This is a genomic window from Caballeronia sp. RCC_10 (assembly GCF_041360715.1).
Taxonomy (GTDB): Bacteria; Pseudomonadota; Gammaproteobacteria; order Burkholderiales; family Burkholderiaceae; genus Caballeronia; species Caballeronia grimmiae.
This window is the reverse complement of sequence record NZ_JBFUPT010000027.1, coordinates 1-43,378: the sequence shown is the minus strand read 5'-3', so window position 1 is coordinate 43,378 and position 43,378 is coordinate 1. Positions and strand designations below refer to the sequence as shown.

The following is a 43,378-nucleotide window of genomic DNA, read 5'->3' as shown; positions in this document are numbered from 1 at the left end:
GCCGGATGTAGAGCTGCAGCCCATCCTGTTTTTCGAAGACTCGAAAGTCCGGCGCAAAGGGGGACGTTCATGTAGACAACTTTGGCGAACTGCCAAGAAAGATATCGCCCCGCGCAAGCGGCAACTCAATACCTCAATCCGCCGCGAGCAATACCGTCGCCCCCGCCGCATCCCCGATCCAGACCGCACTAGCGGTGAAATTATCCTGATTAAGCCGAGCGGCCTCCCGCAACTGTGCGACCATCAAATCGAGCCACACCGCGGGCGTCTGCGCGCGTCCGATCGCTTCGATCATCAAAGACTCGTCGAGGTACTCCCAAAACCCATCGGTGCAGAGCAAAAACGCATCCCCCTCGGCAATGAGGAAAGGCTCTTCGGAAGCCGCAATCGAAAGATCCTCCGCCGTGCCGAGCGCGGAAAACAGCACATTGCGACGCGGATGCCCGCGCACGTCCCGCGTATCGAGCAGGTTCGCATCGATCATGCTCTGCACGAGACTATGATCCTGCGTCTGCACCACGGTCGCCCCACGCCGAAAGCAGTAAAGCCGCGTATCGCCGCAATGCGCCCAGGCCGCCACGCCTGCCGTCTCGTCGATGCCGAGCAGCACCGCCGTCGAGCGCATCTGCGAACGCTCGCGATCATGTTCCTGAGCATCGATGATCGCGTCGTTCGCGCGCAAAAGCACGCGCAGCAAATTGAGGCCCGTCAGCGCGACGCCCGCCGAAGCAACGCGCGTCAGTTCCGCCAAAACCGTATCGACCGCGATACGCGATGCCGCATCGCCGCCGCCGTGACCGCCCGCGCCATCCGCGACGACGCTCGCGAACAGCGTGCCGTGCCGCCACTGGCCATACGCATCCTCGTTGCGAGAACGTCCGCCTACCTCGCTCACGCTCGCGGTTTGCAGTTGCATGTCGATTCTCTCGTCAGCGGCGAGCGCGCCGGTTCAGTGCGTCGATCTGCGCTTCGTACGCCGCCACGAATGCGCGGCCGAAAAGCGTATGAAAATCTTCGGTCGCTTCGCTCGAAAGCTGACCGTACATCTGCGTGAAGCAATCCCAGCAGCGCGCGCGGCGGCTCAGTCCCGGCAGCAAGCCATCCAGCATCGAGCGACCCGACAGGCGCGCCTCGATGCGCTCCGGCTCGAAGCGCTCGAACACGCCATCGAGCGCGGCGCGCATGCCCGCCACCACGCCGACCTGATGCGCCCGCAAGTCGGCATAGGCGTCGTCGAGTGCGGCGGCGGGCGGCATGAAGCCGCGCATCGGCGGATTGAGCAAATGCGCGAGCGCAGCTTCGACGTTCGGCGAAAACTTGAGCGGATTGTTGTCGGCTGCGGCGATCACCGTTGCCTCGGTGCGCATCTCGCGCTTGAGCGCAGCGCGGGCCGCCAGCAGTTCCAGCGTGCCGCGCGTCGCCTCGCGCAACAACTGGCCGACGAGCTGCATCAGCGCGGGCGATAAGGCGTCGATATGCACGCCTGGCGCATCGAGGCCGCGCAGGAACGCATCGACGAGCGCGCGATCGTCGCCCGATGCGGCTTGCGCCATGCGAGGCGCGGCGGGCCGGGGCGCGGCTTGCGGACGCGGCGGCGTGAACGCGCTATGCAGTTCGGACCCGGCGTCGGAGTGCGTTGCCGGCGGCTCGACGGGACGCACGCCGCTCGTGAGGCTCGCGAACGGATCGGCGTCGTGAGCGGTGTTCGGTTGCGACAGCGGATCGGTCAGCGGATCGACGACTGCGCCCGCACGGAGATCGAACAACTCGTCGATGGTGCGTTTCGACGCGGGATCGTCGAAGGAAAAGTCGAAGTCGCCGGTGCCGCGCGGCAAAGGCGCGGGCGGGGCGCGCAGCAGTTCGTCGGCGGTCTCGGCTTCGGGCGCGGCCTTGGCGCGCGGCGCGTCGAACAGCCCGGCGAACGGATCGTCCGATGGCGATTCGCTGCTGACCGTGTCGTCGTCGCCCGAGACATCCACGCGCAACTGGTAGCCGCCGATCTGCACCTGGTCGCCATGCGCGAGCGGCACGTCCTGGCCCGGATCGAGCGGCGCGCCGTTGACCAGCGCCGGATTGCTGCCGCGATCGATCAGCCGGTAATGTCCGTCGCGCCGCACGATCTGAACGTGCAGGCGCGATACGGTGCGCTCGGCGTCGTCGAGCACGAGCCGGTTCGTCGCCGCGCGGCCGACCGTCCCGCCGTCGGCATCGAAGGTCGCCGCGAGCGGCACGCGTGGCGGCTGTCCGTTATGAAGCGTCACCGTGAGCGTGAGCATGGTTCCGCCGATTCAGTCGAACGCATAGACGAAGTCGTCCGCGCTCGCCGACAGACGAATGTGCGCGAGCGCGCGGCCTTCCGTGAGGCGCGTCAGATATTCCATCGAGATGCGCGGCAGCACGGTGTTCGTGAGCAGCGCGTCGATCACGCGCCCGCCGGATTCCGCTTCTGTGCAACGCGAAACGATGAGCTTCACCGCGTCGTCGTCGTAGTCGAACGGAATGCCGTGATTGTCCGCGACGCGGCGGCGGATGCGCGTCAGTTGCAGGCGCACGATGTCGGCCATCATCGCGTCGGACAGCGGGTAGTACGGCACCGCGACGAGCCGCCCGAGCAGCGCGGCGGGAAACACGTCGAGCAGCGGCCCGCGCAACGCGCGCGCGAGCGCTTCGGGCGCGGGCGGATTGGCCGGATCGCGGCACATCGACATGATGAGCTCCGAGCCGACATTCGACGTGAGCAGGATGATCGTGTTCCGAAAGTCGATCGCGCGGCCTTCGCCGTCTTCCATCCAGCCCTTGTCGAAGACCTGGAAGAAGATCTCGTGAACATCGGGATGCGCCTTCTCGACTTCATCGAGTAGCACGACGCTATATGGCCGGCGGCGCACCGCTTCGGTGAGGATGCCGCCCTCGCCATAACCGACGTAACCGGGCGGCGCGCCCTTCAGCGTCGACACGGTATGCGCCTCCTGGAACTCGCTCATGTTGATGGTGATCACGTTCTGCTCGCCGCCGTACAGCGTTTCGGCAAGCGCGAGCGCAGTTTCCGTCTTGCCAACGCCCGATGTGCCCGCGAGCAGGAACACGCCGACCGGCTTGTCCGGATTGTCGAGCCGCGCGCGCGATGTCTGGATGCGCTTGGCGATCATTTCGAGCGCATGGCGCTGACCGATCACGCGGCGGTCGAGCGCATCGGCGAGATTCAGCACGGCGGCAAGCTCGTTTTTCAGCATCTTGCCGACCGGAATGCCGGTCCAGTCCGCGACCACGCCCGCGATCACGCCCGCATCGACGCTCGGCAGGATCAGCGGGGCGTCGCCCTGAAGTTCGGCAAGACGCGCTTTCAGGCCGGCGAGCTTCGAAAGCAGGGCATCGCGCGAGTCTGATGCCGCATCGACGGCCTCGCCTTTCTCGCGCAGGGCCGCGCGCAGCGAAAGCAGTTCATCGACGACGCGCTTTTCTTCCTCCCAGCGCAACTCCAGCCCGCCGAGCGCATCGCGTTCGCGGGCGAGCATCGCGGCGACATCGGCGGCGCGCGTGCCGGTATCGACGCCCGCATTCGCTTCCCGCGCGACGATCTGCGCCTCCACTTCGAGCGCCTCGATGCGGCGGCGGCAGTCGTCCACCTGCGGCGGCGTCGCGTGCTGGCTGACGGCGACGCGCGCACACGCGGTATCGACGAGCGATACCGCCTTGTCCGGCAACTGCCGCGCCGGAATATAGCGATGCGACAGCCGCACGGCCGCCTCGATCGCCTCGTCCAGCAACTGCACGCGATGATGCCCTTCCAGCACCGCCGCCACGCCGCGCAGCATCCGCACGGCCTTGTCCTCGTCGGGTTCGTGGACCTGCACCACCTGAAAGCGCCGCGTGAGCGCGGGGTCTTTCTCGATGTGCTTCTTGTACTCGGCCCACGTCGTCGCGCCGATCGTGCGCAGATCGCCGCGTGCGAGCGCGGGCTTCAGCAGATTCGCTGCGTCGCCGGTTCCGGCCGCGCCGCCCGCGCCGACGAGCGTATGCACTTCGTCGATGAACAGAATCACCGGCTTCGGGCTCGCCTGCACTTCCTCGACGACCTGCCGCAGACGCTGCTCGAACTCGCCTTTCATGCTCGCGCCCGCCTGCAGCAGCCCGAGATCGAGCGACAGCAGCGCGACTTCGCGCAGCGGCGGCGGCACGTCGCCGCGCACGAGACGTTGCGCGAATCCTTCGACGACCGCCGTCTTGCCGACGCCCGCTTCGCCCGTCAGGAGCGGATTGTTCTGCCGCCGCCGCATGAGGATATCGACGAGCTGGCGGATTTCGTCGTCGCGGCCCGTGACGGGATCGAGCGTGCCGCGGCGCGCCTTCTCCGTGAGATCGGTGGCGTACTTGCGCAGCGCTTCCTGCCGCGCGCCGCCGCTTCCCGCCGCGTCGGCTTCGGGCGCGGGTGTCGAAGCATGCGGCTCGTCTTCGCGATCCTCGACCGAACCGGCGACGATGCGCGCGAAGTTATCGGACAGATCGTCGGGCTTGATGCGCTCGAATTGCCGCGACATGCCGAACAGCACGCTGCGCAGTCGCGGCGTCTTGAGCATGCCGACGAGCAGATGGCCCGTGCGGACTTTCGTCGCGCCGAACAGCAGTGCGCCGTAGACGAAGCCGCGCTCGATGGCGTCGCCGATGTGCTCGGAGATGTCGGAGATGGATGTCGCGCCGCGCGGCAGGCGATCGAGCGTCGCGGTCATCTCGCGCGAGAGCACGGCGGCGTCGATGCCGTAATGCGCGACGATCCGCTGCCAGTCCGAGTTCGGCGTCTCGACGATCTGCGTGATCCAGTGCGCAAGCTCCACGTACGGGTTGCCGCGCATCTTGCAATAGACCCTCGCGCCTTCGACGGTCTTGTAGCCGAGCTTGTTCAGCTTGCCGAACAGCGCGACGCGACTGATTTCCGCCATCGTCCGACTCCTTTCGTGGATGCGCGCACGCCGGCCGACGGCGCGTCCTCATCCGATAAGACGGCGCGGCGGCGGGCATTTTCAAGGCGCTTTCGATTCGGCATCGAGCGCGAGGTCGGCGCAATCGGCGTGGCGGCTCTGCAGGCCGAGCCACGTCGAATAGCCGAGCCGTCCATAGCGGCCGGGTTGCGCGGTCGGCACCTCGTCGGCGGCGAGCACGAGTTGCGCGTCCCACGCGAGCTCGCCGTTCAGATGTTGGCGCACGAGTGCGACGAGCGTCGGCAGCGCGCTGCCGTCCGGCAGCAGCGATTCGAACTGCGCAAGCGACAGCGGCCCGATCACGAGCCGGAACGCATGCTGACGATCCCAAACCGCGCGGCCCAGGACCGCGCCGCGTCCGAGATGCGCGCCATGGCGTCGCAATGCGGTGCGCTCGCCGGCTTGCAGCGTCATCCAGTGCCCGCGATACGGCTCAACCCGCACCGGCACGCGCAAGAGCGCCCCGGCGATGGCTTCGAGCGCATCGGCGGGGCGCGTCTGCATGTTCCAGAGGCCCGCGAAATGCAGCTTCGCGTGATCGGAGACGGCATCCCGATGACGGCTCGCTTCATCGGCGAGACCGATCAGTGCGCCGGTGTAGAACGCGAAGCGGTCGTGGCCCGGCCGATCCAGCGCATTGACCGGCCGGCCCTGCGCCCACGCGCGATAGAACAGCAGCAGGAAGCGATGCAGCAGCGTATCGAGCAGCCGCGCGAAAGCCCGGTCGCCGTGGTGCAGCACGCGCTCGCGGATGAAATCGGTCAGATGCAGCGGCAGCGGTCCGTTGGGGCCGAGATAGCCGAAGAAGCGCTGGGCGAGACGCGGGGCGCGTGCGCCGTCCGTCTGTTCGAGCGCCGCAAGCGGGGCGGGCGCAAAGGCCAGCGACACGTCTTGCGCGAGCCGCACCGGCTCATCGACAGGACGCGCGCCGCAGCCCAGGCGCGGCAGGTGCGGCGTCATCGCTTCGATGTGCCGCATCACGCGATAGAAATCATGCCGATGCGGCGCGGCGGCGACGGCATCGAGCAGAGCGGACAGCTCGCGCGGGAGCGCAGGCGGCGGCTCGTCGCGCGCCGCCTCGCTCAGAAGATGGCTCTCGTGCCGCATCGCGGTGGCAGCCGCAGAATCTCGCCGCGCGTGCTCGTCGAAAGGACGGTCTGCACGAACGAATTGATCGACACATAGCGCGCGAAGAAGCGTTCCAGCACGCAGCCGAAGAGCCATGCGCTGCCGCCCTGAAACGCGAGATCGTCGACGCGCACGTCGATCGTCAGGCCGCGCCCGAACGCGATCGGACCCGGCATCGGCAGACGGCGCACGACGGGTTTTGCATCGACGGCGACGACGCCTGCAACCTGCGCGCGGCCGGCCTGATCGACGTCCGGCACGTGCAGCGCGAGCAGCGCGCGAAGGGCGGCGGCGGCATCGCGCGAGCCGTGGCCGAGCGACAGATAGTGCAGCGAAAGCTGGTCGATCAGCCGCCAGCTTCGCGCGGCGTCGAGGTTCGCCGGCGCGGGCCGCGACGGACCGCTCACGCAGCGCACATCGGCGACGGGGGCGGCGATGTCGAGCGAGAATCCGCCGCTCGCGCCGCCGCGCGGCATCAGGAGCGGCAGGTCGCGGTTGGTGCAGAGCGTCGCGAACGCGAGTTGCCGCAGCGAGCCGCGATACGGCGCGGCGTTCGGATCGACGATGGATACAAATGTCTCGCTGCCGACATACTCGGTGCGCGCGCCGCTCTTGCGCCGCCCGGCCGGCACGATGCGCGGCTCGCGTTCGGTCGTGAAGTAGGCCGCGTCGCCGGGGCGGTCCGCGAGGAAGTCACCGTAGAACGGCTGAAACGTCTGCTCGGCGTCGTCGCTCGCGCCGTAGCCCGATACGCCGGTCACCGAATGCACTTCGAAATCCAGCGGATGCGTGCGGTCCGGCACCACATGAAAGCGCGCGGCGGCGTCCGTCACGAGCGCGCGGTCGGCCTGCTTCGGGAAGAGATTGATCGCGGGCACGCAATCGAGCAGCACGTGGTCTTTGGTGACGATGCGCTCGAGCGTCGCATCGCTCGTGGCGAGCAGAAAGGTCACTTCGATTTCGCGCGCCGCGAACGACGGCAGCACATCCGCCAAACCGTCGATGCGCGAGAAGCGAAAGCGCTCCGGCAGCGCGAAATACTCGTGCAGCAGGCGATAGCCCTGGAACGCGTTGGGCGTGACGGGCAGCAGGGCTTCGGCGTCGCTGAAGCCGGCGGGCGCGAGGGCGTCGGCGGAAAGAACGGCGAGCGTGCGGCTAGGGCGCTCGGGCGTCGATACGACGATCGCAAGCGTGCCGGCCATCACCGTTTCATACAGCCGATACGCCGTTTCGTCGCCGCCCGCGAAATAGAGGCTGAGCGGATCGAGGCCGAGCGTATCGAACGAGAAACCTTCGGCGGACGCAAGCCGGATGCGTAGCGCGCCCTGCACGCGATTCGCAATTGGGCGCGTTCCGGACAGCGCCGCGAGCGGCAAGTCCTGCACCTGCGCGAGATAGCGCGCTTCGGTCAGCTCGACGGGCCACAGCGTGAGGTCGGCGGCGGTGCGGAACTCGCAGGGCGGCGCGTCAGCGGACGTCATCGGCGCGATGAGCGCGGCGCCGCGCGGCACGACGAAGCCATCGGCGAGATTCGGGCTCGCGAGATCGGGCGCGAGACGCGCGATAAGCATCGCAGGCGTCGGACAGGCGGCCTGCGGCAGCACCACATGCGTCAGTTGCTGCGTGAAGCGCGGAAACTCCTCTTCGATCTTCAACTGGACGCGCGCCGCGAGAAACGCGGTGCCTTCGAGCAGGCGCTCGATGTACGGATCGGCGACTTCCATGCCATTGATGCGGCTCATCCCGAGCCGCGCCGCGATCTTCGGAAACTGCTGCGCGAACTCCGCGCCCATCTCCCGCAGATGCGCAAGCTCGGTGTTGTAGTGACGCAGAAGGCGCGGGTCCATGTCAGCGCGGCAACTCCATGACGGTGATGCCGCCTTCCTCGAGATCGATCTGCGTGCGCAGCGCGAATTCGAGCGGCACCGGTTGCGCCCACAGCAGGCCGCGAATGACCAGCGCGATCTGGTTGTGCATGTCGAGCACGGAGCGGTCGAGCACCGGTTCGATTTCGAGCGACGACGGATCGATGCGCGGCTCGAAGCGTTCGATCGCCTGACGGATCGCCTGTTCGAGTATCACCGTGTCGATGGTCGAAGCGAAGCGCCCCGACAGGCACGGCAAGCCATAGTTGAGCACCGATGCGAACGCATGCGCGAAGTGCTCCTCGCTGATTGCGCCGCCGATGTTCGTCGTGTTGAAGAGCCACGATACGTCGCGCAGCACGGCCGCGCGCAGGCTTCGATGCGACATGAAGCGCTCGCTGGCGGGATCGGCGGCGGCGGGATCGTCGTCGATCAGGCGATCGAGCAATGACGGCTGCAGGCGGTCGGGGTCCATGTCAGCTTATCCGCCGCGTGGAGACATCGAGCGCGAAGATCACGTCCGCGCCCCGGCTGCCGGTTTCGGTCTGCGGCGCGCAGGTCATCGTGATCTGCTGCGCTGAGAACTCGAACACTTCGCAGGGCCGCGCAAAGCGTGCGCTCGTGAAGATGTGATAGTTGCGGATATACGCCTGCTCCAGCTTCATCGACAGATATTCGATCTGCACGCCGTTGTCCGTCCCGGCCGCCTTGTAGCAGCGGATATGCGCCAGCGCGAGCAATTCGGCCTGCGCGCAGAGCTTCGCGAGAACGGGCGAAGCGGAGTCCACCATCTTGATGACGCCGAGCGCCGTCACCCGCATGTCGTTCGCGTTGAGCGCGGCGGCATGCGGCGCGGCTTCATAGCCTTGCGCCCAGCGCCAGCCGTGAATCTGCATCGGCGTGTCCCAGTCGCCGCGTTTCTTCGCTTCGCCCTTGACCGGCGTGTTACTGCGCTTCGGCACGACGTGCAGGAACATGTCGTCGGACTGCGTGAGCGCGAGAAAATCGAACTGACTCGGCACGTCGAACGTGAGGCTGCTGTGCAGGCGCGGCGGCTCGTTGGTTGGCATCGTGCTCATCCGGGTGATGGGTCATCGAAGATAAGACGGCGCGCCACGGACGATTTTGAACTTCAAAAGCATGCGTCCCGTTTCGTTTACCGGTTGGATTGCATGCGTACGACGCCTGCAACGCACTGGACCGGACCACGACGGAGGACCGCATGAGTACCATCGACTGCTATGTGAAGATTGACGGAATCGAGGGTGAGAGCAAGCACAAGGGGGCCGAAGGGCAGATCGAGGTACAGGGCTTCGAATGGCAAGTCGCCAACGCAAGCAATCCGACGACCGGCGGCGGCAGCGGCATCGGCAAGGCCATGCCGGGCGTGTTCGTGTTCACGCATCTCTACGACAAGGCCGCGCCTACCATCCAGAAGAGTTGCGCGACCGGCAAGCACATCGCGAGCGTCAAGTTCACGATGAACAAGTCGGGCGACGGGCAGAAGGAGTTCCTCACGGTCACGATGAAGCAGGTGACGGTATCGAAGGTAGACATGCGGTGCGACCAGCGCGGCTATCCGGAGAACACGGTGGAGCTGTCGTTCGCGGATATCGAATTCGAATACAAGCCGCAGGACGACAAGGGCGCGATGGGCGGCGCGGTGAAGTTCGGCTGGGACGTGCGCAGCACCGAAGTCCGTTGACGTCATGCCGAACCGATAGCCATGAACGAAGCCGTCGCGCAAAAGCCGCTCGCTACCGTCGATACGCCGCTCGGCGACGACGTGCGCTTCCTGAGCCTGCGCGCGAGCGCCGAACTCGGGCGCATGCCGCGTTGCGAACTCACGCTCGTCGCCAAGCGCGCGGATATCGACTTCAGCCGCATCCTGGGCAAGCGCGTGAGCGTCTCGCTCACGGTGCCGAAGGCGAAGCCGCGCGTGTTCGGCGGCTACGTCGTCGGCTTTCGGCAAACCGGCATGCGCGGACGGCTCCACGTCTATGAAGCGGTGGTGCGGCCGTGGCTGTGGCTGCTTTCGCGGCGCAGCAACTGCCGCATCTTTCAGAACAAGACGGTCGAGGAAATCGTCAAGGCCGTGTTCGCCGATCCGGTGTACAAGGGCCTCGAATTCGGCGAGATTAAATGGAAGGCGAATGCGCGCAAGCATCCGCCGCGCGAATACTGCGTGCAGTACCGCGAATCCGACTTCAACTTCGTAAGCCGCCTGCTCGAAGACGAGGGCATCTACTACTGGCTGCAGGACAAGGACGGCAAGGAATCGCTGATACTCACCGACACGCTCGCCGCGCACGAAAGCGTCGCGGGCTGCGAATCGCTGCCGTATGGCGCGGTGATGGCTGCCGCGCCCGATGCGGAGTTCGTCAGCGAATGGCGCTTGCAGCACGCGATCGAAACGCGCAACTGGCTGCTCACCGATTACGATTTCAAGCATCCGTCGCGGCCGCTGCAGAAGCAGGCCGTCAAGCAGATGGAGGGCTTCGACGCGTTCTCGGGCCTCGAACATTTCGATTATCCCGGCGGCTATGTCGAAGCGGATCACGGCGACAGCCGCGCGAAATCGCGAGCGGACGAATGGCGCGTGGAAGGCAGCGTGCCGGACGATCCCGGCATCAACTGGCATGAGGCCGAGGGCCGCACGAATGGCAGGAGCGTGCGCGCCGGGGCGCTGCTCAAGCTGACGCGGCATCCGCGCAACGATCAGAACATGCAGTATCTCGTCACGCGCACGCGATATGAAATCGATATCGCCGATTACGAAGCCTTCGACGGCGCGCAGTCGAATCGCTGCGAATGCTGGTTCTCCGCGATCGACGCGAAACAGCCCTTCGCGCCGGCCCGCACCGCGCGCAAGCCCTTCGTGCAGGGTCCGCAGACGGCGGTCGTCGTCGGGCCGGGCGGCGATGAAATTTATACCGATCAATATGGCCGCGTGAAAGTGCAGTTCTTCTGGGACCGGCAAGGCAAGCGCGATGAGAACAGCTCATGCTGGATACGCGTATCGCAGCCGTGGGCCGGCAAGGGCTGGGGCGCGATTGCGATTCCGCGCATGGGGCAGGAAGTGATCGTCGATTTTCTGGAAGGCGATCCCGACCGGCCGATCATCACCGGCCGCGTCTATAACGCCGAGCAGATGCCGCCTTACGACTTGCCCGCCAACATGACGCAGTCGGGCATCAAGAGCCGCTCCAGCAAGGGCGGCAGCGGGGCGAATTGCAACGAGCTGCGCTTCGAGGACAAGAAGGGCGCCGAGCAGGTGTTGATCCACGCGGAGAAAAATCAGGATATCGAAGTGGAGAACGATGAAACGCACTGGGTCGGGCGTGACCGCAAGAAGAACATCGACCACGATGAAACGACGGTCGTGAAGCATGACCGGACGGAGACTGTCGGCAACAACGAGAAGATCGAGGTCGTCGTCGACCGGAATGAGAAGGTCGGACAGAACGAGACGATCGCGATTGGCCAGAACCGCACCGAGACGGTCGGTGCGAACGAGAAGATCACCATCGACAAGAACCGCACCATCCTCGTCAAGATGATGGAAACGGCCAGCGTGCTGTTGCAGCGGACGCATTTCGTCGGCATCAACGAGACCATTACGGTGGGCGCGGCGCAGGAGATCGTGATCGGCGCGTATCAGACCCTGAAGGTGGTCGCGTATCAGAAGGTGAGCGTGGGCGCGGATCAGACCGTCAATGTCGACGGCGATCAAAAGACGAAGGTCGGCGGCGATCAGACGCTCGCCGTGACGGGTGCGCAGACTGTCACCGTTGGCAAGGACATGGGCGAGACCATCGACGGCGCGCAGTCGAGCACGGTGAAAAAGGCGCGCACGACGTCCATCACGGAGGACGATACGTTGACCGTCGGTAAGAAGCTGCAGATCAACGCGGGTGATTCGATCACGCTCGTCACGGGGGATGCCAGCATCACGATGAAGAAGGACGGCACGATCGAGATCAAAGGGAAGAATATTTTGCTCGACGGGAGCGGCAAGATCAACGTCAAGGCGGACAGCGACATCGTGATGAAGGGATCGAAGATCATGCAAAACTGACGTGCGTCTTGTTGTGTCAGATGTCGTGAATCGATTTGATCAGCCAGCCAGCACCGCGAGAACGAGCAGCACGATGAGCGATTTGCCCGGCATCGAAAGCGCGCGTTGCGGCTTCGCATGGCGCCGCATATTGCCGACGATCGCGCCCGCCATCGCACCGGGCAGCGCCGCGAGCGATGCGACGCACAGGTAAAGCAGAACCGACGTCAGCGCGGAATCAAGCGTCGATTGCGCGTTCAGTTCGATGGTCACGAGCCCGCCGATGCTCATCACGATTCCCGCGACCGGTCCCGTGCACAGGCCGTACAGCGCATTGAAGGCGCCCGGACGCGATGCCGCGATGAGCGCCGCGAGCGCTGCTGCGAAGGCAATCGGCATGACGAGCGCATAGCCGCTGCTGCCCGTGCGCTCGGCGATGCGAAAGAGCGGCGAGAACGACGCGTGAATCGCGTCGGCGGTGTGCGTATAACTGGCTGCTGACACACACGACGCGAATAATCAGGTTATCGAATCGTCGCGTGATGTCGGACGGAAAAGGCAACGGGTTGAGCCGCCGCGCACTCACCGCCGATGCATCGTGGTCCGGCATGATGCGCTCACTTGTCGGGCATCACCAACTGGGCGACGACCGCATCGGCGAGCCGCTGGGCTTGCGCAGGCTCGATGCGCAGGCGTTTGCCAGCGGCGGTCACATGGCGATGCACTTCGCCCAGTTCCTTGCTCGTGAGGATCGGGGCGGCATCGGCGGGGGCGTCGGCGTCGGCGTGGCGGAACATCTATCTGACCGCGACCGACACTTCTTCCTCGATGACCGTCTCCGTCGCCTTCAACGCGATGTTGCCAAGCATCGGCAAAAGTTCGGAAACGACCTGAAGGACGAACGGTGCGAAGAGAACGGAAAACGGATCGGGACCGAAGCCGAGGGCGGCATTCCCGTTGCGCGACGCTTTCTGCGCCGCTTGGAGATCGGCGAACCAAGCTGCGCTGATCGTCGTGAAGAGCGGCAGCTCGTTGGGCGCGAGGTGCGCGAGGACATCGCGGGAAACGTCGCAGATCAAGTTGCGTTCAGCGGCAGTGTCCATGAGCCGGTCGCCGACGGTGTCATGCGTGATGCTTGACTTGAACGTTAGATTTCGCGTGAGGGGATGTCAAAGGGAATCGACGCCTGATGACCGCTGGTAATGCGACTAACGGTCAACCCTTGAAACCGACTTTGAATGACGAAAAGAAATGCACGTCTTCATGAAGACGACTCAAGGCAACGCATTTCGCAAACGTCTTGGTTTTCAGGCGGGCGAGAAGGCGAAGACGTTGCACGGCAGGCAAGGCCGTGCAACGTCGTTCTATCGGCGTTCTAGCAGCGAACGATTAAGCGTTGAAGCCGCCATCAATCGTCAGGCTCGCGCCCGTCACGAATCCCGCCTCCGGGCCGACGACGTAAGCGACCATCCCCGCGATTTCATCGGGGTGCGCGTGGCGTTGCAGGGCCATCAGCCCATGCAGCGACGCGGCGAAGTCGCTCGATCCGGGGTTCATGTCGGTGTCGGTGGGACCGGGCTGGACATTGTTGACCGTGATGCCGCGCGGACCGAGATCGCGCGCCATGCCCTGAACGAGGCCCTGAAGCGCGGACTTGCTCATTGCGTACGCGGCGCCGCCCGGGAACGGCATGCGTTCCGCGTTGCAACTGCCGATATTGACGATTCGCCCGCCGTTTCCCATGTGCGGCAACACCGCCTTCACCGCGACGAATACGCCGCGCACGTTGATCTGCAACGTGGTGTCGAAGTCTTCGAGCGAGAAGGTGTCCACTGGTCCGAGGAATAGCACGCCCGCATTGTTCACGAGAATGTCGATCTTGCCGAACGCAGCGGCGGCCTCGTCGACTGCACGGCTTAGCGCGACGGCGTCGCCGGCATCGGCTTGCAAAGCCAGCGCATGGCCGTCGTTTGCGACGATCTCGTCCGCCAGCGCATTCGCCGAGGCAGCTGATCCCTTATAGGTGAAGGCAACCTTGGCGCCATCGCGCGCCAGTCTTCGAACGATTGCCGCGCCGATGCCACGTGCGCCGCCGGTCACGAAAGCCACTTTGCCAGAGAGAGTCGAGGTCATTTGAGTGTGTTCCTGAGTAGTCGATGCACGAAGTATCGCCGCGCCGGCGGGCGTTGAGTAGCGTCGATTTAGACTATGACTTTCAACCGCCGGTATCGAATGATCATGGAAGCTCTCAACTTCGTCGAGTCATTCCTTCTGAGCGCAGAGCTTGGAAGTTTCTCCTCGGCAGCGAGGCGGCTCGGCATGACGCCGGCGGCGGTCAGTAAAAACATCGCGAGGCTCGAAGCGACACTCGGCATTCGCCTCTTTCAGCGCAGCACGCGCAGCCTGACGCTGACGCCGGCTGGCGAGCAATTCCAGCGCGAGATCGCGGGACCGTTCGAGGCGATAAGCAATGCGTTCGCGGGCGCGGCGATGATCGACGGCAAACCGTCCGGGACGCTCAAGGTCAGCGTGGCGCTTGCATTCGGCCGCGAATATCTGGTGCCGATGCTCGGTGCGTTTCTCGATCGGTATCCCGGCATCGTGCCCGACTGGCACTTCGATAACCGGCCTGTCGATATCATCGCGGAAGGCTTCGACGTGGCGATTGGCGGCGGCATCGAACTGACATCGACGATCGTGGCGCGCGAACTGGCGCGAACGCATATCGTCGTGGTGGCGTCGCCTTCGTTCATGGCGGGGCGGAAGATGCCGACGCATCCGTCCGAACTCATCGGTTTCGATGGCATCGCGCGGCGCTCGCCCACGACCGGGCGGCTGCGTGCGTGGACGCTGATCAATCAAGTGGGCGAACAGTGCGTCGCGGAGTTCCGCACGCGGATGATCTTCGACGATCCCGAAGCAATTGCGCATGCCGCGATGCTCGGACAAGGTCTCGCGCTTCTGCCGATGCCACACGCAGCGCCGGGATTGTCGAACGGCACGCTCGTCCGGCTGCTTCCCGCATGGTATGCGGAACAGAATCCGATCGCGCTCTACTATCCGAAGCGGACGCTGCTTCCGGCCCGAACGAGAGTGTTCATCGACTTCGTCGTGTCGACGTTCGAGCAAGGCAGGCTCGCGTCGAAGTTCGATGCGCGTATCTGATTGCGCTGTGATGGCGGTCGCTTCAATAAGCGACAGTCAGAGGCTCCGGATAACGCTGCGTCAGCAGAAAGTTCGTGCTCCCCAGCCATGCCTTCTCCCTCGATGACGCTCAGATCAGCTCAGGCAGACCGCCTTTCGCATCGCTTGAGGTTATGTGCGTGACCACAGATCGCGCGTCTCCGACAATCATGACGCTCCTCATCGACGTGCCCGTCTGCTCTTGCCGCGACCGGGCGCGCCTTGCGCGAACATCGGCATCCTGCTGAGAATCCAGTCGAGCAATTCCTGCGGACCTGCGGCAAGCGGCCGTCCCGTTTTCACGAGGAGCCTGGCCTGCGCGCTCTCGAAGAGCGGATGCGCGATCGGGATGATGGTCAGCTCGCCGCTGGCCAGCTCGCGATACGCCGCAAACTCGCCGATCAGCGTGATGAAATTCTCCGCCGCGACGAAGCGCTTCAGCGCGCTGAGCGAGTTGGTCGTGAGCGCCGGCCGGATGGCGAGGTTGTCGGTCGTCTCCAGCATCTTCACGACATGACCGATGCCGAAGCTCGGCGGCATCAGCGCGAGCGGATAGTCGAGCAGGTCGCCGATCTGCGCGACGCCCCCGCGTTTCGCCAACGGATGATCGCGCCGCGCGAGCAACACGACAGGCTGCGGCGAGCTTGCACGAATCTCGATGCGCTCGTGCGGTGGGGGGTTATACGCGAGCCCGATATGCGCGCGGCTCTCTGCCACTTCATCGAGCAGGTCGTCGACGGCGAGCATCTTCACGTCGATCTGAAGTCGCGGATAGCGGGCGCAGAACGGCGCGAGCACGTCGTCGACAAGCGTATCGACATAGCCTTCGCTTACCGCAAGCCGAACGTGGCCTTGTTGCAAGCCTTTCAACGCGTGCAACTGGTCTTCGAGCTTCTCCTGTTGCGAGCGATAGCCCCGCCAGAATTCGAGCAGGTGAAACGCCGCTTCGGTTGGCCGCACGCCGCGCGCCTCGCGCTCGAAGAGCGTCGTGCCGAGTTCGTCTTCGAGCAGCTTGATTTGCCGCGCGATAACCGACGGCGATGTATTCAGGTGATCCGCCGCGCCGCGAATGGTGCCGTGCGAAAGCACTTCGTGGAAATAGCGCAGGCGTTGCTGGTTGATTTCGCGCATGGTTGACGTTCCCCTGTGTTGCTCAAAAGGCAACGATACGTGAACTTAGTTGCTCTTGCTCGCACAGTAGCACAGGCTCAACATGGCCTTACCCGATGAAGGGAAGAGACACAGGAGACGCCCATGTCGACGATTGAGATGCAGCAAGGCAGCCGCGCGGTTGCGGCGCTCTACAGCAGAATTAACTGGCGGCTGCTGCCGCTGCTCATCGCGTGCTACATGTTCGCGTATCTGGATCGCGTGAACGTGGGCTTTGCGAAACTTCAGATGCAAAGCGATCTAGGCTTCTCCGACGCCGCGTATGGCGTCGGCGCGGGCATCTTCTTCATCGGCTACGTGCTGTTCGAGATTCCGAGCAATTTGATGTTGCCGAGGATCGGCGCGCGGCTCACGTTCAGCCGCATCCTCGTGCTGTGGGGCATTACGTCGGCATGCATGCTGTTCGTGCGCAACGTGCCCGCGTTCTATGCCATGCGCTTCCTGCTCGGCGTGTTCGAAGCGGGCTTCGCGCCGGGCATGATCTATTACCTGTCGCGCTGGTACGGGCCGAAGCGCATGGCGCGCGCGATCGCGCTGGTGTTCGTCGCGGGGCCGATTGGCGGTGTGGTCGGCGGGCCGTTATCCGCGTGGCTGATGTCTTCCCTCGCGGGCGTCGGCGGCTTGTCCGGCTGGCAGTGGATGTTTCTCGTCGAAGGTCTGCCGTGCCTGGCGCTCGGTGCGCTCGTCTGGTTCACGCTCGCCAATCGTCCTGCCGATGCGCGCTGGCTCACGCCAGACGAGAAGCGTCTCGTGGAAGCGGAAGTCGGCGGCAACGGCGGGCATGAACATCGAATCGATTCGTTTTCCGAAGTATTGCGCAATCCGCGTGTCTACCGGCTGGCGCTCGCGTACTTCTGCATCATCTTTCCGATCTACGCGATGAGCTTCTGGCTGCCGACGCTCCTCAAGGAACAAGGCGTGAACGACACCCTCCGCCTCGGCTGGTACGCCGCGGTCCCGTATGTTGCCGCCGCAATCGCCATGTACGCGGCTGGACGCCGTTCCGATGCAGTGGGCGAGCGCCGTTATCACAGCGCATTGCCGGCGCTCGCCGCGGCGGCGCTGCTCGCTGTTACGCCCTACGCATCCGGCCATCTCGTCGCGACGCTCGCGCTGCTCACGGCGGCGACCGCCTGCATGTGGATGGCCTACACGGTGTTCTGGGCGATACCGTCGGAAACCATTGCGGGCCCGGCTGCGGCGGGCGGCATTGCGCTCATCAACACGATCGGCCTGTCGGGCGGCTTCTGGGGTCCGGCGGCGCTCGGCTGGGTGAAATCCGCGACGGGCAGCACGAGCGGCGGCCTGCTTCTGATGGCGTGCATGGCGGCGCTTTCGTGCGTGCTGATCCTGACGAACAAGCGCACGGTTGCAGCCGCGAAAGCGCGCACCGCCTGATTTCCCATCGACGACGATCTCCTAAGGAGCGCCAACATGAAAATTCTGATCGCAGGATTCCAGCACGAAACGAACACCTTCGCGCCGACGAAGGCCACTTACCAGAGCTTCATCCAGGGCGAAGGCTTCCCGCCGATGGCGCACGGCGCGGACGTGCTGAAGCTGCGCGACGTGAACGTGCCGATCGGCGGCTTCATTCAATGGGCCGAAGCGCGCGGCCACGAACTGCTGCCGGTCATCTGGGCGGGCGCGAGCGCATCGGCGCACGTGACGGAGGATGCGTACGAGCGCATCGCGGGCGTCATCGTCGACCAGGTGAGGAAGGGCGGCTTCGATGCGATCTATCTCGACCTGCACGGCGCGATGGTCACGGAGCATCTCGATGACGGCGAAGGCGAGTTGCTGGCGCGCGTGCGGCGCATCGTCGGCGAGGCGATACCGCTCGTCGTATCGCTCGATCTGCATGCCAACGTGACGTCGCGCATGTTCGAACTCGCCGATGCGCTCGTCGCGTATCGCACGTATCCGCATGTCGACATGGCCGAGACCGGACTGCGCGCCGGGCAGTTGCTTGCGCAACGCATCGAGCACGGCAAGCCGTTCCATCGCGCGATGCGCCGCGTGCCGTTCCTGATTCCGGTGAATGGCATGTGCACGCTCGTCGAGCCGGCGCGTAGCATGTATGGCACGCTGGAAACTCTGGAACGGGAAGTTATTTCGTTATCCTTCGCGCCGGGATTTCCGGCATCGGACTTCGAGGAATGCGGACCGGTGTTCTGGGGCTACGCGCTCGATCAGGCATCGGCGGACCGTGCCGTCGATACGCTCCTCACGCAACTCGTCGATGACGAAGCCCGCTGGGACGTGCCGTTCCTCACGCCCGATGAAGCCGCCCGCGAAGCCATCGACGCGAGCCGCGATGCATCCGGCCCGGTCATCATCGCCGATACGCAGGACAACCCCGGCGTGGGCGGCGATTCGAACACGATGGGCATGGTCCGCGCGCTATTGCGCAACGGCGCGCAAGAGGCCGCCGTGGGCGTCATCTGGGACGAGCACGCGGCAAAAACCGCGCATCGGGCGGGCGTGGGCGCGCGCATCAGGCTCGCGCTCGGCGGCGGCTCGAACGTGCCGGGCGACTCACCCCTTGAAGGCGAGTTCGAAGTCGAGTATCTGTCGGATGGCCGTTTCCGTTTCGATGGCCCGATGCTCAACGGCATGACCGGCGAACTCGGGCCGACCGCGTGTCTGCGCATCGAAGGCGTGCGGATCGCGGTGAGCAGCATCAAGATGCAGGTGTTCGATCGCAATCTCTTTCGCGTAGCGGGCATCGAGCCGGAACGCATGAAAGTTCTGGTGAACAAGAGCTCGGTGCATTTTCGCGCCGATTTCGAGCCGATAGCGGCGCGCATTCTCGTCGCCAAAGCGCCGGGTCCGATGGCCGCCGATCCGGCCGATCTGCCGTGGCGCAATCTCGACGCGCGCATGCGTGTGCGTCCGATGGGGCCGACGTTGGCCGCGTTGCGCGCATCGGCGGCGTGACTATCGCCGCCTCGCTCATTCGACAAGAAACATCAACGGAAAGGAGAAAAACACCATGACGGACGAGATCAACGCGCGGCGCCGCCGCTTGCTGGGCACGACCATCGCAAGCGTCGGCGCGATGCAGCTCGGCCTGAGCGACTTCGCGTCCGCGCAGACATCCAGGCCTGCGCGGGCATCATCGACGGCGGGCTTCGCCGATATCCGCCAGATCGATGCAGGCGCGCTCAACGTCGGTTATGCGGAAGCAGGGCCGGCGAATGGCCCCGTCGTGATGCTTCTGCACGGCTGGCCTTACGACATCTACAGCTTCGCCGAGGTCGCACCGCTGCTCACGGCGCAGGGTTATCGGGTGATCATGCCGTATCTGCGCGGCTACGGTTCGACGCGCTTCCTGTCCGCCGACACGCCGCGCAATGGCCAGCAGGCGGTGGTGGCGGTGGACATCATCGCGCTCATGGATGCGCTCAAGATTTCGCAGGCCAGCTTCGGTGCGTTCGACTGGGGCGCGCGCACCGCGAACATCATCGCGGCGCTGTGGCCGGAGCGCGTGAAGTCGATGGTGTCGGTGAGCGGCTATCTGATCGGCAGTCAGAAGGCGAATGAGACGCCGCTGCCGCCGAAGGCCGAGTTAGCGTGGTGGTATCAGTTCTACTTTGCAACCGAGCGCGGGCAGAAGGGCTACGAGGCGAACCGTCGCGACTTCAACAAGCTGATCTGGCAACTGGCGTCGCCCAAGTGGGACTTCGATGACGCGACCTATGACCGCTCGGCGCGATCGTTCGAGAATCCCGATCATGTCGCCGTGGTGATTCACAACTATCGCTGGCGTCTCGGTCTCGTGCAGGGCGAGCCGCAATATGACGCGCTCGAGCAGCGTCTTGCGAGCGCCCCCACGATCAGCGTGCCGACCATCACGATGGAAGGCGACGCCAATGGCGCACCGCATCCCGATCCTTCCGCGTACGCGAAGAAGTTCACGGGCAAGTACAAGCATCGCAACGTGTCGGGCGGCATCGGACATAACCTGCCGCAAGAAGCGCCCAAGGCATTCGCCGATGCGGTGACCGAAGCGGACCAAATGTAATCGGCTAGTTAGGTAAAAAGTACCCGGTAACTTATTTCGGATTTCGTTACTCACTTTTAAACGTTTGCGAAACTTGAGTGCGTCCCCTCGGCGCGCTCAAGTATTACTTACCAGATTGGCTACCCACGATCGCAAACGTTTTCCCTTTCGACCGATAAATAAGCGATTCTTTCGCGCGCCGCCCGAACGAAATATGTTTCGACTTATTTTCATACGTAAAAAAGTGTAACGACGACAGGTAAAAAAGAACTGAATATAGTTCAGATCATTGAACTTTAACGGTCCTCCTTACCTGTCATGAAAAACGCAAAAGAAAGCACCAAGGAAGTCTTACCGGTTGCGTCCAACGATGCGCCGTTCTCGCGCCGCAGATTCCTGTCGGTGTTGATGGCCGGCGCCGGTGGCGCGGCATTGTCGGCATGTGGCGGCGGCTCCGACTCCGCAGGCGACGCTGGGGGCGTCGCGAAAAGCGTCGCGAAGGCAAGCACGGTCTCTCTGTCCGGCGCGACGACTCCGCCGGCGGCTTCCATCACCGACAGCAGCGGTGTGGTGTGGACGCTCCTCAATGGCCGGGTGATGAAGAACGGCACGGGCGTGTCGACGGGTTCGAGCGTCGCGCAGGCGCTGATCCTGTATTTCAACGGCATCATCTACGCGCAGAATTCGAGCGGCGTCTGGTATCAGAACGGCTCGCCGTGGAAGAACATCGGCACGATCGATCCGCGCAACGTGGTGAAGCCGTCGAACACGTCGCTGTTTTATGGCATCAACGGCCACATGGCCTGGGGGTCGGGCATCTACAACACGATGACCGCCGAGCAGCAGCTCGCCATCCTGAAGGACCTCGGCGTAACGATGTACCGCTGCGACACCGCCGACGCGGGCATGTCGATGACGCTCGCGATGGCCCTGCGCGGATGCTTTGCGGGCAGCGGCGTCGGCATCATGCCGGTGCTCAATCCGCGTTCGGCGGGCTGGGACCCGAAGGGCACCGAAGCCGCCGCCTATTCGCTCGGCTATGACTTCGCGGTGCGCTGCACCCAACCGTTGAAGGGCCTCGTCACGCATATCGAATGCGGCAACGAACTGGATACCGTCGGCCTGCAACTCGGCGGCGACGGCAGTCAGACGTCGGACTGGAACCCGGCTGAGTGGCCGTCGTTCCGGGGCGTGATCCGCGGCATGATCGCGGGCGTGAAGGCGGTCGATCCGACCATCAAGTGCGGCGTGAACGTCGGCATCCCGATGGCCTATCGCGCGCTGCAAATGCTGTGGAACGGCATCTCGCCGAACGGCACGGCCACGGGCGTATCGGACGCGGCTGCGCTTCAGTGGGACTACACGACGTATCACTGGTATCACAGCTCGGGCAAGATCGAGTGCGCCGGGCGCAACAACGCGTGCATCAACGTGCTGCAAGTGCTGAAGGACTCGTTCAACGTGCCGATCTGGCTGACGGAATGGGGCTGGTCCGGTTCGGCGGACTCGGCGACGGCGCAATCGGCGTATGTGCAGGAAACGATGGCGTCGTACTACGCAATCAAGGACAAGTACAACCTTGAAAGCGTGATGATGTACGCGGTCATCGACCCGAGCTACGGGCTGATCCAGGGCGATGGCGTCACGAAGAATCCGGCGTACGCCACGTTCAAGAACTTCATTGCGGCGAATCCGGTCAAGACGGCGTAACGGTCGATGCGGATCGAGCGGACCGCGACTTCGGATCGCGAGGGCATCCGGCATAATGCCTCGACCATTTCACAACGAATTCGAGGTGCCGATGCTGCTGTCTGAACAGAACGTACTCGTGACCGGCGGCGCACGCGGTCTGGGTGCCGCGATCGTCGAGGCGCTCGCACGCGAAGGCGCGGGCGTCGTCGTGAACTATCGCCGCAGCGAAAGCGGGGCGATGGCGCTCGCCGAGCGGCTCGGCCCGCGCGTCGTCGCGCTTAAGGGCGATGTCACCGATGCGGCATCCGTCGCGCGCCTTTTCGACGAGGCGCGCGCACGAACCGGCCGGCCCGTGCATGCGGTGGTGAACAACGCACTGGCCGACTTCAGTTTCGATGGCGACGCGCGCCCGAAGATCGGTGACATCGAATGGTCGCGCTTTCAGCAGCAGATCGACGGCGCGCTCAAGGGCGCGCTCAACACAATCCAGGCCGCGTTGCCCGACATGCGCGCCGCTGGCTTTGGCCGCATCGTGAACGTCGGCACGAATCTCTTCCAGAATCCCGTGGTGCCGTATCACGATTACACAGCGGCGAAAGCGGCTTTGCTCGCGCTGACGAGAACCGCATCGAACGATCTCGGTCCGGACGGCATCACCGTCAACATGGTGTCGGGCGGCCTGTTGCGCACCACCGACGCGAGCAGCGCGACGCCCGAGGCGGTCTTCGACATGGTCGCGGGATTCACGCCGCTGCGGCGCGTCACCACGCCGGCCGAATTCGCCGACGCCGTGTTGTTCTTCCTCTCGCCGTGGGCGCGTGCGGTGACGGGGCAAAACCTCGTCGTCGACGGGGGGCTGGTCAAGGGCTGACGCGGAGTCAACCCGGCTCAAACCTCGCTTCGCTTCAGCAGATAGTCGAGCCCGCCCACGCGATACCAGCGATACCCATACGGTTCCAGCACGACACTGTGCTGGCCTTTCGCGTTGCCTTCGCTGTGATCGCCGGAGAGCAGGTTGACGAGCTTGCCGCTTTCTCCCGCTGCCGCGCCGACCCGGAACTTCACCGTGCACGCGGCGGCGCTGAAGTTATGCAGACAGACGACCGAGTTGTTGCGCCAGTCGTAGCGCAGCGCGAGCACGTCGTCGCGCGAGGTGCGAAGAATCGCGAAATCGCCCCAGCTTATCTCGGGCACTTCCTTGCGCATGCGGATCATCCGCTCCATCCAGTTCAGAAGCGAATCGGGATCTCTTCGCTGGCTCGCGACGTTCACGCGCTCATATCCATACGGTCCGCCCGAGATCACCGGGCTAACCGGGCGCGCATGTTTCGTGAAGCCCGCATGCGGCTCGGTCGACCATTGCATCGGCGTGCGCAGGCTTTCGCGTTCGGGCAGACGCAGATCGTCGCCCATGCCGATTTCATCGCCGTAACGCACGACGGGCGTCCCCGGCAGCGTCAGCATGAGGCTGTACGCCAGTTCGAGCCGGTGACGGTCGCCATCGAGCATCGGTGCAAGACGCCGGCGGATGCCGCGTTCGTACAGCTGCATGGACGGCTCGGGACCGAACGCCGCGAACACGGCTTCGCGTTCCTTCGGCGACAAGCGGCCAAGATCGAGTTCGTCGTGATTGCGCAAAAATACGCCCCATTGCGCGGTTGCCGCCCGCGATTTCGTCGCTTCGAGCGCTTTTCTCAGCGGCGTGGTATCGGCGCTCGCGAGCGCATAGAACGTGTTCTGGTTGACCTGGAAGTTGAACATCATCTGCAGCCGCTCGCCGGCATCGCCGAAGTACTGCATGTCGGTGTGAGGCAGCACGTTGGCTTCCGCGAGAATGATCGCGTCGCCTTCGCGCCACTGCAGGAACTCGCGAAACATGCGCAGCATGTCGTACTGCCGGGCCGGTTTCTTCACCTGCGCGCCCTTGGTCGCGATGACGAACGGCACCGCGTCCATGCGAAACCCCGAGACGCCGAGCTGAATCCAGAAACCCATGATCTTCAGCAACTCGGCCTGCACGTGCGGATTGGCCGTGTTGAGGTCGGGCTGGAAGTCGTAGAAGCGGTGGAAGTACCACAGGGCCGCTTGCTTGTCGTAGGTCCACGTGGACTTCTGCACGCCGGGGAACACCACGCCGTCGTCCGCGCCCGCCGGCCGCTTCTTCGACCATACGTACCAGTCGCGATACTTCGAATTCGGATCGCGCCTCGCTTCCTTGAACCACGGATGCTGATCCGACGTGTGATTCACGACCAGATCGATCAGCACGCGCAAGCCGCGCTGACGGCACGCGTGAGTGAATTCCACGAAATCGCCGAGCGTGCCGTAGCGCGGATCGACGTTGTAGTAGTCGGAGATGTCGTAGCCGTTGTCGCGACCCGGCGATGGCTGAAACGGCATCAGCCATATCGTGGTGATACCGAGCCCCTGAAGATAGTCCAGCCGCCGCAACAAGCCCTGGAAATCGCCGATGCCGTCGCCGTTCGCATCCATGAACGCGCCGACGGACAGGCAGTAGATGACCGCGTTCTTGTACCAGAGATCGTTGAGCATGCGCTTGGATCGAGGCCCGGTTCGTGTGCGTCCGAGTGTAACCGTGATCCGCCGGCGCGGGCAATCCGGGATTGGACTGCGGTGCGGGAACGCGCTTCTTCGACGTGACATCCAATGCCGTGTCTGCCACTTCATACGCGGAGATGTCATATGAAACGCATTCATTTCGCGCTCGCGGCGGCGCTCGCGCTGACGAGCATCGCGTCCCGTGCGCAAGGGGCTGGGCCGACCGATCGGCAAATCGCCGCGATCGTCGTGACCGCCAATCAGGTCGATATCGACGCGGGCAAGCTCGCTGGCGACAAAACGAAATCGAAGGACGTGAAAGCGTTTGCGCAGCAGATGGTCACGGATCACAGCGGCGTCAACAAGGCTGCGACCGACCTGGTGAAGAAGCTCGACGTCACGCCTGAAGACAGCCCGGCGAGCCAGAGCCTCAAGCAAGGCGGCGACGCGAACATCGCCAAGTTGAAGCAGTTATCGGGCGGCAGCTTCGACAAGGCGTATATCGATCACGAGGTCGCCTATCATCAAAGCGTGCTCGATGCACTCGACAAGACGCTCATTCCCAGCGCGAAGAACGCGGAACTAAAGGCGCTGCTGGTGAAAGTGCGGCCGGCATTCGTCGCGCATCTCGAACACGCGCGGCATGTGCAGGCGGACCTCGCCAGAAACGGTGCATGACATGCGCTTGCTGATCTGGCTGATGAGTGCGCTCGCGTTGCCCGTCGATGCGATTGCGGCGACGCATGTCGTCGTCATCGAAGGCATGCGCTTTAGTCCGCCCGCGTTGACGGTCGCTCGCGGCGATCGCGTCATGTGGATCAACAAGGACCTGTTCCCGCATACCGCGACCGCCGATGCCAAAGCGTTCGATTCGCACGGCATCGCGGCGAACGCATCGTGGAGTTACGTGGCGCGCGATGCCGGACGTTACGCGTATTCGTGCACGCTGCATCCGGCGATGCACGCGGTGCTCAACGTACGGCGATGACGACGATGATTTCCGCTACCGACACCATTAACGACGAACTCGCCATCGCGCGCCGCATCGTTGCGGGCGACCGCGCCGCGTTCGAAGCGATGATGCGGCGGCATAACCGCCGGCTGTATCGGCTGGCGCGCGCCACCTTGCGCAACGAGGCCGAAGCGGAGGACGCGCTGCAGGATGCGTACTTGCACGCGTTCCGGTCGATGCACCAGTTTCGCGGTGATTCGCAATTGCTCACGTGGCTGTCGCGGCTCGTGCTCAACGAATGCTTCGCGCGATTGCGGCGCTCGGCGCGTCGTCAGAACGTGATTCCGATCGTGGATGCGCCCGCCGCCATCGAACCGGCCGATACGACCCGCTCGCACGACGATGCGCCCGACCAGGCGCTCGCGCGTGCGCAAGTGCGCGCGCTGCTCGAACGCAAGCTCGATGAATTGCCGGACCTGTTTCGCGTCGTGTTCGTGCTGCGCTCCATCGAAGAGATGAGCGTCGAGGAGACCGCGCAATGTCTGCACATTCCGGAAGCGACGGTGCGCAGCCGGCATTTTCGGGCGCGCAGCCTGTTGCGCGAATCGCTTGCGCAGGCCTTCGATCTCGCCGAGCGCGACGTGTTCGAGTTCGGCGGGGCGCGGTGCGATCGCATCGTCGCTAGGGTGCTGTCGACGCTATCCGATGGCGGCTCCTAGCCTATCGGCCGTGTTAAGCTCTCGCTTCTCGCTGGGGAGTAGCCGGCTTTCCGTCCCACGGAAAGCGCGCATGTCAACACACTCGGTCCGCGCACAGGGACCGTGGCATGCGCAGCCATCAAAGGTTGGCAAGACCATCGACGGAACGCGCCCTCAGGCCGGGCGGCGCGTTGCGTCGTGTTTCTTCGCCCGGCCAGAGCCCTACTCGATGAACCTCGCCTCCACGATCTTCCTCGCCTTCGCCATGTCAACCGACGCCTTCGCGGCCGCCGTCGGCAAGGGTGCGAGCCTGCGCAAGCCACGCGTCACCGAAGCCCTCCGGACGGGCCTCATCTTCGGCGTCATCGAAGCCATCACGCCGCTCGTCGGCTGGGCGATCGGCCGGACGGCGGCGCAGTACGTCACCGCGTGGGATCACTGGATCGCGTTCGGTCTGCTATTTCTGCTCGGTGCGCGCATGATCCGCGAAGGTTGCGGCAGCGCCGAACACGCGGACGACAAGCCCAACTCGCATTCATTCTGGGTGCTGGCGGTCACCGGTTTTGCCACCAGCATCGATGCGATGGCGGTCGGCGCGGGCCTCGCTTTCATCGACGTGGATATCTTCTCGACCGCCGCCACCATCGGTTTCGCGACCATGCTGATGGTGACGGTCGGCGTGATGATCGGCCGGCTCGTCGGCGCGACCATCGGCAAGCGGGCGGAGATCGTCGGCGGGGTGGTGCTGATCGGCGTCGGCTGCGCGATTCTCGCGCAACATCTCGGTTATACGAGCTGAGTCGAACTGAGTGTGCGCGGGCTGGCGGCGCTCAGGCCGCTTGCCGCGCCCGGCTCGTCAGATGCTCGACCATCCTTTGAGCCGCCGGCTGCAGCGTGTCGAAGCCCTTGAAGCACACCACGAAGCGCCGTTCCGCCCAGGCATCGACGAGCGGAATGACCGCGACGCCGAACACCGACTGATACGTCGCCGCCACTTCCACCGGCACGACGCTGATGCCGAGGCCCGCGGCCACGACGCGAAACGCGGCATCGAAACTGGACACGATCACGCGATACGAGAGCGTCTTGCCGGCGCTCGCGGCGGATCGCCTCAACATCGTATGGACGGCGGTCGACGGCAGCAGCCCGACGTGCTCGTACTCGAGCGTGTCTTCGAAGCTCAGGCTTGTTTCGTTCGCCAGCGGATGGTCGGGATGCACGGCCAGCGCCAGCCGGTCCTGACGATAAGGCGCGTGCTGCAAGCCTTCGAGATCGACGTTGTCCCAGCAGACGCCGATGCTCGCCGCGCCCTCACGGAGTTGCCGCACCAGCTCCGTCGATAACCTTTCCTCGACATCGACCCGAATGTTCGCGTTCGCCGGCTCGCGCATGAACGCGGCGATATCGTCGAGCAACGCTTCCGCCATCGCCGACGCCGACGCACAAATGCTCACGCGCCCGCGCAGCCCGCTGCCGAACGCCGCGACGTCGCTGCCGATGCGATCGAGCGTGAACAGGACGTTGCGCGCGTGTTCGAGCAGCGCGATGCCCGCGCCAGTCGGCTCGACGCCGCGCCGCGAGCGCGACAGCAACGGCACGCCGAGGTCCGCTTCGAGCTGCGCGATGCGCTTGCTGATCGCGGAGGGCTCGATGTGCTGCTCCTCCGCCGCCCGCGCGATGTTGCGGTGATCGCATACGGCGACGAAGAGGCGCAGCGTCTTCAGGTCGATATCGCGCACGGACGTTTCCTTTTAGACATTCCGGTTCGGAATCGCAACGCTTCCAACATACCGCTTCTGCGTCGCGGCGGAAGGTCTAAAGTTAGCACAACGTCGGCGACACGATGACCGGCGATATCACGGAGACGGCTCATGCCCTTGTTCCCCACTGACGCGGCGATACGCGAAGTCGGCTTGCGCGACGGCCTGCAAAGCATTCAGCGGATTCTGCCGACGCAACGCAAGCGCGAATGGATTCGCGACGCCTACCAGGCCGGGCAGCGCGAGATCGAGGTCGGCTCGTTCGTGCCCGCGCGCCTCTTGCCCCAACTTGCCGATACCGCCGAACTCGTCGCTTTCGCGAAGACACTGCCCGGGCTCTTCGTTTCCGTGCTCGTGCCGAACCTGAGAGGCGCGGAACGCGCGTTCGAGACGCAGGCCGATTTGCTGCTCGTGCCGCTTTCGGCGAGCCGCGAGCACAGCCTCGCGAATCTGCGCAAGACGCCCGATGAAGTGGTCGCGGAGGTGGCGCGCATCCGCGCCGCCCGCGATGCATCGGGCGCGAAGACGTTGATCGAAGGCGGCATCGGCACGGCGTTCGGCTGCACGATCCAGGGACGCGTCGACGAAAGCGAAGTGCTGCGCTGTATGCAGGCTTTGCTCGATGCGGGCGCGGATCGCGTAAGCATCGCCGATACCGTCGGCTATGCGGGACCGCGCGCCGTTCGCGAGCTGTTCGAGAAGGCACGCCGCCTCGCCGGCGAACGCTTCTGGTGCGGCCACTTTCACGACACGCGCGGCCTTGCGCTCGCCAACGTGTACGCCGCGCTCGAAACGGGCGTCGCGCGCTTCGATGCGACGCTCGCCGGCATCGGCGGATGCCCGCACGCGCCGGGCGCGAGCGGCAACGCATCGAGCGAGGACCTTGCCTTCATGCTGGCCGACATGGGCATCGAAACCGGCATCGACATAAGCGGCCTGCTTGCGCTGCGCGAGAAAGTCGCGCAATGGCTCGAAGGCGAAACCCTGCGCGGCGCGCTGTGGCGTGCCGGTCTTCCCAAATCATTCGCGAAACATGCGGCGAGCGCCGCGCTGACCGCCTGAGGCTTTCCACATGACTTCGAATGCAAGACTTCCGCTCGACGGCGTGCGCGTCGTCGAATTCACGCACATGGTCATGGGACCGACGTGCGGCATGATCCTCGCCGATCTCGGCGCCGAAGTGATCAAGATCGAACCGCCCGGCGGCGACAAGACGCGCACGCTGCCGGGGCTCGGCATCGGCTTCTTCCGGTCGTTCAATCGCAACAAGAAGAGCGTCGTCATCGACATCAACACGCCGGAGGGCCGTGAAACCGCGACCGAACTGATCGGCACCTGCGATGTGGTGCTCGAAAATTTCCGTCCCGGTCTCATGGAGAAGCTCGGCCTCGATTACGGCACGCTCAGCCGGCGCTATCCCGCGCTCATCTATGTATCGCACAAGGGCTTTCTGCCCGGCCCTTACGAAAAGCGCCTCGCGCTCGACGAAGTCGTGCAGATGATGGGCGGCCTCTCGTACATGACCGGTCCCGTCGGACGGCCGCTGCGCGCGGGGACATCGGTGAACGACATCATGGGCGGCATGTTCGGCGCCATCGGCGTGCTTGCCGCGCTGCGCGAACGCGACTTCACGGGACGCGGCCAGGAAGTGCAAAGCGCGCTTTTCGAGAACTGCGTGTTCCTGTCCGCGCAACACATGCAGCAATACGCGATGACCGGCGAAGCGCCGCCGCCGATGCCCGCACGCGTCTCCGCGTGGAGCGTCTACGACGTGTTCACGCTGGCCGATGGCGAGCAGTTGTTCATCGGCGCGGTCAGCGACAAGCAGTTCGTCACGCTGTGCGATGTGCTCGCGCGTCCGGACATCGCGGCCGAGCCGCGCTTCGCCAATAACGCGATGCGCGTCGCGGTGCGGCCCGAACTGCTCGCGTGTCTCGGCGCGATCCTGAAGGATCGACACGTCGGCGAGCTTGCGCCGAAGCTCGAAGCGGCCGGCATTCCGTATGCGCCGATCGTGCGGCCCGACCAGTTGCTCGACGATCCGCATCTGAAAGCGAGCGGCGGCCTCGCGCCGATGCAGACCGACGATGGCGATACGACCGATGTCGTCCTGTTGCCGATCACGATGGGCGGCCGCCGTCCCGGCGTGCGTCAGGCGCTGGCGCGCGTCGGCGAGCACACGCAAGAGGTGCTGTCGCGCATCAAGAGCCGGGTGACGGCATGAGCTGCTACGGATTGAGCAACGGCAAGCCGCAACTGGCCGAATCGGCATGGGTTGCGCCGCAGGCGGTCGTGATCGGCAACGCGGCGCTGCATGAGCGCGCGAGCGTCTGGTTCAACGCGGTGATTCGTGCGGATAACGAAGCAATTGAAATCGGCGCGGGCAGCAACGTGCAGGACGGCGCCGTGTTGCACACCGACCCCGGCTATCCGATGGTTATCGGCGCGAACGTCAGCATCGGGCATCAGGCGATGTTGCACGGCTGCACCATCGGCGATGGATCGCTCATCGGCATTCAGGCGATCGTGATGAACGGCGCGGTCATCGGCAAGCACTGTCTCGTCGGCGCGGGCGCGGTCGTCACCGAAGGGAAGACGTTTCCCGACCGCTCGCTGATTCTCGGTGCGCCCGCGAAAGCGGTGCGTGAACTGACGGATGCGCAGATCGCAGGTCTTGCGTCCAATGCGGCGGACTATGCCGCGCGCGCGGAGAAGTATCGGCGGGAGCTCGACCAGACCGCCTGAGCAGCACGATTCCAGTCAAGCGTCCCGGCAGGCTTGCAGCAAGACGAGCCGCCGGCATCATGAAGATCAGGAGACACAGATGCAGCAGACCGTCACCGCGGGCAGTCCCCCGCTCGTCACACCCAACGTGCGCGTCGGCAATCAGCCGGGCGCGGAAATCTCGGCGCGCATGGATCGCCTGCCGATCACGCGGCATCTCTGGATGCTCGTGCTGCTGATCTCGCTCGGCGGCTTCTTCGAAATCTACGATCTGATTTTCACGGGCTATATCGCGCCGGGCATGGCGAAGAGCGGCCTGCTCGCCACGACGACTCATTCGTTCTTCGGCTTCACCGGCATTGCCGGATTCATTGCGGCGACGTTCGCGGGCCTGTTCGTCGGCACGTTCTGCTTCGGCTGGCTGCCGGACCGATACGGCCGCCGCGCCGTGTTCACCGTCTCCCTGCTGTGGTACTCGATCGGCTCCGCGATCATGGCGGTTCAGACGACGCCGGAAGCGGTCATTCTCTGGCGCTTCATCACGGGCATCGGGGTGGGCGTGGAAATCATCACCATCGACAGCTATGTGACCGAACTCGTGCCGCAGCACATGCGTGGCCGCGCGATGGCCTTCAATCAAATGGTGATGTTCGCCGCCGCGCCGGTGGCCGCGATCCTGTCGTACTGGCTCGTGCCGACGACCGTGTTCGGTATCGACGGATGGCGCGTCGTGGTGCTCGCGGGATCGGCGGGTGCGGTGCTCGTGTGGTTCATCCGCCGCTCGGTGCCCGAAAGTCCGCGATGGCTCGCCTCGCACGGACAGCCCGAGAAGGCCGATGCGATTGTGCGCGACATCGAGTCGATCGTCGCCCGGCAAGCGAAGGGACCATTGCCGCCGCCATTGCCGGTGGTCGAGCAGCCGGTGCATCGGCGCGCGTCGTTCGCGGAGTTGCTTCAACCGCCGTACCGGTCGCGCTTCGTGATGCTCGTCGTGTTCAATCTCTGTCAGGCGATCGGCTATTACGGCTTCGCGAACTGGGTGCCGACGCTGCTGATCGGGCAGGGCATCACGGTCACGAAGAGCTTGCTGTATTCGTTCATCATCGCGTTCGCGCTACCCGTCGGGCCGATGCTCGCGATGCTGTACGCCGATCGCATTCAGCGCAAGTGGCTGATCGTCGGCGGCGCGCTCGTGGTGATCGTGAGCGGCATCGCGTTCGGTCAGGCCCGGTCGGTGCCGGCGCTCATCGCGCTCGGCGTGCTCATCAGCCTCGCGGGACAGACCATCTCCGTGTGCTATCACGCGTATCAGGCCGAGCTTTTTCCAACTGCCATCCGATGCCGCGCCAATGGACTGGTGTACTCGGCAAGCCGCATCGGCGCGATGATGTCGGGCTTCATCATCGCGGCGCTATTGCGGGATTTCGGTGTGGTCGGCGTGTTCGCGGGCATTACCGCCTGCATGCTGGTGGTCGTGGTTTCCATCGGCGTCTTCGGACCGCGCACCAACGGCAAGCGTCTCGAAGAGCTGTGTCATTAGGCCGGCTACCCGCCGGGAACGGGAAGCGGTCTTGCGAGCCGGCTCACCGGATCGCAAGACCGCGAACCGCTTACTTTCCGTACATGTCGAAATCGAAGTACTTCGCCTCGATCTTGCGATACGTTCCATCGCGCAGGATGTCCGCAATCGCGCCATTCAACGCATCGCGAAGGTCGGGGTCTGATTTGCGCACACCGGCGGCATCGCCGTCGCCCATGATCTTCGGGTCATAGACGACATCGCCCGCGAACGCGAAGCCCTTGCCCGCCGGCGTCGCCAGAAAGCCGAGCTTGCCTTGCACGGCGTCCATCAGCACGGCGTCGACACGGCCCGCCGTCAGGTCCGCATAGGCCTGGTCATAGCTCGGATAGGCGACCACGTCCACGCCCGATGCTGCCCACTTCTCGCGTGCATACGTTTCCTGCACCGTGCCTTGCTCGACGGCCACGCGCTTGCCCGCGAGCTTCGACGCCTCGGGCAGCAGATGCGCGCTTTCCTTCGCGATCAAGCGCGTCTGGTTGCGATACAGCCGCTCGGTGAAGTCGATCTGCTGACGACGCTTCTCGTTGGCGGCCATCGACGAAAGAATGACGTCGAACTTGCGCGCCTGCAATCCGGGAATCAGGCCATCGAAGCTGCTCTGCACCCACACGCACTTCGCCTTCAGCTTCGCGCACAGCGCGTTGCCAAGGTCGATGTCGAAGCCCTGCACGGCGCCGTCTTTCGTGACCGACTCGAACGGCGGATAAGTCGGATCGACGCCGACGCGGATCGTGCTCCATTCCTTGGCCATCGCCATCGTGCTCGCCGCCATCAGGGCGAGTGCGGCGGCGGTCTTCATCGTCTTCGTGCGTGAGGTCTTCATTCAGGCTCCATAGTGAGCGTTCGTTAGAGTGGGCGGTTCTTGCAATCAGCTCGGGAATTCGCCGCGCGTGAAGTCGTCGTCGAGGGCGATGGAGTCGGCGATCTCGTCGATGGTGACGGGCTTGATCGGCGCGCGGATGCGGTAATAGCCGACATCGCCGACCGGGCGATGCTGCACTTGTGCGATCAGTTCGCCGACCGTCGTGCCGCACCATCGGCCCTGACACGGCCCCATGCCGCAGCGCGAAAACGCCTTCATCTGATTCGGTCCCTGACAGCCGAGCGCCGCGATCCGGCGAATCTCGCCCGCGCTGACTTCTTCGCAGCGGCACACGATCACGCTGTCGGCGGGACGGCGCAGCGCGGCGGGCGGCGTGTAGAGCGCATCGAGCAGCGGGCGCACGGCGAGATGGCGCTTCATCGCGCGCAGGGCGGGGCGGCTGCGTGCATCGCGCGTCGCGGCGTCGAGCGCGCCGAGCTCGCGCGCAATGTCGAGCGCCGCGAGCGTGCCTGCGTGCATCGCGGCGATGGCGCCGCCGATGCCAGCGCCATCGCCCGCAATCGAGACACGCTCGACACTGGAGCGCCGGCGCGCATCCGTGCGGGGACGCCAGCATGCGGACGGCGCGTCCCACTCGTGCTCGCAGCCGAGCGAGCGGGGCAGTTGTGTCGATGGAATCACGCCCTGATGCAGCAGCACGAGCGACGTGTGAATAACGTGCTGCGCGCCGCTTGCATCGACGAAACGCACGCGTTCGGCGCGGCCATCGCCTTCGATCGAAAACGCGCTCGCGCCGCGATGAATCGGCGTGCCGGCCTGCTTCACCGCGCGCATCATGCGCAAGCCCTTGAGCAGATAGTCGGCCCCGGCGAGCGCGGGCAATGCGTGCGGCAACGCGGTGCGCCACGCGTGCGGTGGCGTGGTATCGACGATCGCGCGCACACGGCGTCCCGCCTTCAGCAATTGCGATGCGAAAAGCCATAACAGCGGCCCGCTGCCCGCCAGCACCGCATCCTGCGACGGCGCGAGTCCCGACGACTTGAGCAGCGTTTGCGCCGCGCCGATGCCCATCACGCCCGGCAGCGTCCATCCCTGCACGGGCCACGGACGTTCCTGCGCGCCGGTCGCGATCAGCACCGCCCGTGCCGTGACTTCGAGCGTGCCGCCTCGTTCATCGCGGGGCTTGCGCGTCAGCATCGCGATCACGCGGCCGTCTTCGAACGCGACCTGCCAGACCACGCAGCGAGCGAGATGCTTCGCACCGCTGCCGGCGAATCGCTCGATGAGCGCGCGTCCGGCGAGGTAGTCGTCGCCGAGGACGTTCGCATCGGCGAGCGGCGATTGCGCCGCGTCGCGATAGATCTGGCCGCCGGGCGCGTGGCCTTCGTCGGCGACGACGACATCGAGGCCCGCCGCACGCGCTTCGATCGCCGCCGACATGCCCGCCGGTCCCGCGCCGACGATCAGCAGATCGCACTTCACCTGCGTCATGCGAGCCTCGCTTTGCCGCTCATCGCGCGCACCCGCATGCCGTCGCGCACGCGCGTCATGCAGGCCTGCACGTTCGGCACGCCATCAACTTCGACGAGGCAGTCGAAGCACACGCCCATCATGCAGAACGGTCCGCGCGCCGTGCCGCTCACGGGCGTCGTGCGGCACGAGGCCGCGCCGCTTTCCAGCAGCGCGGCGGCGATCGAGTAATGCGTCGGCACGTGCCGCTCAATACCGTCGATGTCGATGCGGACCGTGCGCGCCGGCATGGTGGCGAGGGGTTCAAAGAGCGTGGGCATCGGTCTGATTCAAAAAGCGTGTGGCGACGAAAGGATGAAGGATCGCGGGCTTGCCGCCGCCCGCGATCCACGGCGCGATGACGTCCGCGTGCGCGGCGGCGAGCGTCACGCCGCTATGACAGATGGCGAGGAACGCGCCGGGATGCGCGGACGATTCTTCGTAGACCGGCAGGCCGTCGGGCGTCATGATGCGCAGCGCGCCCCACGACCGCACGATGCGCGCATGCGCGAGCAGCGGAAACGCGGTGCGTGCCCGCCGCGCGATATCGGCCATCACGGCGCGCGTCTGGCCATCGTCGAAGCCGGCCGGTTCCGCCGAATCGCCCAGCAGGACCGAGCCTTCGCGCGTCTGACGAACGACGAGCGTCGGATAGTCGAGAAACGGTTGCAGCCGCTCGGTCACCATGATCTGACCGCGCAGCGGCGTGATCGGCGCGTGCATGCCGACCATCGGCGCGAGCCGCGCGTTGTCGAGACCGGCGGCGAGCACGACGCGCTCCGCTTCGAGCGTGCCGCTCGCCGTGTCGACTTCGAAGCGGCCCGCGCGGGGACGAATCTCACGAACTTCGTTGCGCGGCAGATACGCGCCGCCGTGAAGCTGAAACGCTTCCTGCATCGCGCGCAGCGTGTAAAGCGGACTCGCATGGCCGTCGTGCGGCGAGTAGAGCGCGCCGGCGAGGGCGTCCGAGGCGGTCGGCACGCGCGCCTTCAGCGCCTTGATATCGAGCACTTCGTAAGTGAGCGATGCATCCTGCGCGTGGATCGATTCGAGCAAGCGATGCCCCGCATCGAGTTGTTCGGCGGTCTCGCACAGTTCGATGCCGCCGGGCCGCTTGAAGCCCGCATCGACGCCCGTCTCCCGCTGCAATTGCGCCGCGAACGCGCTCCAGCGCGCGGACGATTCGCGCGACCACTGCGCGTAAGGAAGGCAGCGGCTGCCCTTGCCCTGCACCCAGACGAGCCCGAAGTTGCCGCGCGCCGCGCGATGCGCCGAGTCCGCGCCGTCGCATACGGCGACGCGCTTGCCCGTGCGAGCGATCCCATACCCGATCGCCATACCGACGAGCCCGCCGCCCGCGACGATCACGTCGTAGTGGCGCGCGCTGTTATGGGCCTGTTTCTCCTGCATCGAATGCTTTTCCTGCCTGAGTCATGTATCCGGTGGCACTTTGAACGCGACGAAAATCGGCGTCAAATGCCGGTTCATGCGTCGCCTATAATCCAATGTTATGGATACGACAGGACTCAAGATTCGCCAGATCGAAGCCTTTCGCGCGGTCATGCTGCGCCGTACGGTGACGAGCGCCGCCGAATCGCTGCATGTTTCGCAGCCCGCCGTGAGCCGCCTTCTCGCCGATCTGGAGAGCCGCGTCGGTTTCGTGCTGTTCGAGCGGCAGCAGGGCCGGCTGGTGCCGACCGCCGAGGCGCGCGTGCTGTTCGAGGAAGTCGAGCGCGCGTTCGTCGGCATGGACCGCATCACGCTCGCGGCGCAGCAGATTCGCGCGATGCGGCGCGGCTCGTTGCGCGTGGCGGGATCGCCTGCGGTCGCGCTCGATCTGCTGCCGGCGGTGATTGCACGTTTTGCCGAGCGTCATGCGGGCATCGACGTCAGCCTGCTTGCGCATAGCGCGACCACGGTCGTAGAGAAGGTGGCGTCCGGCCAGTGCGATGTCGGGCTGATCGCCGAACCAATCCCGCATCCAGCAGTGAAAAGCGAGCGGCTTTCGAATGCGGTAATGCGATGCATCGTGCCGCGCAAGCATCGTCTTGCACGGCGCGCGTCGCTGCGTGCGGCCGATTTACGCGGCGAGCGCTTCATCTCGTTTCCGCAGAGCTTCGATGCGCGCAGCGCCATCGATCGCGTGTTCGTCGAGGCGGGCGTTTCGCGCGATCTCGTGATCGAAGCGCAACTATCGCAGGCAATCGTCGCGCTGGTCGCGAACGGCGCGGGCGTCGCGTTGATCGATCCGGTCACTGCCGCATATGCACGGGAACGCGTCGCGGTGAGGCGCTTCACGCCCGAGGTGCCTGATCACTTCTACATCGTGACCAATGCCGCCCAGCCGATGCCCGTCGTGGCTGAAGCGTTTTGCGTGGACGTCAGGGAGGCGTTCGAGAGGGTGGTGAAAGCGGACCGATGAAGAAAGGCTGCGCCCATTATCGATCCGCTCGATACGTTATTGGCCTTCTTTCAGCTTCTTCGGCTTCGGCGGCGCCTTCACCTTGTTGTACTCGAACTGCGGCGTGTTCTTGAGCGCATCCTTCGTTGCGCCCGGCAGATAGAAGTTACCGTTGCGAAGCTCCAGCGAAGCGATCGGCACTGCAACGTCGTGCGTGGCCACGCCGAGGAATCCGCCGGTGGAGATGATCGCGGCTGACACCGTGGCGTCGGGAGAAATCACCAGATCCATGATCGAGCCGATCTTCTCATTCTTGTCGTTATAGACCGACTTGCCGAGGATGCTTTTCTTGGTGCTCCATCCTTCCAGTAGCGCTTGTGATTGCTGCACGGTAACGCTGAGCGGTTGCGTGCCGGCCACCTGTGCATGAGCACCCAGGCTGATGGTTCCAATGACGGTCGCGAGGGTGAGGCGCTGCAAGAGTTTCATATCGAGGTCTCGTGGTTGTTAGAGCGGGCGCATGCCGCAAATCCCGGACCCGGGCCGCGACATGCTCCTTCCGGCTTGTCCGATGCGCTTGCCTCAGCTCGTCTTCTTCGCCTTATGGTGGCGCTTGGGCGGCGCCGAATGCTTGCCGGTCGGGCCGGACGGCGTGCCGGTTTCGCCATTGCCGTTGGGCGTGCCGATACCCACGCCGCCGCGGCCGGCGCCGTTGCCGCCGGGCGTTCCGCCTGCATTGCCCTGTGCGAGCGCAACCGTGGACAAGCCCAGCGCGAGAGCGGTCGTTATGAGGTACTTCGTTGCAGTCTTCATCGTGTCCTCTCCGAATTAAGGTGAGCAGCGGACTCTCCGGGCATGGTGGCAGAGCCCCGCGTGCAGACGGCAGGCCTAGCAAGGTGCGATCCCGTCTTTCCTCTCACGATACCGCGCACAGTTTGAGCACGTCCGGCAGATGAAGGATTGCTTACGATCAGCTTAAGAATGACTGACTCGTTCGTAATAAGAGGCCGTGCATTTGCAGACGTGCAGGCGGCAAGGGTCAACGCCGCGTCAATCGACAGCGCTTTTCCGCCAATCTGCGCTTCATTAAGCGTCCCATCAGGTCGCACTGGTTAACCTGTCGCACGTCCCAGAAACGGATCAATCGTTCTATGTCACCGAAGCATGTCGAGACGCTTGTCAAAGGATCATGGCGAAACCTTGCATGTCGAAGGTTTCATTGGCGGCATGGCGTCGAGGCGCGAAGCATTCGGCGGGCGATAGAAAGCCGGCATGGAAGGACGGACCCCGCTCAACTGGCGCTCGCCGATGCCTACGCACGCGATGTCTTCGGCGACGCGTGCTATGCACCGTGGCTGCAGGCCTATACCGCGTTCACCGGCACCTTCCGGGAAGGCTGGATTCCGGACAACTATTACGGCTGGGTAGTCGTGCCGAAGCTGAAGGGCCTCTACGGACAGATGTCGCATCTGAAGCCGGTCTCCCGGCTGCTCTTTCGCGACGACGTGTTCCCGGATATCGCGTACTACGTGAACGGTATGTTCTTTTCGTCCGATCACATCGCGATTCCCGAGTCCGAGGTCGCGGACCTGGTGTTCAGCACGAGCGAGCGTGTCGCGTTCAAGCTCGATCAGTCATCGCAGGGCAGGGGCGTCTTTCTGCTGGATCGCAAGGACTTCCGCGTCGCGCAGATCAAGTCGCTCGGCAACGGCGTGCTGCAGCGGTTCATCGTGCAGCATAAGTGGTTCGATCAGTTTGCATCGAAGGCGGTCGCCACGGTGCGTCTGACGACCGTCGTCGACGATGCGGGTCGCATCTCGTTGCGCGCCTGTTTCTTGCGGCTCGGACGAGCAACGGACACCTATATCCGCCCCGACAGCGAAGTCTGCGTCGCGGTCGATCTGAGAAGCGGCCGCCTGTCGAGCAGGGGCTATCTGAATGACTGGACCGATGTCGACGCGCACCCCGATTCGAAGGTCGCGTTCAGCGGCCTGACGCTGCCCGCGTTTGCGGAGTGCGTCGGCAAGGTCATCGAGCTGCATGCGAAAGTGCCGTTTGCGCGCTGCATCGGCTGGGACGTCACCGTGGATGCGAACGGGCAAGTCGTGGTGCTCGAATGGAACGCCGAACACAACGACGTCAAGTTCGGCGAAGCCACGCAAGGCCCGTGCTTCTCCGATCTGGGATGGGAAGCACTCGGGTCTTTGCGCCGGGCCTCGGGCGGGACGCTGGTCCAGGCGCGATGACTAAGCGCGTTAACCGAGCCGGTTAACCAAGCGCGCCACCGCTCACTGCGGCACGCGCACCCAGCCCTCCATCAATATGCGCGCGCTGCGGCTCATGATCGCCTTCGTGACGGTCCACTTGCCGTCGGCTTCGCTCGCCTGCGCACCGACGCGCAACGTGCCCGAAGGGTGTCCGAATCGCACGACCTCACGGACGCCGCCGCCGGCGGCCTGATTGACCAGCGTGCCGGAAATCGCCGCCGCCGCGCCGATCGCCACCGCGGCGGTTCCCATCATCGCGTGATGCAGCTTGCTCATCGACACCGCCCGCACCAGCAAGTCGATGTCTTCGGCGGCCACCCGCTTGCCGCTGGAGGCGACATAACTCGCGGGCTTCGCGACGAACGCGATCTTCGGCGTATGCTGCCGGCTCGCGATTTCGTCGATATGTCCGATGAGGCCCATGCGGACCGCGCCGTGCGCGCGAATCGTTTCGAGCATCGCGAGCGCGGCGGGGTTGGTGTTGATCGCGTCCTGCAACTCGGCGCCCGTGTAGCCGATTTCTTCCGCGTTCACGAAAATGGTCGGAATGCCCGCGTTGATCATCGTCGCCGTCAGGGTGCCGATGCCCGGCACGTCGAGCGCGTCGATCAGATTGCCGGTCGGGAACATCGCGCCGCCTGCGCCGTCTTCCTCGGCAGCGGGGTCCATGAATTCGAGCTGCACTTCGGCGGCGGGGAAGGTCACGCCGTCGAGTTCGAAACCGCCCGTTTCCTGCACCGCCCCGTTCGTCATCGGGACATGCGCGATGATCGTCTTGCCGATGTTCGCCTGCCAGATTCGCACGACGGCCACGCCGTTATCCGGCACGCGGCTCGCATCGATCAGGCCGCTCGCGATCGCGAACGGCCCCACGGCGGCGGAAAGATTGCCGCAGTTGCCGCTCCAGTCGACGAAGGGCTTGTCGATGGCCACCTGACCGAACAGGTAATCGACATCATGGTCCGGCCGGCTGCTCTTCGCGACGATCACCGTCTTGCTGGTGCTGGACGTCGCGCCGCCCATGCCGTCGATCTGCTTGCCGTACGGATCGGGGCTGCCGATGACGCGCATCAGCAGCGCGTCGCGTGCGGGGCCGGGCACACGCGCGGCTTCGGGCAGGTCTTCCAGACGGAAGAACACGCCTTTGCTCGTGCCGCCGCGCATGTAGGTGGCGGGAATCCTGATCTGCGGTGCGTGAGTCATGTCGATTCTTTGATCCGGTGCTTGGTCGAGTAAAGCGCGCTTACGCCGTCGCCTGCGACGATTCGAGGAAGTCCTGCGCGAAGCGTTGCAGCACGCCGCCCGCTTCGTAGATCGAGACTTCTTCGGCGGTATCGAGCCGGCATGTGACCGGCACGTCGACGCGTTCGCCGCTGCGGCGATGAATCACGAGCGTCAGGTCCGCGCGCGGCTTGCGCTCGCCGATGACGTCGAACGTTTCGGTGCCGTCGATGCCGAGCGTCAGCCGATTGACGCCCGCCTTGAACTCGAGCGGCAGCACGCCCATGCCGATGAGGTTCGTCCGGTGAATGCGCTCGAAGCCTTCCGCGACGATCGCCTCCGTTCCCGCGAGGCGCACGCCCTTCGCGGCCCAGTCGCGCGATGAACCCTGGCCGTAGTCCGCGCCCGCAATCACGATCAGCGGCTGCTTGCGTTCCATGTAGGTTTCGATGGCTTCCCACATGCGCGTGATCTTGCCCTCGGGTTCGATGCGCGCGAGCGAGCCCTGCACGATCTGGCCGTTGTCCATCACCATCTCGTTCTTGAGCGTCGGGTTCGCGAAGGTCGCGCGCTGCGCGGTCAGGTGATCGCCCCGATGCGTCGCATAGGAGTTGAAGTCCTCTTCCGGCAATCCCATGCGGGCGAGATACTCGCCGGCCGCGCTGTCCGCGAGAATCGCATTGGACGGCGAGAGATGGTCCGTCGTGATGTTGTCGCCGAGCACGGCGAGCGCGCGCATGCCGCGGAGCGTGCGCTCACCGGCGAGCGCGCCTTCCCAGTACGGCGGACGGCGGATATAGCTGCTTTGCGGGCGCCAGTCGTAGAGCGGGGACGCCTGCTCGCCGGCGTCGGGGGCGAGCGCGAACATCGGCTCATAGACCTTGCGGAACTGCTCGGGCTTCACGCTCGACGCGACGATTGCATCGATTTCCTCGTCGGTCGGCCAGATATCCGCAAGCCGCACCGGGCGGCCGTCGGCATCGTGACCGAGCACGTCCTTTTCGATGTCGAAGCGGATGGTCCCGGCGATCGCATAGGCCACGACGAGCGGCGGCGATGCGAGGAACGCCTGCTTCGCATAGGGATGGATGCGGCCATCGAAGTTGCGGTTGCCGGACAGCACGGCGGTGGCGTACAGATCGCGTTCGACGACTTCCTGCTGGATCGCCGGATCGAGCGCGCCGGACATGCCGTTGCACGACGTGCACGCGTACGCCACCACGCCGAAGCCGAGTTTCTCGAGTTCGGGTAGCAGCCCGGCTTCCTGCAGATACAGCGTGACCGCCTTCGATCCCGGCGCGAGCGAGGTCTTCGCCCACGGCTTGCGCGCGAGGCCGGCGCGGTTCGCGTTGCGGGCGAGCAGGCCGGCCGCGATCATGTTGCGCGGATTGTTGGTGTTGGTGCAGCTCGTGATCGCGGCGATGATCACCGCGCCATCGGGCATCCTGCCTTCGTCGTTCTCGACCGTGCCGCTGATGCCGCGCGCCGCCAGCTCCGACACCGGCAGCCGCCGATGCGGATTCGACGGCCCCGCCAGCGTCCGCACCACGGACGACAGATCGAACGTGAGCACGCGTTCATATTCCGCGCGCTGCAGGCTGTCGGCCCAGAGGCCCGCTTGCTTTGCGTAGGTTTCGACCAGCGCGACGAGCGCATCGTCGCGGCCCGTGAGTTTCAGGTACTTGATGGTCTGATCGTCGATGTAGAACATCGCGGCGGTTGCGCCGAACTCGGGCGCCATGTTCGCGATGGTCGCGCGATCGCCGAGCGTCAGGCTTGCCGCGCCCGCGCCGTAGAACTCCAGATACGCGCCGACCACTTTCTGCTTGCGCAGGAACTCGGTCAGCGACAGCACGACATCGGTCGCCGTGATGCCCGGCCCCGGCTTTCCCGTCAGCTCGACACCGACGATATCCGGCAGCCGCATCCACGATGCGCGGCCCAGCATCACGCTTTCGGCTTCGAGGCCGCCCACGCCGATCGCGATGACGCCGAGCGCATCGACCATCGGCGTATGCGAATCGGTGCCGACGAGCGTGTCCGGAAACGCGACGCCGTCCTGCACCTGCACGACCGGGCTCATGCGTTCCAGGTTGATCTGGTGCAGGATGCCGTTACCGGGCGGAATCACGTCCACGTTCTCGAACGCCTTCTTCGTCCACTCGATGAAGTCGAAGCGGTCGACGTTGCGCCGGTCTTCGATCGCGCGGTTCTTCGCGAACGCATCGGGATCGAAGCCGCCGCATTCGACGGCGAGCGAATGATCGACGACGAGTTGCGTCGGCACGACCGGATTGACGAGCGACGGATCGCCGCCCTGCGCCGCGATGGCGTCGCGCAGCCCGGCGAGATCGACGAGCGCCGTCTGGCCGAGGATGTCATGGCACACGACGCGCGCCGGGAACCACGGAAAGTCCAGTTCGCGCTTGCGTTCGATGAGCTGGCCGAGCGATGCGGCGAGCGTCTCCGGCGCACAGCGGCGCACGAGGTTTTCGGCGAGGACGCGGGCGGTGTAGGGCAGCGTGTCGTAGGCGCCGGGGCGGATTGCGTCGACGGCGGCGCGTGCGTCGAAGTAATCGAGGCGCGTGCCGGGCAGGGGTTTGCGGTATTCGGTGTTCATAGCCCAAAGGCCCGGAATGGATTCGAGGGTTGCGGCAGCGAGCATAACGGATGTCAGACGCGCTGCGCCAGCGGCACGAACCCGAGGTCGTCCGGCCCCGTGTAATTGGCGCTCGGGCGGATGATCTTGTTGTCGATGCGCTGCTCGATGATGTGCGCGCTCCAGCCCGACGTGCGCGAAATGAC

40 protein-coding genes and 1 riboswitch are annotated in these 43,378 nt (G+C 64.9%); of the genes, 19 read left to right on the top strand and 21 right to left on the bottom strand.

All coding sequences use genetic code 11. The annotated features are described in order from the left end of the window. Positions 1-133: 133 nt before the first annotated feature. The 7 genes from AB6804_RS27280 to AB6804_RS27250 all read right to left on the bottom strand — a co-directional run bounded on the left by AB6804_RS27280 (position 134) and on the right by AB6804_RS27250 (position 9,039). Complete coding sequence (locus AB6804_RS27280; protein WP_370889106.1) at positions 134-916, bottom strand: PP2C family serine/threonine-protein phosphatase; 783 nt, start codon at positions 914-916, stop codon at positions 134-136. A 13-nt stretch (positions 917-929) separates the two neighbouring features. Continuing rightward, positions 930-2,276, bottom strand: coding sequence for a type VI secretion system-associated FHA domain protein TagH (gene tagH, locus AB6804_RS27275; protein ID WP_370889105.1), 1,347 nt, complete (start codon positions 2,274-2,276; stop codon positions 930-932). A 12-nt stretch (positions 2,277-2,288) separates the two neighbouring features. Next, the gene (gene tssH, locus AB6804_RS27270; protein ID WP_370889104.1) at positions 2,289-4,937 is read right to left on the bottom strand and encodes a type VI secretion system ATPase TssH; all 2,649 of its coding nucleotides are present in this window, start codon (positions 4,935-4,937) and stop codon (positions 2,289-2,291) included. A gap of 81 nt (positions 4,938-5,018) precedes the next feature. Continuing rightward, entirely contained in the window at positions 5,019-6,083 is a 1,065-nt protein-coding gene (gene tssG / locus AB6804_RS27265; RefSeq protein WP_370889103.1) for a type VI secretion system baseplate subunit TssG, read from the bottom strand. Next, complete coding sequence (gene tssF, locus AB6804_RS27260) at positions 6,059-7,951, bottom strand: type VI secretion system baseplate subunit TssF (RefSeq protein ID WP_370889102.1); 1,893 nt, start codon at positions 7,949-7,951, stop codon at positions 6,059-6,061. Before tssF ends, tssG begins: the two co-directional genes overlap by 25 nt. Position 7,952: 1 nt before the next feature. After that, the gene (gene tssE, locus AB6804_RS27255; protein WP_370889101.1) at positions 7,953-8,444 is read right to left on the bottom strand and encodes a type VI secretion system baseplate subunit TssE; all 492 of its coding nucleotides are present in this window, start codon (positions 8,442-8,444) and stop codon (positions 7,953-7,955) included. A 1-nt stretch (position 8,445) separates the two neighbouring features. After that, positions 8,446-9,039 carry a type VI secretion system tube protein Hcp gene (locus tag AB6804_RS27250; protein WP_370889100.1) on the bottom strand — a complete coding sequence of 198 codons (594 nt, stop codon included), beginning with the start codon at positions 9,037-9,039 and terminating at the stop codon, positions 8,446-8,448. A gap of 152 nt (positions 9,040-9,191) precedes the next feature. On the opposite strand from AB6804_RS27250, the gene AB6804_RS27245 reads away from it, so the two are divergent. Together AB6804_RS27245 and AB6804_RS27240 are read left to right on the top strand one after the other, a co-directional pair. Further along, on the top strand, positions 9,192-9,674 hold the full coding sequence (locus AB6804_RS27245; protein WP_370889099.1) for an Hcp family type VI secretion system effector: 483 nt from the start codon (positions 9,192-9,194) through the stop codon (positions 9,672-9,674). A 21-nt stretch (positions 9,675-9,695) separates the two neighbouring features. Then, positions 9,696-12,047: a type VI secretion system Vgr family protein gene (locus AB6804_RS27240; RefSeq protein ID WP_370889098.1), complete on the top strand. Its 2,352-nt coding sequence runs from the start codon at positions 9,696-9,698 to the stop codon at positions 12,045-12,047. A 39-nt stretch (positions 12,048-12,086) separates the two neighbouring features. Here AB6804_RS27240 and AB6804_RS27235 read toward each other — a convergent pair whose 3' ends face one another. Further along, positions 12,087-12,530 (bottom strand): hypothetical protein, encoded by a 444-nt coding sequence (locus tag AB6804_RS27235; RefSeq protein ID WP_370889097.1) that lies wholly within the window; start codon positions 12,528-12,530, stop codon positions 12,087-12,089. Between the two features lie 38 nt (positions 12,531-12,568). Here AB6804_RS27235 and AB6804_RS27230 point away from each other — a divergent pair, with 38 nt between their 5' ends. Continuing rightward, complete coding sequence (locus tag AB6804_RS27230; protein WP_370889096.1) at positions 12,569-13,165, top strand: hypothetical protein; 597 nt, start codon at positions 12,569-12,571, stop codon at positions 13,163-13,165. Positions 13,166-13,415: 250 nt separating this feature from the next. Here AB6804_RS27230 and AB6804_RS27225 read toward each other — a convergent pair whose 3' ends face one another. Continuing rightward, positions 13,416-14,159 carry an SDR family oxidoreductase gene (locus AB6804_RS27225; RefSeq protein WP_370889095.1) on the bottom strand — a complete coding sequence of 248 codons (744 nt, stop codon included), beginning with the start codon at positions 14,157-14,159 and terminating at the stop codon, positions 13,416-13,418. Between the two features lie 105 nt (positions 14,160-14,264). On the opposite strand from AB6804_RS27225, the gene AB6804_RS27220 reads away from it, so the two are divergent. Then, positions 14,265-15,191: a LysR substrate-binding domain-containing protein gene (locus tag AB6804_RS27220; RefSeq protein WP_370889094.1), complete on the top strand. Its 927-nt coding sequence runs from the start codon at positions 14,265-14,267 to the stop codon at positions 15,189-15,191. Positions 15,192-15,389: 198 nt separating this feature from the next. Here the strand turns inward: AB6804_RS27220 and AB6804_RS27215 are convergent, their stop codons facing one another. Continuing rightward, on the bottom strand, positions 15,390-16,340 hold the full coding sequence (locus AB6804_RS27215) for a LysR family transcriptional regulator (RefSeq protein ID WP_370889093.1): 951 nt from the start codon (positions 16,338-16,340) through the stop codon (positions 15,390-15,392). A gap of 123 nt (positions 16,341-16,463) precedes the next feature. On the opposite strand from AB6804_RS27215, the gene AB6804_RS27210 reads away from it, so the two are divergent. The 5 genes from AB6804_RS27210 (at position 16,464) to AB6804_RS27190 (ending at position 22,948) form a co-directional block, all read left to right on the top strand. Continuing rightward, positions 16,464-17,777: an MFS transporter gene (locus AB6804_RS27210; protein WP_370889092.1), complete on the top strand. Its 1,314-nt coding sequence runs from the start codon at positions 16,464-16,466 to the stop codon at positions 17,775-17,777. Positions 17,778-17,813: 36 nt separating this feature from the next. Continuing rightward, positions 17,814-19,319 (top strand): M81 family metallopeptidase, encoded by a 1,506-nt coding sequence (locus tag AB6804_RS27205; RefSeq protein ID WP_370889091.1) that lies wholly within the window; start codon positions 17,814-17,816, stop codon positions 19,317-19,319. A 55-nt stretch (positions 19,320-19,374) separates the two neighbouring features. Continuing rightward, complete coding sequence (locus AB6804_RS27200) at positions 19,375-20,406, top strand: alpha/beta fold hydrolase (protein WP_370889090.1); 1,032 nt, start codon at positions 19,375-19,377, stop codon at positions 20,404-20,406. Positions 20,407-20,703: 297 nt separating this feature from the next. Then, positions 20,704-22,095 (top strand): glycosyl hydrolase, encoded by a 1,392-nt coding sequence (locus AB6804_RS27195; RefSeq protein ID WP_370889089.1) that lies wholly within the window; start codon positions 20,704-20,706, stop codon positions 22,093-22,095. A 91-nt stretch (positions 22,096-22,186) separates the two neighbouring features. Continuing rightward, the gene (locus AB6804_RS27190; protein ID WP_370889088.1) at positions 22,187-22,948 is read left to right on the top strand and encodes a 3-oxoacyl-ACP reductase; all 762 of its coding nucleotides are present in this window, start codon (positions 22,187-22,189) and stop codon (positions 22,946-22,948) included. Between the two features lie 17 nt (positions 22,949-22,965). Here AB6804_RS27190 and AB6804_RS27185 read toward each other — a convergent pair whose 3' ends face one another. Beyond that, positions 22,966-24,630: an alpha-amylase family protein gene (locus AB6804_RS27185; RefSeq protein ID WP_370889087.1), complete on the bottom strand. Its 1,665-nt coding sequence runs from the start codon at positions 24,628-24,630 to the stop codon at positions 22,966-22,968. A gap of 150 nt (positions 24,631-24,780) precedes the next feature. Between AB6804_RS27185 and AB6804_RS27180 the strand changes: the two genes are divergently transcribed. The 4 genes from AB6804_RS27180 (at position 24,781) to mntP (ending at position 27,085) form a co-directional block, all read left to right on the top strand. Beyond that, a complete protein-coding gene (locus AB6804_RS27180) occupies positions 24,781-25,314 on the top strand; it encodes a DUF4142 domain-containing protein (RefSeq protein WP_370889086.1) in 534 nt (177 codons plus the stop codon). Position 25,315: 1 nt separating this feature from the next. Further along, positions 25,316-25,624 carry a cupredoxin family copper-binding protein gene (locus AB6804_RS27175; RefSeq protein ID WP_370889085.1) on the top strand — a complete coding sequence of 103 codons (309 nt, stop codon included), beginning with the start codon at positions 25,316-25,318 and terminating at the stop codon, positions 25,622-25,624. Then, positions 25,621-26,307 carry an RNA polymerase sigma factor gene (locus AB6804_RS27170; RefSeq protein ID WP_370889084.1) on the top strand — a complete coding sequence of 229 codons (687 nt, stop codon included), beginning with the start codon at positions 25,621-25,623 and terminating at the stop codon, positions 26,305-26,307. The genes AB6804_RS27175 and AB6804_RS27170 overlap by 4 nt, the downstream gene beginning before the upstream one ends. 21 nt (positions 26,308-26,328) lie before the next feature. Next, positions 26,329-26,505, top strand: a riboswitch (yybP-ykoY riboswitch). A 10-nt stretch (positions 26,506-26,515) separates the two neighbouring features. Next, the gene (gene mntP, locus AB6804_RS27165; RefSeq protein WP_370889083.1) at positions 26,516-27,085 is read left to right on the top strand and encodes a manganese efflux pump MntP; all 570 of its coding nucleotides are present in this window, start codon (positions 26,516-26,518) and stop codon (positions 27,083-27,085) included. Positions 27,086-27,116: 31 nt separating this feature from the next. Here mntP and AB6804_RS27160 read toward each other — a convergent pair whose 3' ends face one another. After that, positions 27,117-28,025 carry a LysR family transcriptional regulator gene (locus AB6804_RS27160; protein ID WP_035969878.1) on the bottom strand — a complete coding sequence of 303 codons (909 nt, stop codon included), beginning with the start codon at positions 28,023-28,025 and terminating at the stop codon, positions 27,117-27,119. Positions 28,026-28,157: 132 nt separating this feature from the next. Here AB6804_RS27160 and AB6804_RS27155 point away from each other — a divergent pair, with 132 nt between their 5' ends. From AB6804_RS27155 to AB6804_RS27140, 4 genes are all read left to right on the top strand, one after another. After that, on the top strand, positions 28,158-29,108 hold the full coding sequence (locus AB6804_RS27155; RefSeq protein ID WP_370889082.1) for a hydroxymethylglutaryl-CoA lyase: 951 nt from the start codon (positions 28,158-28,160) through the stop codon (positions 29,106-29,108). 10 nt (positions 29,109-29,118) lie between these two features. Beyond that, positions 29,119-30,270 (top strand): CaiB/BaiF CoA transferase family protein, encoded by a 1,152-nt coding sequence (locus AB6804_RS27150; RefSeq protein ID WP_370889081.1) that lies wholly within the window; start codon positions 29,119-29,121, stop codon positions 30,268-30,270. Beyond that, positions 30,267-30,791 (top strand): gamma carbonic anhydrase family protein, encoded by a 525-nt coding sequence (locus AB6804_RS27145; protein ID WP_370889080.1) that lies wholly within the window; start codon positions 30,267-30,269, stop codon positions 30,789-30,791. The genes AB6804_RS27150 and AB6804_RS27145 overlap by 4 nt, the downstream gene beginning before the upstream one ends. 79 nt (positions 30,792-30,870) lie before the next feature. Beyond that, the gene (locus AB6804_RS27140; RefSeq protein ID WP_370889079.1) at positions 30,871-32,310 is read left to right on the top strand and encodes an MFS transporter; all 1,440 of its coding nucleotides are present in this window, start codon (positions 30,871-30,873) and stop codon (positions 32,308-32,310) included. Between the two features lie 70 nt (positions 32,311-32,380). Here the strand turns inward: AB6804_RS27140 and AB6804_RS27135 are convergent, their stop codons facing one another. The 4 genes from AB6804_RS27135 to AB6804_RS27120 are packed head-to-tail and all read right to left on the bottom strand — an operon-like array spanning position 32,381 to position 36,094. Further along, positions 32,381-33,175 carry an ABC transporter substrate-binding protein gene (locus AB6804_RS27135; RefSeq protein WP_370889078.1) on the bottom strand — a complete coding sequence of 265 codons (795 nt, stop codon included), beginning with the start codon at positions 33,173-33,175 and terminating at the stop codon, positions 32,381-32,383. Positions 33,176-33,220: 45 nt separating this feature from the next. After that, on the bottom strand, positions 33,221-34,666 hold the full coding sequence (locus tag AB6804_RS27130; protein ID WP_370889077.1) for an FAD-dependent oxidoreductase: 1,446 nt from the start codon (positions 34,664-34,666) through the stop codon (positions 33,221-33,223). Continuing rightward, the gene (locus AB6804_RS27125) at positions 34,663-34,965 is read right to left on the bottom strand and encodes a (2Fe-2S)-binding protein (protein ID WP_370889076.1); all 303 of its coding nucleotides are present in this window, start codon (positions 34,963-34,965) and stop codon (positions 34,663-34,665) included. The genes AB6804_RS27130 and AB6804_RS27125 overlap by 4 nt, the downstream gene beginning before the upstream one ends. Then, the gene (locus AB6804_RS27120; protein ID WP_370889075.1) at positions 34,949-36,094 is read right to left on the bottom strand and encodes an NAD(P)/FAD-dependent oxidoreductase; all 1,146 of its coding nucleotides are present in this window, start codon (positions 36,092-36,094) and stop codon (positions 34,949-34,951) included. Before AB6804_RS27120 ends, AB6804_RS27125 begins: the two co-directional genes overlap by 17 nt. Before the next feature lie 100 nt (positions 36,095-36,194). On the opposite strand from AB6804_RS27120, the gene AB6804_RS27115 reads away from it, so the two are divergent. Beyond that, positions 36,195-37,106: a LysR substrate-binding domain-containing protein gene (locus AB6804_RS27115; RefSeq protein WP_370889074.1), complete on the top strand. Its 912-nt coding sequence runs from the start codon at positions 36,195-36,197 to the stop codon at positions 37,104-37,106. Positions 37,107-37,142: 36 nt separating this feature from the next. Here the strand turns inward: AB6804_RS27115 and AB6804_RS27110 are convergent, their stop codons facing one another. After that, on the bottom strand, positions 37,143-37,574 hold the full coding sequence (locus AB6804_RS27110) for a PRC-barrel domain-containing protein (RefSeq protein WP_035969866.1): 432 nt from the start codon (positions 37,572-37,574) through the stop codon (positions 37,143-37,145). A 93-nt stretch (positions 37,575-37,667) separates the two neighbouring features. Beyond that, positions 37,668-37,898 carry a hypothetical protein gene (locus AB6804_RS27105; protein ID WP_370889073.1) on the bottom strand — a complete coding sequence of 77 codons (231 nt, stop codon included), beginning with the start codon at positions 37,896-37,898 and terminating at the stop codon, positions 37,668-37,670. 338 nt (positions 37,899-38,236) lie between these two features. On the opposite strand from AB6804_RS27105, the gene AB6804_RS27100 reads away from it, so the two are divergent. After that, on the top strand, positions 38,237-39,331 hold the full coding sequence (locus AB6804_RS27100; RefSeq protein WP_370889072.1) for a sugar-transfer associated ATP-grasp domain-containing protein: 1,095 nt from the start codon (positions 38,237-38,239) through the stop codon (positions 39,329-39,331). 42 nt (positions 39,332-39,373) lie between these two features. Here the strand turns inward: AB6804_RS27100 and prpF are convergent, their stop codons facing one another. From prpF to AB6804_RS27085, 3 genes are all read right to left on the bottom strand, one after another. Beyond that, positions 39,374-40,555, bottom strand: a complete 1,182-nt coding sequence (gene prpF, locus AB6804_RS27095; protein ID WP_370889071.1) for a 2-methylaconitate cis-trans isomerase PrpF — start codon at positions 40,553-40,555, stop codon at positions 39,374-39,376. A 40-nt stretch (positions 40,556-40,595) separates the two neighbouring features. After that, positions 40,596-43,193: a Fe/S-dependent 2-methylisocitrate dehydratase AcnD gene (gene acnD, locus AB6804_RS27090; RefSeq protein ID WP_370889070.1), complete on the bottom strand. Its 2,598-nt coding sequence runs from the start codon at positions 43,191-43,193 to the stop codon at positions 40,596-40,598. Positions 43,194-43,246: 53 nt separating this feature from the next. Next, a partial coding sequence (locus AB6804_RS27085) for a citrate/2-methylcitrate synthase (RefSeq protein ID WP_370889107.1) occupies positions 43,247-43,378 on the bottom strand: 132 nt, incomplete at its 5' end.

Excerpts from the sequence above, each read along its gene's own strand:
- AB6804_RS27125 (WP_370889076.1), bottom strand. The coding sequence starts at position 34,965 with ATGCCCACGCTCTTTGAACCCCTCGCCACCATGCCGGCGCGCACGGTC.
- AB6804_RS27110 (WP_035969866.1), bottom strand. The coding sequence starts at position 37,574 with ATGAAACTCTTGCAGCGCCTCACCCTCGCGACCGTCATTGGAACCATC.
- tssH (WP_370889104.1), bottom strand. The coding sequence starts at position 4,937 with ATGGCGGAAATCAGTCGCGTCGCGCTGTTCGGCAAGCTGAACAAGCTC.
- AB6804_RS27195 (WP_370889089.1), top strand. The coding sequence starts at position 20,704 with ATGAAAAACGCAAAAGAAAGCACCAAGGAAGTCTTACCGGTTGCGTCC.
- AB6804_RS27150 (WP_370889081.1), top strand. The coding sequence starts at position 29,119 with ATGACTTCGAATGCAAGACTTCCGCTCGACGGCGTGCGCGTCGTCGAA.
- AB6804_RS27115 (WP_370889074.1), top strand. The coding sequence starts at position 36,195 with ATGGATACGACAGGACTCAAGATTCGCCAGATCGAAGCCTTTCGCGCG.
- AB6804_RS27280 (WP_370889106.1), bottom strand. The coding sequence starts at position 916 with ATGCAACTGCAAACCGCGAGCGTGAGCGAGGTAGGCGGACGTTCTCGC.
- tagH (WP_370889105.1), bottom strand. The coding sequence starts at position 2,276 with ATGCTCACGCTCACGGTGACGCTTCATAACGGACAGCCGCCACGCGTG.
- AB6804_RS27245 (WP_370889099.1), top strand. The coding sequence starts at position 9,192 with ATGAGTACCATCGACTGCTATGTGAAGATTGACGGAATCGAGGGTGAG.
- AB6804_RS27175 (WP_370889085.1), top strand. The coding sequence starts at position 25,316 with ATGCGCTTGCTGATCTGGCTGATGAGTGCGCTCGCGTTGCCCGTCGAT.
- tssE (WP_370889101.1), bottom strand. The coding sequence starts at position 8,444 with ATGGACCCCGACCGCCTGCAGCCGTCATTGCTCGATCGCCTGATCGAC.
- AB6804_RS27205 (WP_370889091.1), top strand. The coding sequence starts at position 17,814 with ATGAAAATTCTGATCGCAGGATTCCAGCACGAAACGAACACCTTCGCG.
- AB6804_RS27170 (WP_370889084.1), top strand. The coding sequence starts at position 25,621 with ATGACGACGATGATTTCCGCTACCGACACCATTAACGACGAACTCGCC.
- AB6804_RS27135 (WP_370889078.1), bottom strand. The coding sequence starts at position 33,175 with ATGAAGACCTCACGCACGAAGACGATGAAGACCGCCGCCGCACTCGCC.
- AB6804_RS27220 (WP_370889094.1), top strand. The coding sequence starts at position 14,265 with ATGGAAGCTCTCAACTTCGTCGAGTCATTCCTTCTGAGCGCAGAGCTT.
- AB6804_RS27100 (WP_370889072.1), top strand. The coding sequence starts at position 38,237 with ATGTCACCGAAGCATGTCGAGACGCTTGTCAAAGGATCATGGCGAAAC.
- AB6804_RS27105 (WP_370889073.1), bottom strand. The coding sequence starts at position 37,898 with ATGAAGACTGCAACGAAGTACCTCATAACGACCGCTCTCGCGCTGGGC.
- AB6804_RS27225 (WP_370889095.1), bottom strand. The coding sequence starts at position 14,159 with ATGACCTCGACTCTCTCTGGCAAAGTGGCTTTCGTGACCGGCGGCGCA.
- AB6804_RS27120 (WP_370889075.1), bottom strand. The coding sequence starts at position 36,094 with ATGCAGGAGAAACAGGCCCATAACAGCGCGCGCCACTACGACGTGATC.
- AB6804_RS27250 (WP_370889100.1), bottom strand. The coding sequence starts at position 9,039 with ATGCCAACCAACGAGCCGCCGCGCCTGCACAGCAGCCTCACGTTCGAC.
- AB6804_RS27185 (WP_370889087.1), bottom strand. The coding sequence starts at position 24,630 with ATGCTCAACGATCTCTGGTACAAGAACGCGGTCATCTACTGCCTGTCC.
- AB6804_RS27155 (WP_370889082.1), top strand. The coding sequence starts at position 28,158 with ATGCCCTTGTTCCCCACTGACGCGGCGATACGCGAAGTCGGCTTGCGC.
- AB6804_RS27140 (WP_370889079.1), top strand. The coding sequence starts at position 30,871 with ATGCAGCAGACCGTCACCGCGGGCAGTCCCCCGCTCGTCACACCCAAC.
- AB6804_RS27190 (WP_370889088.1), top strand. The coding sequence starts at position 22,187 with ATGCTGCTGTCTGAACAGAACGTACTCGTGACCGGCGGCGCACGCGGT.
- tssG (WP_370889103.1), bottom strand. The coding sequence starts at position 6,083 with ATGCGGCACGAGAGCCATCTTCTGAGCGAGGCGGCGCGCGACGAGCCG.
- tssF (WP_370889102.1), bottom strand. The coding sequence starts at position 7,951 with ATGGACCCGCGCCTTCTGCGTCACTACAACACCGAGCTTGCGCATCTG.
- acnD (WP_370889070.1), bottom strand. The coding sequence starts at position 43,193 with ATGAACACCGAATACCGCAAACCCCTGCCCGGCACGCGCCTCGATTAC.
- AB6804_RS27240 (WP_370889098.1), top strand. The coding sequence starts at position 9,696 with ATGAACGAAGCCGTCGCGCAAAAGCCGCTCGCTACCGTCGATACGCCG.
- mntP (WP_370889083.1), top strand. The coding sequence starts at position 26,516 with ATGAACCTCGCCTCCACGATCTTCCTCGCCTTCGCCATGTCAACCGAC.
- AB6804_RS27215 (WP_370889093.1), bottom strand. The coding sequence starts at position 16,340 with ATGCGCGAAATCAACCAGCAACGCCTGCGCTATTTCCACGAAGTGCTT.
- prpF (WP_370889071.1), bottom strand. The coding sequence starts at position 40,555 with ATGACTCACGCACCGCAGATCAGGATTCCCGCCACCTACATGCGCGGC.
- AB6804_RS27180 (WP_370889086.1), top strand. The coding sequence starts at position 24,781 with ATGAAACGCATTCATTTCGCGCTCGCGGCGGCGCTCGCGCTGACGAGC.
- AB6804_RS27200 (WP_370889090.1), top strand. The coding sequence starts at position 19,375 with ATGACGGACGAGATCAACGCGCGGCGCCGCCGCTTGCTGGGCACGACC.
- AB6804_RS27210 (WP_370889092.1), top strand. The coding sequence starts at position 16,464 with ATGTCGACGATTGAGATGCAGCAAGGCAGCCGCGCGGTTGCGGCGCTC.
- AB6804_RS27230 (WP_370889096.1), top strand. The coding sequence starts at position 12,569 with ATGTCGGACGGAAAAGGCAACGGGTTGAGCCGCCGCGCACTCACCGCC.
- AB6804_RS27145 (WP_370889080.1), top strand. The coding sequence starts at position 30,267 with ATGAGCTGCTACGGATTGAGCAACGGCAAGCCGCAACTGGCCGAATCG.
- AB6804_RS27130 (WP_370889077.1), bottom strand. The coding sequence starts at position 34,666 with ATGACGCAGGTGAAGTGCGATCTGCTGATCGTCGGCGCGGGACCGGCG.